Below are 57,671 nucleotides of genomic sequence, written 5' to 3'. Positions count from 1 at the left end.
GCAGGCCGATGTCAAGGTGGATGTCGTCTACAGGACACCGCGCCATAATCACAACGCCATCGAACTTCACGCGGCGACCGTGCTCTGGGACGGTGATCGGCTGCGTGTTCATGATGCCACGCAATTGCTCGATCTGACGGCTGGCCAGCTGGCGGATATTTTCGACATCGACACTTCCGACGTACATATCACGTCGCCTTATGTCGGTGGTGGATTCGGCGGGAAATGCCTTTGGGACCATCAAATTCTGGCCTGTGCCGCATCCCGGCTGGCCGGGCGGCCCGTCCGCATCATGCTTTCACGCGAAGGGGTCTTTCGCATCATCGGCGGACGAACCATAACCGAGCAACGGGTCGCCCTGGGTGCGCGCGCAGATGGCACGCTTGATGCGCTGATCCACACCGGCACGGCGGCCATGACGTTGCATAATGCCTGTCCGGAACAATTTACCTTTCCGGCACGCCACCTTTACGCATCCAGGACGTTTCACATCGCGCAGGATGTGGCCGACCTCGATATGCTCGTTAACACCTTCATGCGGGCACCGGGCGAATCCGTAGGGACATTCGCTCTTGAATGCGCGCTGGACGAGCTGGCGGTCAAGCTCGAGCTCGACCCTATCGAACTGCGTCGGCGGATCGAACCGAATGAGGATCCGACGACCGGAAAGCCGTTTTCGTCGCGCTATCTCATCGAGGCCTATGAGAAGGGTGCCGAAAAATTTGGCTGGAACCTGCGGAACAGCGCCCCGAAACAGAGGCGCCAAGGTGAGTGGTTGATCGGAATGGGCTGTGCAACGGCGACATATCCCTATCACCGTTTCCCCGGTGCGGCGGCGCGGTTCAGGATGACCGCTGACGGCAACGTCACCGTATCCACCGCCGTTCACGACATGGGAATGGGAACCGCGACCGCACAGGCCCAGCATATCGCCGCAAGGTTGGGAGTTTCTCTTGATCAGGTGACTTTCGAATATGGCGATAGCAGTCTGCCGCGTGGAATTATCGCTGGAGGTTCGACACAGACCGCGTCGATAGGTGGTGCCATCGTGGCAGCAACTGAGGTCTTCGTGGAGGAACTCCTCAAGCTTGCGGGTAACGACTCGCCTTTGGCCGGGCTGTCGCTTGCGGAAGTCGAGCCCAAAGACGGCGGTATCGGCCATATTGAGGACGGAGATCGCTTCGAAAGCTACGGTTCTATCCTTCGAAGGGCAGGTCGTGAGGAGCTCGTGTGTGAAGCCGAGGGACCAGCACCCGCGGAAATGGGGGCCTTCTCCATGCATTCCTATGGCGCACAATTCTGCGAAGTGCGCGTCAGTACGGTGACAGGCGAGGTTCGCGTCTCGAGGTTCCTCGGCTCCTTCGATGCAGGGCAGATCTTGAACGCGAAAATGGCGACGAGCCAGTTCAAGGGTGGGATCATCATGGGGCTGGGCCTGGCATTGACAGAGGAAACCAATTTCGATGAACGCACCGGTCGCGTCGTAAACGCGTCGCTTGCCGATTACCATGTGCCTGTGCAGATGGATGTGCCGAGCATCGAGATCCTCTACACCAACAAGCCGGACCCCCAGGCTCCCATGGGTGCACGCGGTATTGGCGAAATCGGGATCACCGGTGTCGGCGCAGCAGTTGCCAATGCTGTCTATAATGCCACCGGAATCCGTATCAGGGATCTTCCGATTACGCTCGATAAGGTGCTTGTTGGTCTCTGACAGACGGAAGTGAAAATCGAGTGGCGGGGTTGGGTCGCATCTGTTGCATCCCAACCCCGTTTCTGTAGTCAGCAGTCAGCCGAAAAAACCTGCGTGCCGCCGATCCAGGTGCTTTTCAGCTGGTAGTCGTTCGTCAGGATCAGGAAGTCAGCGTCATATCCCTGCTTCAGCTGGCCTTTGCGACCGGCCAGTCCGGCAGCCTCGGCTGGGTAAAGGCTTGCCATACGAATGGCTTCCTCGATTTCGAGGCCGAGTTTCCGGTGAACGAAAAGAACAGACGAGAGCATATCGATGTCAGCACCCGCCAGCGTGCCATCGGCGAGCGTCAGGCGACCGTCCTTCCGGTAGATCTGGCGCCCATTCAATGTCAGGCCTTCAAGATTGGTGCCAATTGTGGACATGGCGTCTGTAACAATGAAGATCCGTCCGGGTCCCTGTTTGGCCCTCAGCGCAGTGCGCATCGCTGCGGGGTGGACATGAAAACCATCAGCGATGATCCCGGCTGAAACAGTGCTCAGTTCGAGAGCGGCGCCGACGAGACCGGGTGAGCGGTTTTCGAGCGGGCTCATCGCGTTGAAAAGGTGCGTTACGGTACGCGCTCCCGCTTCTACATAGGCTTCTGCCGTTTCAAAGGCAGCATTGGTGTGACCAAGACTGACGATAAAGCCGCCCTCTGCCAGTGCCTTGACCTGCTCCAACGTCGTGTTTTCCGGTGCGACCGTAATCATCAGGGCGTCGAAGCTTTTCCCGATTTTCAAAAGACGCTCGAGATCTTCCTTTTCCATAGCCCTTATCAGGTCTGGGTGATGAGTGCCCTTGCGGGCGACAGAAAGATGTGGGCCTTCCAGATGCAGCCCTATAAAGCCCGGAATGCGTGCGGCTTTCGCGTTAAGGCCAGCCTCTATAGCCGCTGCCGTAACCTCACGCGTATCTGTAATCAAGGTTGGCAGGAGAGCGGTTGTGCCAAAGCTTGCATGGGCCGCGCAGATCTGCCGGATACCCTCGACAGACCGGTCATCGTTCAACATCACGCCGCCGCCGCCATTCACCTGCAGATCGATGAAGCCGGGAACAATCAGCCCGCCAGCCGTGTCGACGGTTTTCACGCCTGAAGAAAGCTCGCTCTGCGCAGCAATGCTGATGACCTTGCCATCTTCAACAAGAAGCGCGCTTTCTGCGATCCAGTCCTGGCCGTCGAAAATTCTGCAATTGGTAAAGGCTTGAACCATTATCAGCGTGTCTCCGTGACCTTCTTGAGGGCAACCGGGGCATCGGGGTTGAACCCGCGCGATCGGGACCAAGCCTCAACGAACCCGTAAAAGGGCACAATCAGGGCAAGCGAATCGGTCAGCGGATGGCCGGTTTCAACAAATGGCAATCTACGGGCGTGGCTCGCTCCATCTGCGGTCACGAAGGCAAGGGCACCCTTTTCTGCGAGACTGTCGGCTGTCGTCAGAACAGACATCAACGCCGCATCACGCGCCGCAAAAGTGACAACCGGAAAGCGGCGATCTACCAGTGCCACAGGACCGTGAAGCACCTCGGCGCTGGAATAGGCCTCGGCGTGCATTTCCGAGGTTTCCTTGAACTTCAGCGCAGCCTCGCTGGCGATTGCCAATGAGGGGCCGCGACCAAGCATGTAAAGCGAATCCGCGTCTCCCAGCTCCGCTGCGAGATCTTTCCAATCCAGCGTGATGGCCTGATGTAGCTTTTCGGGCAGTTGCCGGATGGACCGTTGCAGATCCGAATCGACTGTCCATTCGGCCAGAACAGCAAGTCCGGCCAATACCGAGTTGAAAAAGGATTTGGTTGCCGCTACCGCGAGCTCTGGCCCGGCATTGATATCGATGGCATGTGCACAGGCATCCGACAAAGGCGAGGGCCGCGTATTCGTCAGCGAGACCGTCAGCGCACCCGCCGCCGCAGCCGATTGGGCAAGAGCAACGATGTCAGGACTTTTTCCCGATTGCGATACCGAGATCGCGGCCGCTTTGTCCAGTTTCAGCGATTTGCCGTAAATGGAGGCAAGCGAGGGGCCGATGGAGGCCACGGCGCGGCCTGCCTGCTGCTCGATGGCGTATTTGAGAAAGTGGGCGGCATGATCCGAAGAACCGCGCGCGATGGTGATGAGAAAGGCGGGATCAAACGCCCGCAACGCCTTGCCGGCAGCCTGAAGGTCATCGCTGGCACTGCTCAGCAAACGGCTGGCTGCATCGGGTATTTCATCGATTTCCTGGCGCATATGCGTGGGCATGGAACTCTCTTTTCCTGTATCGGCGGCGGCACTCAGCCGTCCGTCAGTGTCATTTCAGCTACGAAGTCGTAGGCGTCGCCCCGATAGAGCGATCGCGTCAACTCAACCACGCGGCCAGATTCCAGATAGGATATGCGTTCGATGGCGAGCCCTGCCGACCCCTCGGGAACCGCAAGCAAAGCTGCATCCTCACGCGATACGTTGCAGGCCGAGATACGTTGTACCGCACGCACAGGCCGGTTGCCGCTACGGTGCAATTCGGCATAGAGCGATGTGCCCACCGCTGCGGGATCGGGCAGTATATCCGATGCCAGGCTTGCTCTCTCTATGGCAAGGGGCAACTCATTGGCGATGCGAAGACGCTCAAGACGCGCGACCATCATGTCGACCTTGAGACCCAGCATCATCATCTCGTTGGATGACGGGTGGAAAAGACCTCTGGCAAGCCATTCCGAGCGGGTAACATATCCCCGTCTGGCCATGTCTTCGCTGAAGGATGTCAGGCGAGACAGCGGTTGCTGCAGGCGGGAAACCGGCTTCATGACGAAAGTGCCAGAACCGTGCTTGCGGCTAAGCAAGCCGTCCTTGACCAGATCGTCTACTGCTTTTCGGACAGTGACGCGGCTGACATTGGCAAATTCCGCCAGATCGCGCTCGGGAGGCAATGCCTGCCCATGGGCCAGTTTGCCGGAAAGGATCGCACTTTCCAGCGATTGCCGAAGCTTGACGTAAAGAGGTCCCGTTCCGTTGGATTGCAGATCGTCAGGGGACAGGAAATCGGACAAGGCTTCCGTCATGCCACTCCCCCTTCCACACCTGCGAAAGCGGCTTTTGCCAGCGCAATCGAGCCTGCCAGCGCATCCTGCGCAGGCTGGACAAGACGTTGCTGATGGCGTGGGGCCAGATACTGTGCGTAGAGCGTCGACAACCCGCCCAGAAGACAAAGTCTTCCGCCGTGTGTCAACTCGGACATGCGGTCAAGCGAGCGGTCAATGAAGCGGGCGGATTGCTCCAGAATGCTCAAAGCGGCCTTGTCGCGGTGGGCACCAAATTCAAACACAAGGGGGGCATAGCGACCATAGTCGCCCGGTTTTGCGCTTTGAGAAAATGCGACCATCTTGCGGGGATCGGACTCAAACTCTTCAAGCAATGCCTGCGTAAGTTCTGTCCGGGCAGAAATTCCGTCGTGGGCCAGCAGGCTTTCCTGCAGAGCCATCTGGCCAAGTCGCGCGCCACTTCCCAGATCACCGAGATGGTAGCCCCAGCCGCCGATGGAGCTGACTTGCGAGCCGGACCGGGCAATATAAATCGTTCCGGTCCCCAAGATCGCAACCGCGCCATCTCCGTCACCAAGAGCGCCCTGCAGCGCGATCAATCCGTCAGACTCGATGATGGACTGGTGGAATGGCAAGCGCGGCATAACGTATGCCACGGTGTTCTCGACATTGTTTCCCGCAAGTCCGAGATAGGCGTCAGCATCTTTTAGCAAGCGCGGATCAAGACCTGCATCTTCAAACGCCGCTTTGGCGGCTTGGGCGATGTTTGATATCGCCGTGTCTGGCGCGGTCATGATGTTGGACGCGCCGCTTCTGCCACGACCAAGAATTCTGCCGGTTGCGTCTGCGACTGCTGCCCGGCAACTCGTGCCGCCGCCGTCGACTCCCACGAGATATCGCTGCATGAAATCGTCTCCTGCGAGAAAGATACCAAAAAAATACCAATTTCCAAGTCGAAAAAATAAAGTTTTTGTAAAATCCATTTTCTCCATTTTTATCATCAGGTTATGCTTTTGACTAACTCTTAGGAGGCTAATAAATAAATCATTTCTTAAAAGACGCTGGACAATTGGTATTTTTTTGGCATTAAATTCCAGCGCAGGGAGTTTTTTATGAGCGCAGGCGGAACTGAGGGTTTGCACGATAAGGCGAGGGGGCTCGACACCATGGTGCCGGGCGACGTCCTGTCGCTTTTGAGTTCAGGACAGCAACAGGCTGCGCGCTCCGTCGACGCAGCCCGAGATGCCATTGCTTCAGCGTCACAGCTTGCGGCCGATGCGATTTCGCGCGGTGGTCGGCTCGTCTATGCGGGAGCGGGCAGCTCTGGCCTGATGGCCATGGCTGACGCTTTGGAGCTGCCTGGAACCTACGGGATAGAGCGCGAGCAGATCGCTATTCTTTTCGCTGGCGGTATCAGCAATCTGTCTGAAATGCCGGGTGCGCCTGAGGATGATATCGAGCAGGCGCGGATAGATGCAGAGGCGGTCGTTGGGGCAGGAGATTGTGTCGTTGTTATCTCGGCGAGCGGCTCGACACCCTACGCGTTAGGCGTCGCTGACTTCGCTCGTCAGAAGGGCGCAAAGGTTATTGCCATTGCCAACAATGCGGCCGCAAAGCTTTTCGACAGAAGCGATGTCGCCATTCTGCTCAATACTCCACCGGAATTCGTTGCGGGCTCGACCCGGATGGGCGCGGGCACGGCGCAAAAAATCGCGCTCAACATGTTTTCGACCCTCATGGCCATTCGCCTGGGGCATGTACATGACGGCCATATGGTCAACCTGCGCGCGGATAACCGAAAGCTGCTTGAGCGGGCAGCGCGCATTGTTTCCGATGTCGCCGGTGTGAGCATGGACGAAGCAGGACGTTTGGTGGAAAAGGCGTCCGGCTCCGTCAAGGTCGCGATCCTCCTTGGGGCGGGCGCGAAAGACAAGAATTCAGCCGAGAGAATGCTCGAGACAAGCGGCCAGAACCTTCGCCGTGCGCTTGAGCTGATCGGCGGATAAGACTGCAACAACCATAGTTGATGAACGCCGTGGCGGCGTTACACCAAGAGGGAGAACAAGAATGACCCGTAATCTCACAAAAGCCCTGGCCTTGGGAGCAAGTTTGCTGGGCTATGCCGGTCTAGCCTCGGCAGCGGACGTAACGCTGACGGTCGAGAGCTGGCGCAATGACGATCTGGCGATCTGGAAAGACAAGCTCATACCGGCATTTGAAGCAAAGAACCCCGGTATCAAGCTCGCGTTTCAGCCAATGGCGCCGACGGAATACAATGCCGCATTGAATGCCAAGCTGGAATCCGGTTCGGCGGGCGATCTCATCACGTGCCGTCCTTTCGATGCATCGCTTGAGTTGTTCAAGAAGGGCTATCTTGGCGACCTGACCAAGAATCCTGGCATGGAAAACTTCTCGAACGTTGCGAAAACGGCCTGGTCAACGGATGATGGTGCCCAGACGTTCTGCGTGCCGATGGCCTCGGTGATCCATGGTTTCATCTACAACAAGGACGCTTTCGAGACACTCAAGATCGAAGTGCCGAAGACGCAGGCGGAGTTCTTCGCCGCCCTCGACAAGATCAAGGCTGACGGCACCTATGTCCCGATGGCGATGGGCACCAAGGATCTTTGGGAAGCCGCAACCATGGGCTATCAGAATATCGGCCCTAACTACTGGAAGGGCGAAGAAGGCCGTCTGGCGCTGGTCAAGGGCGAGCAGAAGCTGACTGATGCTGCCTGGGTCAAGCCCTACGAGGTTCTAGCGAAGTGGAAGGACTATCTGGGCGACGGCTTCGAAGCGCAGACCTATCCCGATAGCCAGAACATGTTCACCCTTGGTCGCGCGGCAATTTATCCTGCGGGCTCATGGGAAATCTCCGGCTTCAACACGCAGGCTCAGTTCAAGATGGGCGCATTCCCGCCACCCGTCGAGAAGGAAGGCGATACCTGCTACATCTCCGACCACACGGATATCGGAATGGGTGTAAACGCCAAGTCCAAGCATCCTGCCGAGGCTGCCAAGTTCCTCGAGTGGGTCGCATCTGCGGAATTTGCCGATCTCTACGCCAACGCACTGCCGGGCTTCTTCAGCCTCAATACCACGGCTGTAAAAATGGCTGATCCTCTCGCCCAGGAATTCGTCTCCTGGCGCGAAAAATGCAAGCCGACGATCCGCTCGACATACCAGATCCTGTCGCGCGGCAAGCCGAACCTGGAAAACGAAACCTGGGTTGAATCCGCCAACGTCATCAATGGAACGGATACGCCTGCCGTGGCTGCTGAAAAGCTGCAAAAGGGTCTCGACAGCTGGTACAAGCCAGCAAAATAAGTCTGACGGAGCGGTGCATGGCGGAGGATATTCGCCATGCACCCAGCGCGTCACAAACCTATTTGCTTGTCAAATCTGACCTATGGTTTTCGTTGGGCCGTATCCGCGCCCGGTTAGCCTATGTCATGCTCGACTTCCCATCTGACAGTTCGGACTGATCCCATGAGCGCCGAGAATAGTTTCAACGACGAAAGAACAAGCCGGCGGCCATTCCGGTGGCATATCCTTGTGTTCATGCTTCCGGCGTTTCTCGTTTACACGGCGGTGATGATCATTCCTCTGGGCAGCACGCTCTGGCTTTCCTTTTTCAAGGAGGTCGACGGGCAAAGACTTTTTGTCGGGCTTGAGAATTTTCGGACACTGTTCTTTGAAGATCGCTGGTCGGAGAGCTTCTGGAACGCACTGGTCAACAACGTCTATTTCTTCATCATCCACATGCTCGTGCAAAATCCGATCGGCGTCGCGCTGGCCGCACTTCTTTCACTGCCCAAGCTGCGCTTTTCGGCCTTCTATCGTACGGCAATACTCCTTCCTACACTTCTGTCTTTCGTGATTGTTGGCTTTATCTGGAAGCTCATCCTGTCGCCGCTTTGGGGAATAGCGCCGACATTGCTGGATTTCGTCCATTTGAAATTCCTCTTTGCGCCATGGCTTGGCAGGCCGAATTCGGCGCTCATTGCCGTGTCTCTGATATCTGTCTGGCAATATGTCGGTATTCCCATGATGCTGATCTATGCAGCGCTGCTCAATATTCCCGATGAGGTCATCGAAGCTGCCGAAATGGATGGCATCACTGGCTGGAGCCAGTTCTGGAAAATCAAGCTGCCGCTTATCCTGCCAGCCATTGGCATCATCTCGATTTTGACATTCGTCGGCAATTTTAACGCGTTCGACCTGATCTACACCGTGCAGGGCGCGCTGGCCGGGCCGGATGGATCGACTGACATCCTGGGAACGCTGCTTTATCGCACCTTCTTCGGCTTCCAGCTCCAGTTGGGTGATCGCTCCATGGGTGCGACAATTGCAACCGTGATGTTTCTCATCATTCTTGCCGGAGTGAGCTTCTACCTTTTTGCCATTCAGCGCCGTATGCGCCGCTATCAATTCTAAGGGGCGTCGGAAATGTCTAAAGCACGCTCCTCACTCGTCCGCACCGTTCTGGCCCACGCCGTCCTTCTTTCCTACACGGCCATCGCGCTTTTTCCGGTGGTGCTGACGATCATCAATTCCTTCAAGTCGCGTAATGCCATCTTCCGCAATCCCATGCAGGTGCCGTTACCTTCGACATTCGATCTCGTCGGTTACACCACCGTTCTTGGCCAGAGCGATTTTATGCAATACCTGCAAAATTCGCTGATCGTTACGGTGGTTTCGATTGCGCTCGTGCTGCTCTTCGGCGCGATGGCGGCATTTGCGCTGTCGGAATATCGGTTCAGGGGCAATACCTGGCTTGGCCTCTATATGGCGCTCGGCATCATGATTCCGATCCGCCTTGGAACGATCGGCATCCTGCAGGGCATGGTGGCGACGGGTCTGGTCAATACGCGAACTGCCCTGATCCTGGTTTACACCGCTCAAGGTCTGCCGCTTGCGATCTTTATCCTGTCGGAATTCATGCGAACGGTTTCCGATGACCTCAAGAATGCGGGTCGCATCGATGGATTGTCGGAATACAAGATATTCTTCCGCCTTGTCCTGCCGCTTATCCGCCCCTCCATGGCAACGGTTGCGGTCTTTACGATGATACCGATCTGGAACGACCTCTGGTTCCCTCTTATCCTCGCGCCCAGTGAGGCGACCAAGACCATCACGCTCGGCGCGCAAATATTCATCGGTCAATTCGTCACCAACTGGAACGCGGTCCTGGCAGCCTTGTCGTTGGCAATCGCACCTGTCCTTGTTCTCTACACCATATTCTCGCGGCAACTGATCCGCGGCATCACGGCAGGAGCGGTCAAATGAGCCAAAAACCCCTCAAGGTTCTGGTTGCGGGTCTCGGCAATATGGGCATGAGCCATGCGCTGGCCTATGCCGCCAATCCCGGTTTCGAAATCGTCGGGCTCGTCAATCGTTCCAAGCCGGTCTTGCCTCCAGCGCTTGCGGGCCACGACATACTGCCGTCTTTTGAAAATGCGCTGGCGGACCTGAAGCCGGATCTTTGCTCCATCAATACCTATTCCGACAGCCATGCCCAGTTGGCCATCACGGCGATGGAAGCGGGCTGTCACGTCTTCGTGGAGAAGCCGCTGGCGACGACCGTTGCGGATGCCGAGCGTGTGGTTGCCTGCGCACGCGCCAATGGTCGCAAACTCGTTGTCGGATATATTCTGCGTCACCACCCGTCCTGGGTAAAATTGATCTCACTCGCTCGCGATCTCGGCGGGCCCTATGTTTTCCGCATGAACCTCAACCAGCAATCATCCGGCAAGACCTGGGAGACACACAAGGCCTTGATGCAGACAACGCCTCCCATCGTGGATTGCGGCGTGCATTATGTGGATGTCATGTGCCAGATTACGGACGCAAAACCCGTTTCGGTGCGCGGCATGGGCCTGCGGCTGTCAAATGAAATTGCGCCGGACATGTACAATTACGGCCACCTGCAGGTGACTTTCGAGGACGGCTCCGTGGGTTGGTACGAGGCCGGATGGGGCCCGATGATCTCCGAGACTGCTTTTTTCGTAAAGGATGTCATGTCGCCGAATGGCTCCGTTTCCATCGTCATGGACCCGAACGCCAAATCGGATGACATCGACACCCACACGAAAACGTCGACAATTTGTCTCCACAAGGCCGAGACAGGTCCGGATGGCCGTTTTGCCGAGCCCGATCAGTTGCTGCAAATGGACGGCGAGCCCGGCCACCAGGAACTGTGCGACCGGGAGCAGGCCTATGTCCTGAAGGCTATCCGCGAGGATATCGATCTCGACCGGCATATGAGCGATGCTGTCCAATCGCTGCGGATCTGCCTTGCGGCGGATGAAAGCGCGCGAACCGGCCGTATGGTCGATCTTTGAATCTGGAGAAAATCCTTGGGTAATCTGACACTCAAATCCGTCGCAAAATCCTTTGGCACCGTGGAGGTGCTGAAAGGGATTGATCTGGACGTCAAGGAGGGAGAGTTCGTGATCTTCGTCGGGCCATCCGGTTGCGGTAAATCCACGCTGTTGCGAACTATTGCGGGGCTTGAAGACATCAGCTCCGGCGAGATCATCATCGATGGTCGCGAAGTCTCCGCCGTGCCGCCCGCAAAGCGCGGTATCGCCATGGTCTTCCAGTCCTACGCGCTTTACCCGCATTTGACGGTGAAGGATAATATGGGTCTCGGTCTCAAGCAGGCCGGCACACCGAAGGATGAGATAGAGACGCGGGTCGCCAATGCATCCTCCCTTCTGTCGCTAGGCCCTTATCTGGAGCGACGTCCGGCGGAGTTGTCGGGTGGGCAGCGCCAGCGCGTGGCCATCGGCCGCGCCATCGTGCGGGAGCCGACGCTTTTCCTTTTCGATGAACCCCTTTCCAATCTCGACGCGGCTCTTCGCGTGCAGACCCGCCTCGAAATCGCGCGTCTCCATCGGCGGCTAAAGGCAACGATGATCTATGTGACGCATGATCAGGTCGAGGCCATGACTCTTGCAGACAAGATTGTCGTTCTCAACGCCGGGCGCATTGAGCAGGTCGGCACCCCCATGGAGCTTTACAACCGCCCAGCCAATCTTTTCGTTGCCGGGTTCATCGGGTCCCCGCAGATGAATTTGATCGATGCCGAGCGGTTCGGTGAAAGCGGCTACAAGACACTGGGCATTCGTCCAGAACATATTCTGCTGTCACGCGAAAGCGGCACCTGGCCTGGAAAGGTCGTGCATGTCGAACATCTGGGTGCCGATACCATCGTCTACCTCGAGAGTGATGCCATCGGCCTGTTGACCGTGCGCCTGTTTGGTGAACATGCCTATCACCCGGACGATGTTGTTTACGCTTCGCCAAGCGGGGACGCCACACATCGTTTCGACGCCAACGGCAATGCGGTTCGATAGTCCGTCTTTAGCGCCACTCTTATCGCATCAGGTCAATCATGGCTGAAATTTCGCTGGAAGTCTGCGTCGATGATGTCGCGGGCCTGAACGCCGCCGTCGAGGGTGGAGCGGATCGGATAGAGTTGTGCAGTGCTCTTTCCGTCGGCGGACTGACACCGTCCGTCGGCTTGATGAGTCTGGCCGGGCGCTCCCCGGTGCCATGCTATGCGATGATCAGACCCCGGGCCGGAAATTTCGTCTATTCCAAGGACGAACTGGCCGTGATGGAAGACGATATCAGGTTTGCCGCTTCCTGCGGCATCGCTGGTGTGGTCTTTGGAGCAAATCTGCCAGACGGGCGTCTCGATCATATTGCTCTGCGGCAGTTGTCCGAGGTCATATGGTCCATGCCGCGCACCTTGCATCGCGCCTTCGATCTTGTGCCTGACATGGCCGAGGCGATTGAAATCGCCATTGATTGCGGCTTTGAGCGGATACTGTCCTCCGGGCGCGCTGTAACGGCTCTTGACGGGATCGCCGATTTGAAAGCCGCGATAGAAATCGCTGCGGGTCGTATATCCCTCATGCCGGGCTCTGGCATCAATCTCGACACGCTCGGCCCGGTGCTTGAGGAGTTGCACGTGGCAGACATCCATTCGTCCTGTTCCTCCAGTGTAGAGGTCACCGATCCAGCCGTCCTGGCTTTCGGTTTTTCTGCTCGGCAGATGAAACAGACCGATGTCGCTTTCGTCAGGGCGATGAAAGAGCTGCTCACGGCAGCTTCTTAGCGGAGCTTACGGACAGTTCTGCATAAAAATGGCGCACGATCAAAAAATGAGCTTGACGTGTCGCGCTTTTACGGCTTGATTTGAACCAATGTAAAATTGGTACGAACCAATGAACGAAACATCCAGCATTCTTGGTCCGGAAAATGCCAACTACGCACTCGAGAGACTGCGGGAACTGATCACCGTCAGCGCGTTTGGGCGAGACGGGAAATTGCCGACGGAAAGAACGCTTTCCGAGCGCCTGGGCGTTGGTCGTCGCGAAGTCAGGCGTGCTCTCGAAGTATTGGAAGCCGAGGGGTTGATCTGGCGCAAACAGGGCGCGGGCACCTTCCTGGGGCAAAAGCCGGATAGCTGGAGCGATCATGCCGCGAGCCTGGTTTCCGGGACCAATTTCATGGAAATCATGGAGGTGAGGCTACGGCTGGAGCCACAGCTGGCGCAACTTGCCGCAATGCGGGCCAAGCCCTCCGACATTGCAAGAATGCGCGAGACGTGCCTCAAGATTTACGAGCGCACCGATGCCGACTGGCGCGAACTCTGGGATGGCTCGCTGCATCGGCTGATTGCGCAAAGTGCCGGAAACCAGCTGTTCCTTTCGCTGTTCGATGTGGTCAATCGCGTACGGCAGGACCCGACGTGGCAGGCTGTGCGGGAACGCGCCCGCCGCCTCGATCACACCTTGCAGGAGTCGCGTGATCAGCACGCCGAAATCATCGATGCAATCGCCGAGCGTGATCCGGCCAAGGCGGGTGAAGCCATGCGCAATCACCTGCTGACGCTCCAGGAGAGGCTCGTTCGCCAGACGTCCATGGACCATCTGGACCATCCATCCAAGGGAGATGCTTGAAAGACGGCGTAGGGCTCTCCTGCGCAGAGGTAGAACCGGAAAACCGGCTGCCATAACCGACCAGAGGAACAAGAAGATGAAACGACAGATGACATTTGCTGCCAGCTTGCTGGCGGCGGCACTTCTTTCGACGTCGCTGCAGGCCGCGGAACTTCGTATCGGTTTGCAGGACGATGCCGACGTGCTGGATCCTGCTCAGTCCAGAACCTTTGTTGGACGGCTGGTTTACACCAGCATGTGCGACAAGCTTGTCGATCTAGACAACAACCTGTCGGTCGTTCCGCAACTGGCGACGAAATGGGCCTGGGGCGACAACGGCAACACGTTGACCATGGATCTGCGCGAAGGCGTTGTCTTCCACGATGGCACGCCTTTCAACGCGGAGGCCGCCGTCTATACGATCGAACGCAACATGACCATGCCCGAATCCCGCCGCAAGAGCGAGCTCGCATCTGTGGCGAAGGTAGAGGCGACGGGCGCGTATCAGATCAAATTCACGCTGAAAAGCCCGGATGCGAGTCTGCTGGCGCAGCTTTCCGACCGAGCTGGCATGATGGTTTCGCCAAAGGCTGCAAAGGAACTCGGAGCGAATTTCGGTTCCAAGCCGGTGTGTGCCGGACCTTTCCGGTTTGTCGAGCGCATTCAGCAGGACCGCATCGTTCTGGAGAAATTTCCGGACTACTGGAACAAGGACAATATCTTCCTCGACAAGGTCACGTTCCTGCCTATTCCGGATACCACGGTGCGCCTTGCCAACCTTCGCGCAGGTGATCTCGATCTGGCAGAGCGGATTTCCGCGTCTGACGCCGCTTCCGTCAAGGATGATCCGAAGCTGACCTATGGCGAAGTGGTCGGCCCCGGTTACATGGCAATGTATGTGAATATTGGCAACGGTGCTCGCGCCGATAATCCGTTTGGCAAGGACAAGCGGTTGCGGCAGGCTTTTTCGCTGGCCATTGATCGCGAGGCCATCAACCAGGTTGTGTTCGAAGGAACGGCGCTGGCGGGAAATCAACCCTGGCCATCCACCAGCCCCTGGTACAACAAGTCTGTTCCGGTGCCTGCGCGTGATGTTGAAAAAGCCAAGGCATTGATGAAGGAAGCAGGCTTCGATCGCTTTGAAATCGAGTTGCAGCACGCCAACAACACCACTCAGACCCAGATGATGCAGGTCATTCAGGCCATGGTTGCCGAGGCAGGTTTTGACGTGAAGCTGAAGGCGACGGAGTTTGCGACGCTGCTCTCCGAACAGACCGCGGGCAATTACGTCCTATCTCGGTCTGATTGGTCCGGTCGTTCCGATCCGGATGGAAACATTCATCAGTTCGTAACCTGCAAGGGTGGCATCAACGACACGAAATACTGCAATCCAGAGGTCGACAAGCTGTTGAACGAGGCGCGCGCTTCCACCGACAATGCCGTGCGCAAGGAAAAATATGACGCAGCCACCAAAATCCTCGATGAGGATCTGCCGCTGATTTATCTCGGGCATCAGGCTTACCTTTACGCGACGTCGAAGGCCGTTACCGGTTTTCAGCCTTCGTCCGACGGGATGATCCGTCTGACCGGCGTGAAGAAGGGCTCATAAGAGACGACTGTTATCCCGGTGCGCGGCGAGCTGCCGCGTATCGGGGTCATCGATACCCGGCCTCGCCCAAAGGATCACCTTCATGCATATCTATATCGGCAAGCGGCTTCTGGTGGCCATTCCGACACTGCTCATCATTTCCATCTTTGTCTTCTCCCTGCAGAAGTTGCTCCCCGGCGACCCCATACTCGCCATGGCTGGAGAAGAGCGGGATCCGGCGGTTATCGAACTGTTGAGAGAGCGATATCGAATGAACGATCCTCTCGTCTTCCAGTATTTCTACTGGCTTGGCTCCGTGCTTCAGGGTGATTTCGGAATTTCGCTTAGAACGAACCAGCCCGTTCTCGAACTGATTGCGCAAAAGCTTCCTGTCACCATCCAGCTCGCGCTGATGTCGATGTTCTTCGCGCTGATTATCGGTGTGCCCATAGGAATACTTGCCGCTGTCAAGCAGAACACATGGATCGACTACCTCTCCAACATCGTCGCCCTTTCCGGGCTTTCTATCCCGAATTTCTGGCTGGGGATCATGCTTATCCTGCTGATATCGGTGCAACTGGGATGGTTGCCCGCGTCAGGTTACGAATCGATCTTCGTTGATCCCGTCAGGTCTATCCAGACCATGATCATGCCCTCATTCGTGCTGGGCAATGCGCTGGCGGCGACGTTGATGAGACATACACGCTCCGCCATGCTGTCGGTGATGAAATCGGACTACATCCGCACCGCCCGCGCCAAGGGATTGTCGAACTGGCAGGTCATTTTCAGTCACTCGTTCCGCAACGCCCTTTTGCCGATCATCACGCTTGCGGCGCTGTTGTTCGGCGAGCTGCTGGCAGGTGCTGTCCTGACCGAACAGATTTTTACCATTCCGGGCTTTGGCAAGCTCATCGTCGACGCCGTTTTCACGCGTGATTATGCGGTGGTTCAAGGCGTCGTGCTCTGCACGGCAGTCGGCTTCATCTTGATGAACCTCTTGGCGGATGTCGTCACGGTCTTGCTCAATCCACGCATGAGGACTGCGATATGACAGTTGCCATCGACGTCGCCAACGTGACCAGGAAATCGGAAAATCGCGCCTGGAAGAAAATGAAGCGCAACAAGAGCGCCATTGCCGGGTTGATCATCATATCCTTTTTCGTGCTGCTGGCACTTGTTGCACCGCTTCTGCCGCTTGCCGACCCCTATGCCACGAGCTGGAGCGCCATTCGAAAGGCACCGTCCATGGCGCACTGGATGGGTACTGACGATATTGGAAGGGATATTCTGTCGCGCATGATCTGGGGCGCGCAGGCTTCGCTGATGGCAGGGGTTATTTCCGTGGCCATCGCCGTTGCAGCTGGCGTGCCGCTCGGACTTGTGTCCGGCTATTTCGGCGGCTGGATCGATCAGGTGATCTCGCGGATCACCGAAGCCTTTCTTGCCATGCCATTTCTCATCATGGCGATTGCACTCGCCGCCTTTCTGGGGCCGAGCCTTGGCAACGCCATGATCGCCATCGGTCTTTCCGCCATGCCCGTCTTCATCAGGTTGACGCGGGCCCAGGTCCTTGCCGTCAAGAGTGAGGACTATATCGAGGGCGCACGCTCGATTGGCCTTGGCCACCATGACATCATGCTGCGTTACATTCTGCCAAACATCGTGCCGCCAATCATCGTGCAGGCAACGCTCACCGTCGCCACAGCCATCATCGCCGAAGCCAGCCTTTCTTTCCTAGGCCTTGGACAGCAGGCACCCGCGGCCAGTTGGGGCTCGATGCTGAATGTGGCCAAGAACTACCTCTCGCAAGCGCCCTGGATGGCCATGTGGCCGGGCGCTGCAATCTTTCTCGTGGTCATTGGCTTCAACCTGCTGGGTGACGGCTTGCGCGATGCGCTTGACCCCCGTGAACATTGATATCTACGCACCGAAGGAAACAACATGACTGCATTCACAACCCGCCCAGAAATCCTCGGTACGTTCGGGGTGGTCACATCCACGCACTGGATTGCTTCCTCGGTTGGTATGAGCATTCTCGAAAAAGGCGGAAATGCATTCGATGCTGCCGTCGCCACCGGCTTTGTCCTGCAGGTTCTGGAGCCGCATCTCAACGGCCCGGGCGGCGATATGCCTGCCGTGATCTATTCCCGCAAGAAGGACAAGGTGGAGGTCATCTGTGCGCAGGGCCCTGCACCTGCCGCGGCAACAATCGACCACTATAAGAGTGAGGGGCTGGATCTCATCCCTGGCGACGGCCTGCTTTCGACCGTCATCCCCGGCGCGTTCGATGGCTGGATGCTGATGTTGCGGGACTATGGTTCCATGAGCGTGAGGGAGGTGCTGGAGCCAGCCATTTACTATCTGGAGAATGGCCACCCGATGTTGCCGCGCGTATCTGCATCGATTGCCGGGCTTGCGGAATTTTTCGAAAAGGAATGGCCTACATCCTATCAAACCTGGTTGCCCGGCGGGGCAGTCCCGCAGCCGCTTTCCAATTTCAAGAACCCGACACTTGCTGCGACATGGAAGCGGATCGTCAACGAAGCGGAGGCAAAGAGAGACCGCGAAGCTGGCATCGAGGCGGCACGAGACGCGTTTTATCGCGGTTTTGTCGCCGAGCAGATCGCGGATTATCTCAAAGACGCCGAGGTCATGGATGCCAGCGGCAGCCGTCACAAGGGCGTCCTCACCGCAGACGACATGGCCAACTGGCGCGCGACAATCGAAGCACCCACGACTTATGATTATCATGGCTGGACGATTGCCAAGACGGGCCCATGGGGGCAGGGGCCGGTTCTTTTGCAGTCGCTGGCGCTTCTCAAGGGCATCGATATAGCCGGAATGGATCCCGCCGGTACCGATTTCGTGCATACGGTTGTGGAAGCAATGAAGCTCGCCTATGCGGATCGGGAGGTCTATTATGGAGATCCGGAATTCGCGCAGGTGCCAACGGAAACCCTGCTGTCTGACGCTTACAATGACGAGCGTCGGCGTTTGATCTCGTCCCATGCTTCGATGGAACTGAGGCCCGGCCTCGTTCCCGGTTTTGACAACCAGCGCGACCTGACACTTTCCATGCTCGGTTCGATGCAGGGCACCGGCGCGGTTTACGAGCCAACCATGTCTCATTTGACAGAGAAAAGGGGCGATACCGTCCACATCGACGTCATCGACCGCGAGGGCAACATGGTTTCCGTCACGCCGTCCGGTGGCTGGTTGCAAAGCTCACCCATCGTGCCGGGTCTGGGCTTCTGCCTTAATTCTCGTGCGCAGATGTTCTGGTTGCAGCCTGGGCTGCCAACGTCTCTGGAGCCGGGTAAACGCCCTCGCACGACGCTCACCCCATCGCTTGCGCTTTACGAGGGACGGCCCACGCTCGCCTTCGGCACGCCGGGCGGCGACCAGCAGGACCAATGGCAGCTTTCCTTCTTCCTGCGCTATGCCCATTTCGGGCTCAATCTTCAGGAGGCCATCGATATGCCCCTGTTCCACACCTCCCACTTTCCCGGCTCTTTCTATCCGCGAACGAGGCAGCCGGGTAATGTGATGATCGAAACCAGCATCGGCCAAGGCGTCCTGGACGAATTGCGCGGCCGAGGACACGATGTGACACCGGCAGATCCGTGGACGGTCGGACGATTGACGGCCGCGCGGCGCGATGCTGACGGTCTTTTGCGCGCGGCGGCAACTCCCCGCCTGATGCAAGCCTATGCCGTGGGACGCTGACCATGGATGACAACGCCCTTTTAGAAAAAACTGCGGTACTTAGCGTAAAAAACCTGACCACCTCGTTTCGTGTCGATGGCGAATGGAAGACGGTCGTGCGGGACCTTTCTTTCGAGGTGCGAGCCGGGGAAACGGTCGCAATCGTAGGCGAGAGCGGCTCTGGAAAGAGCGTCACTTCACTCTCGCTCATGCGCCTCCTCGATCCGAGAAACAGCCGGATAGAAGGCTCCGTGTCCTTGAACGGGAAGGATATTCTCAGCCTTTCCGAAGGAGAAATGCGCCACGTACGGGGCAATGACGTTGCCATGATCTTCCAGGAGCCCATGACATCGCTCAACCCGGTTTTCACGATCGGGAGGCAGATTTCCGAAGTGCTTGTTCGCCACAAGGGGCTCAACACGCTTCAGGCCCGCGAAGAAACCATCCGCCTGTTGGAAAAGGTGCGAATCCCGAACGCGGCCAGCCGTTTCGACGAGTATCCCCACCAATTCTCGGGCGGAATGCGCCAGCGCGTGATGATTGCCATGGCTCTTGCATCGCGACCGAAGCTGCTGATTGCCGATGAGCCGACAACAGCTCTGGATGTGACGATCCAGGGTCAGATTCTCGACCTCATCAAGACGCTACAGGAAGAGGAAGGAATGGCAGTCCTCTTCATCACCCATGATATGGCGGTGGTTGCCGAAATTGCGGACAGGACCATCGTCATGTTTCGCGGCGATCAGGTTGAGACTGGGCAAACGGCTGATATATTCCATCGTGGCGCTCACCCCTACACCCGCGCGCTGCTGGCCGCGATACCGAAACTCGGTTCGATGAAGGGGCACGAGAAACCATTGCGGTTTCCATCGGTGGATATGACCACAGGTGTGGTCGGACAAAGCATCGAGGTGGAAGATACGGTTACGGGGGGCATGACGCCCATTCTTTCGGTCAAGAACCTCGTCACACGTTTTGCCATTCGCTCGGGTATGTTCGGTCGCGTCACCGGCGCTGTCCACGCGGTAGAAAATATCAGTTTCGATCTCTTCCAGGGGGAAACCCTATCGCTTGTGGGAGAGTCCGGATGCGGCAAGTCAACGACCGGCAGGTCGATCACGCGGCTGGTCGAGCCATTGTCAGGCGATATCTCGCTTGATGGATATGACGTTCTCAAACTCGATCCATCGGGGCTTCGCGCGATGCGCCGCAGCGTGCAGATGATCTTTCAGGACCCGTTCTCCAGCCTCAATCCCCGCATGACCGTTGGCGCGGCAGTGGCGGAACCGATGATCAAGCATCGCACCGCAACCTCCGCCGAGGCGAGAGAGAATGCGGCTGACTTGCTTGAGCGTGTCGGCCTTTCGCCCGCAATGATGAACAGGTACCCCCACGAATTCTCCGGTGGGCAGCGGCAACGGGTCGCGATCGCCAGAGCATTGGCGCTCAACCCGAAAGTCATTGTGGCAGATGAGAGTGTGTCCGCTCTGGATGTGTCGATCAAGGCTCAGGTGTGCAATCTGCTGCTGGACCTTCAGCAACAGTTCAAGATCGCCTTCCTGTTTATCAGCCATGACATGGCGGTGGTGGAACGCGTGAGCCATCGTGTCGCTGTCATGTATCTGGGCGAGATCGTTGAAATTGGTCCCCGAGCGGATATTTTTGCGAACCCGCAGCACCCCTATACGAGGAAGTTGATGGAGGCAGTGCCCGTGCCCGACCCAGCGCGAAGGGGCATTCGTCGCAATGCCGGAGCCGAGGAGTTGAAAAGCCCGATCAGGCCGGTGGGCTACGAAGCGCCGAGGCGTGAATATGTCGAGATTTCGCCCGGACATCTTGTTCTGGCATAAAAACAAGGGCGCGCGCAGCGGCCGAAAAGTGCCTATGCCTGACCCTGAATGCTATGCTTAACTCATTGTTAAGTATAGCACTAAGCTTTTAGTCAAATTCGATCTTAATCAGATTTTTGCCTTATATTTTCATGATTGCCCGGCATAACTGTCTTCAACGAGCTGCGCCTTAAAAGGCAGTTCCACCAATGCCAATGCCCCTATCGTTAACGGGGTGGACAAGTATGGAGTTTGAAATGTCCCGTGGTCTGAATTCTTTCGGAGCTGTCCTGCTCGCAACTTTCGCTGCAACGCCGGTCTTATCTGCAGACTTGAATTCTTATGAAGCGCCGCCTGCATATAACGAGCCTGCCAGCACGTCCTGGACCGGCGCTTATGTCGGCGGACATATTGGTGCGGCCATGCCAAGAGCCAACCCGTTCAAGGGTGGTAAGGGCCTGGCGATCGGCGCGCAGGCAGGTTACGATTACGATCTCGGATCTGCTGTTGTCGGTGGCGAAGTTGAAGCATCGCATCTCGGCGACACCGAGGTTCGGGTTCCCGGTGGCCATTTAAAGGAACGCTGGCGTGCAGCCGTCAAGGCGAAAGCCGGTGTGAAGCTCGATCAGACGCTCGTCTATGGAACGGCTGGCCTCACCGCGACGAGCCTGCGTGATGCCGATGGCGTCACCGGTCCTGACAGCACCAAGGGTGGCTACCTCTTGGGTGCAGGCGCTGAGCACCGCTTCACACAACAGATTTCCGGCAAGGTCGAATATAACTATGTCTCGACCAATGATGTGCGCACATTCGCCAATGGAAGCGCATCCCATACGGATCTGAGCGATCACGTCGTCAAGGGCGGTGTCAACTATCGCTTCTAAGCGACTGTGGTCACTCTCTGCATAATCATGCAACTGAGCAGCGCGCCCTTGGCGCGCTGTTGGCTTTTCAGGGCGCAGTTTTATCGGATTCTGTCGAACGATCACCAAACAGGGCGTTTCTATCCGCGAAGATGACGCGATGTGGAACGTTGATCGCCTAGCCCCGTTTGCTCTTCACAAAACAGGAGAAAACGTATGGCCAATAACGACGATGACATCACCAAGGTTTGGGAACTCGCAGATAAGATCGGGTTCTGCATGTTGACGACAAGCACGGGAGAGGATCTGCGCGCACGGCCCATGTCTGCCTATTCCGAGCAACTGGAAAACGCCTTCTATTTTCTGACGGATGTGGCGAGCCACAAAGACGAGGAAATTGCCCGTCATCCAAACGTCTGCCTGGCCTTTGCGGATTCCAAGGGGCAGAAATACGTCTCGATCTCAGGTGCTGCAGAAGTCCAGAACGATCGTGAAAAGATCAAGGAATTGTGGGCAACCCCCGCAAAAGCGTGGTGGGACGACGCGGATGATCCATCAATCAGGATCCTTAAAGTGACTCCTACCTTCGCGGAATATTGGGACAGCCCAGGCACCGTGATCAGCTACATCAAGATGGCCGCTGCCGCAGTCAGCAATACGCGGCCAGATATGGGCGAAAATGCCAAAGTAGATATGTAAAGAAAAAGCGGCCAGTTATCTGGCCGCGGCTTCCTGCATTTATGACGGTCATAAGAGCCAAGCCGCCTAGGCGGCTTGGGCGTTACCCTTGTAAGAATGGGACGAAATTCCGCTGCGATCGAGTTTGAAGCGCGAAATGAGACGTGCAAGCGTGTTCACTTCATCGTCAAGGCGGTTTGTGCCGGCAGTTGATTCCTCCACCATCGCGGCATTCTGCTGCGTGACCTGATCCATCTGGTTTACAGCGCTGTTGACTTCCGCAAGGCCAGTGGACTGCTCCTTCGACGCCGTCGCGATCGAGTGGACAAGGTCGTTTATCTTCATGACGTGACTTTCGATCATCGAAAGGGCCTCACCTGTAGCCGTCACAAGTCTCACGCCTGATTGAACTTCTTCCCCTGAGCGATGAATGAGATTCTTGATATCCTTCGCCGCACCGGCAGACCGTTGGGCCAACTCACGAACCTCCTGTGCAACGACAGCAAATCCCTTGCCTGCTTCGCCAGCACGGGCAGCCTCGACGCCTGCATTCAGTGCGAGAAGGTTCGTTTGGAAGGCGATTTCGTCAATGACATTGATAATCTGCCCGATTTCAGCGGAAGCGCTTTCAATCTTCCCCATGGCAGAGACGGCATCCCGGACAACGGCACTGGACTGCTCAGTGCTGCGCCGGGCTTCATCAACCATCTGGCTGGCTTCGTGAGAGCGATCCGTTGAGCTTTTTACCGCAGAGGTGATTTCTTCAAGAGCCGCTGATGTCTCTTCGAGTGAAGCGGCCTGTTGCTCAGTACGTCGTGAAAGATCGTCCGAAGCGGCGCGGAGCTCGCCGGTCCCGCCGCTGATGGTGTCGATGGAGAATTTGATCTCTCCAAGAACGGATTTCAAACCCGACATCGTTGAGTTGACGTTCTGCTGCAGCTCGTAAAAAACGCCCTGGAAACTGCCACGCATTTCCTCTGTCAGGTCGCCCTCGGCCAGCGCCGCTACAACGCGCCGCGTTTCGGCCACACCTCTGTCTACTGAGGTGACAAGCTCGTTGACGCTTTTTGCGAAGCGGTTGAGGTCTGGGTTGGCATAATCTTTCTCAATCCGTCGGGTGAAGTCACCTGCAACCGCTGCCGCAACGACAACGCCGATGCTGGACTGAAGATCTGCACTTTTTGCCTGCAAAGCTGCTTCCTGTGCATTGAGGTCACGGACCTTGATGCCGTTTTGTTTGAAGACCTCGACCGCGCGCGCCATTTCGCCGATTTCATCCTCCCGATCCGCAAGCGGTATGTTACTTTCAAGATCACCTTCGGCAAGCTTTGCCATACTGCGTGTGAGGTTGCCGATCGGTTGCGCGATGGCTTTCGCGCCAAAAAACGCCGAACCACCCAGAACGATAATGACGAGGGCGCCCATGCCCAAACCTATCTGGAGCGCAAGCGCCTGCGCGTTGTCCATATCGACGACTGCGGCATCTGCTCTCTTTTTCGTGGCGTCGACACTTTCGTCCAGCAGACCTCTCATCTTTTCCGCTATGCCGTTCATTTCGGCTGCATCACTGCGCTCGGATGGCATTGGGGAAACATCAGGAGTAGGACGACCCAATCTCGTCGTGATCGCTTGCGAAAGACTTGCAAACTTTGTCATCCAGCTTTGATTAAGCTCCAATATCTTTTTTGTGCGCTCCACATTGGCCGGCAATGACATGTGGCTGAGCGCAGAATTGAGATATTTTACCGCTGAAGAATGGCGTTTGCTGACGAAGTCTTTGAAATTTGCCGCTTCCTCTGCCGTTTGTGCAAGCCGAAGTTCGGACATTCCTGCGATCATGCCACGGATAGATGCTTTCGCATCCACGAGATCGCGCTAGATTGTCAGTTGCGTCCGCCCGAAATCTGAGCTTCGACTGACCGACGAGCCGCCCAGCCATATTGCGCCGAGCATCCCAATCACCATGAGGATGCCAATCGCGGACATAGCGGAGAGTTTGGAACTGATACGTTTCAGTGAAATCGGATTGGGCATACACTGTTCCTCCGGCGGAGACGTCAGCTTTCATGCCGCCGTTATCCAGCCCTCTGAAATAGAATTCATTCTATTCGCTGAATTGTCGGCGCCGACGGACACGCAGTCGCCATGCACCTTCCAGTTGCTGAAATATATTAAAGAATGGCTTAAAGAAATGTTACAGTTTTATGACAAGACAAGGTATTTCCTTGTTTGTGTTCCGCACGCTATTCTAATACGGCCTTCAATCTGAACTGTTAGGTAAGAGAACTGTTTTCTTTAATAATAACATGATTATGAATATGGGACTTTCCCGATTTTTGTAGCGATATTCACATCAACATATTGTTAAATATGACGGCATCCCTATTTTCTCAGGAAACTATACTAGCATGTTTCAAGGTTTCTGCGTTGAGACCAGATTGTTGATGGAGATGTTTCCCTTGAGTACGCCTCGTTCCAAGTCGGTTCGCCCACTCTCAATTTGAACGACCGTATAAAGTTTTTCACTTCTAAATTGACTCGCTTCATTGGTGGTCGTGCCTCCAGCCGGCGCCGCGTCGATCTCCATAAATCGAGTTCTTGGGAAGACGCGACGATGCGAGCGTCGCCAGTGGTGCGTGCAGCAACGACAATTTCTTCCCTGCCCGGGGCGTTTTGCCACCGCGGGTCGTCTTCGGCCGCAATGGGTATGAGGCGATAGACATTGAGGACGGTATCTTGCGACGGTCCCGCCGTTGTCTGTGCGTCGTCAAACTGCGCCTGGCTCTCGACCGATTTCCCAAAGCTGGTGTGACTTTCGCCAGTTGAGACGACGCTGCCTGTTTTATTGCTGTCGCCAGTATTGTTCGACATGGGAAATCTTCCTTACGGGTGGGGGTGCGTCACAGTAAGGCCTGTGACGCAAACGATATAGGAAATCAGACCGTCGTCAGATCATGATCTCGCCGCCGGTAACAGGGATAACGGCACCCGTCATGTAACTGCCTAGGTCGGAGGCGAGCAGCACATATGCTCCGGCCAACTCAGCCGGCTGGCCAGCACGACCGATCAGGGTCTTTTCGCCAAACTTCGATGCTTTTTCAGCCGGCATGGTGGAAGGGATCAAGGGGGTCCAGATCGGGCCCGGTGCGACCGCGTTCACCCGAATTCCCTTCTCGGCAAGCATTTCTGCCAGACCAGCGGTGAAGTTCGAAATCGCGCCTTTCGTCGATGCATAGGCCAACAAAGATTGCGAAGGCTGTCGAGACTGGATCGAGGTGGTGTTGATGACCGAGCTACCGGCCTTCATGTGTGGCACGGCAGCCTTTGCAAGGTAAAACGGTGCATAGATATTGGTACGAAATGTTTCGTCCCACTCTTCTGCTGAGATATCTTCAATCGACGCATAGGTGCGCTGGAAGGCTGCATTGTTCACGAGAATGTCGATTTTTCCAAGTTCACTCACGGTCTTCTCGACCAGCGAGCGGCAATGCTGCTCGGATTTGATGTCTCCAGGGGCAAGAACAGCCTTTCGTCCGGCTTCTTCGATCCATTTTGCGGTGTCTTTGGCGTCTTCATCCTCATTGAGGTAAGAAATGACGACGTCTGCGCCTTCTCTCGCAAAGGCAATAGCGATCGCCTTACCGATACCGGAATCTGCGCCAGTAATCAGTGCGACCTTACCGGAGAGTTTTCCATCGCCTCGATAGGAGTGCTCACCATGATCTGGAACAGGCTGCATCTTGACAGTCTGGCCTGGTGGCTCCTGCTGTTGCTCGGCAAAGGGTGGCATGGGTCTGCGGCTATCGGACATAAAATTTCCAATCAATGGTGAAATGGTTACTCCCATCCTAACCATTGTTGACGCTATGAGTTCCGATATGACTTCGTCCCGTGTGTTACAGCCTTGCTCTTGTAGAGCGAGCAGTGGACAGAAGCAGGCTTGTTTCACTTCCGGTTATGCCGGGGACAAGCCGGATGCGGCGCAGCACCGAATCGAAATCACTCAAGGTGGCGGCACTGAGTTCGACGATCAAATCCCATCGTCCGTTGGTGGAATGAATTGCCGATACTTCCGAAAAGCCGCCGAGGGCGCGGATCACCCGGTCTGTCACATGCCCCTCGATCTCAATCATCATAATACCGCGCACCGCCTCTCCCATGGCATCGCCACGCAGAATGACAGTGTAGCCGATGATATCGCCACTGTGTTCCAGGCGTTCCAGGCGAGCGCGGACTGTCGCCCTTGATGTGCCCGTCTCGACAGCAAGGTCTGAAATGCTTCTTCGCCCATTGTGACGCAGCAGTGTGATGAGTTTTGTGTCGAGTTCGTCCATGCTGATCACTTTGAAAGTTAAATTTGCCGAAACGATAAGTCACTTATCAAATTATGCCAATATTTATCATTCAATCTGCCACACGCACGTGATGAGATATCTGTGTTTCTCAAATATCTGGAGTGGGTTCATGGAGTGCAGATTGATAGGGGTGCCGCTGCAGATCGGCGCGGGCCAGCTCGGCTGTGAAATGGGCCCAAGCTCCCTTCGGGTCGCGGGACTGAAACCGGCATTGGAGGAACTGGGGCATACCGTCGTGGATGTAGGAAATGTCGCGCCCGCAGCAATGCGGGATTTTTCCCATCCCAACCCGGCGGTTCATCATTTGTCGGAAACGGTCGCTTGGACGGAAGCATTGGCGGACGTCGCGTATCGGCAATCCGAAAATGCCATGCCGATTTTTCTTGGCGGCGATCACGCCATATCCGCCGGAAGCGTGACAGGTGTTGCGCGCCGGGCGGCAGAAGCGGGAAGACCACTTTTTGTTTTATGGCTGGATGCGCACACCGATTATCACACGCTGGACACGACGCGCAGCGGAAATCTTCACGGCACTCCCGTGGCTTATTATAGCGGCAGGCCGGGATTTGACGGCTATTTCCCGCCGGTCACACATCCGGTCGATCCTGCCAATATTTGCATGATCGGTATTCGCAGTGTCGATCCTGCAGAGAGTGCCGCGCTTGGCGAGACCGGCGTGACGATCAACGATATGCGCATGATCGACGAGCATGGAGTGGGTGTGCTGTTGCGTGCGTTTCTGGAGAGGGTTTCGGCCGCAAATGGCCTTCTGCATGTCAGCCTGGATGTGGATTTTCTTGATCCGTCCATTGCCCCTGCAGTCGGCACGACAGTTCCAGGCGGGGCGACATATCGGGAGGCCCATCTCGTCATGGAAATGCTGTGCGACAGCGGGCTCGTCTCAAGCCTCGATCTGGTGGAGCTCAACCCGTTTCTGGATGAGCGGGGGCGTACCGCGCGCCTGATGGTGGATCTGACTGCGAGCTTGATGGGAAAGCGCGTCATGGATCGTCCGACCCGAGCGGCTTGAGGAGGGGCACAGCAATGGCACAAGTAGCAAATCTCAACATCGTTCCCTTTGTCAGCGTCGACAATATGATGAAGCTGGTGCTTCATGTGGGGATCGATACGTTTCTGCGTGAACTCGCTGTCACCATTGAGGAGGATTTTCTCAGATGGGAGCAGTTCGACAAGACTGCGCGGATAGCATCGCACTCGAAAGACGGCGTTATCGAGTTGATGCCGACGAGCGACGGGACGCTGTACGGGTTCAAATATGTAAATGGTCACCCTAAGAACACCCGGGAGGGCAGGCAGACGGTAACGGCATTCGGCGTGCTGTCCGATGTTGGCAATGGCTATCCCATGCTGCTTTCGGAGATGACGATCCTTACTGCTCTGCGCACCGCCGCGACCTCCGCCCTTGCTGCCAAATATCTCGCCCGGTCAAACGCCCGTACCATGGCAATCATCGGCAATGGCGCTCAAAGCGAGTTTCAGGCACGCGCCTTCAAGGCAATCCTTGGAGTCGATCATCTGCGACTTTACGATATAGACCGGTCTGCCAGCCTTAAATGCCTCCGTAATCTTGATGGGCAGGGTTTTTCGATAGAGGTCTGTGATACTGCGCAAGATGCCGTCGAGGGCGCCGACATCATCACGACAGTCACTGCAGACAAGCAATATGCCACGATCTGTACCGACAATATGGTAGGGCCGGGGGTGCACCTGAACGCAGTCGGTGGCGATTGCCCCGGCAAGACGGAATTGCACAGGGACATATTGCTCCGCTCCGATATCTTCGTGGAATATCCTCCCCAGACTCGTGTGGAGGGGGAAATCCAGCAGCTTGAGAAGGATCATCCTGTTACCGAACTGTGGGAGGTCATAGCAGGACGTGCGTCTGGCCGAACCTCGGATCGGCAGATCACATTGTTCGATAGCGTCGGTTTCGCTATCGAGGATTTTTCAGCACTGCGTCACGTCCGTTCCAAACTGGCGACGACGGGGCTGTACGATCAGCTGGATCTGCTCGCTGATCCCGATGAGCCACGGGATCTTTTTGGGATGTTGCTGCGGTGTGAGGCATTGCAAGCCATATGAACAGCACCACCGAAGCGGCGTCACCGTGCTGACGCGCGCTTTTTGCGTGCAAGCATCTGCTCTCGCCAGATCGTAAACAGGCCAGCGGCGACGACAATGGCTGCGCCGACAACCATGTGCGTGCTGAGCACTTCACCGTAAAGGCTGACACCGAGGATGGAGACAAGTACCATCTGGTAGTAGGAGAATGGCTGAACCGAAGCGGCGTCTGCAAGCTCGAAAGCACGGATCAGCAGGTAGTGGCCACTCATGCCGGTCACACAAAGCGCCAGCATCCAGCCCCAGTCATAGGGTGCCATATGCGTCCAGAAGAATGGGCCGACTAAGGTCAGCGCGAATGCGCCTGGAACCCCGATGTAGAAGAAACTCGTCATCGCTGTGTCCGTGCGGCTGGCGAGCCGTGTTAGGACGCCGTAGAGGCCAAGCAGCGCTGCAGCTGCGAAACTCACGATCAGGATAGGGTCAAAACCGCTTTCATCCGGCTTGAGGATAATGAGAACACCGAGAAAGCCGACCAGGATAGCTGACCAGCGCTTCCAGCCGACTTTCTCGCCAAGGATCGGCACCGAAAGTGCGGCGACGATGAGCGGCGTGGAGGCGAGGATGGCATGGGTGTGCGCAAGGCCTACGAGCGAAAATGATATGATTGAAAGCACGATCTGGACCGCCAGAACGACGCCCCGGCTTACCTGGAGAACAATGCGATCTGTTGATATCGCCTTGCGTAAACCACCGCTCGATCTCGCTGCGAGGATAATGACGAACAGGGCAAAGGCCCAGTACCGCAGCATGGCCACGAAGACGGGCGGATAGGCAGAGCCCAGGTGCTTTGAAATGCCGTCTTGAACGGCAAAAATCGTGAAGGCTGCGAACGCGTAGAGATAACCTGCGGATTGAGGTGGCATGGACTCAAGTGCTTTTCAGGGGAGGAATGAAGGTGCTTCAAGTTCTAGACGATTATCAACCGATCGGGAACCGTCAATCTCTCAAAACTTGTCGCTATCTCCCTGTGCCCGTCTGTGGTGGCAGATGGGTGCGCCGCTTTGTCTTTACCTCGCAGATTTGGCAGTGGCTTGGATCGCTTTCTCGAATTCGTCTGGCAGCACTCCGACAGCCGAGCGGATCATCATCTTGAGAAGCTCCTGCAATGTCTCTTCGCGGCGAATTTCCGGTGTGAAGAAAGAGGCAACCAGCCCCTGACCGGCGAGGAGATGAGAGATGGCTATGGAGTGCATGAAGAATGTCAGCGGTATGTCTTCCGAGCGGATCAAGCCGAGCGCTTTGCCCTCCATCAGAAGCGGCATCGTGACATTCTGAAAGGGCTGGATCAACGTGTCCCTGACCAGTTCCTGCCGCTCGCCCGGCTGCAACATCTCCTGCAGGATGAAAAGGCCGTAATCCGGTGTGTCGGCGCTGAAGCGAATGAATGTGGCATAGACGCCCACCAGCTTTTCCGGATAAGGCAGCGCTCCAGTAGCCAGAGATTGCATTTTCGATACGCAATCTGTTGCGGTCATCTGCAACTGTTGCAGGCACGCCTCCCACAAAGACTGTTTGGAGCCGAAATGATAATTTGCCAACGCAATGTTCACACCGGCCTGCTTGGCAAGATCGCGTATGTTGACGCCATCAAATCCCCGGCGCGCAAAGCTTTGCAGAGCATTGGAGAGAATAGTGTCCCGCCCGGTTTCCTTACCAAGCCGCGGCCTGCCGGATTTTGCTCTGGCGGGCTCGGGGTTCGGTTTCTTCAACGGCGTGCTGCTCATGTTGCTGCCTTGTCTGTATGCGTCGAGTTTTAAAAACGATACAGAAACAAGACCCTAAATCCTACATTGAATAAGCGAACAGGCAGATGTTTCACAGCCTTATGCCGGATATGAGTATGGCAGACATCTGAAATTCAATCGTACCAGCAGGGTTGGGTTATGGCACAAGGATGGCGCACGACGCAGTCCCTTCACCGAGTGTTCATGCCTGGCACACTGTCCGATAACGCTGAACAACCGTCGACAGGACTTGATCAACGGGCTGGGCGTTCCAGTTGTTTGAGAATATCTCAACCTCCTGCGGACCCAAAAAACCGGCTTTCTCGATCATCGTTCTAAAGCCTTTGAGGTCTATGACGCCGTCTCCCATCATGCCGCGATCATTCAGCGGATCCTTGGTTGGCACCAGCCAGTCGCAAATGTGGTGCGCGAGGATTTGTCCATTTCGACCCGCGCGGGCGACCTGTTGCTCGAGCTCTGGATCCCACCAGACGTGATAGACGTCGATGGCGACGCCAGTGCCCTCTCCAAGCCTGTCGCAAAGATCAAGCGATTGCCTCAAAGTGTTGAAGCAGGCCCTGTCAGCAGCGTAGAAGGGGTGTAGAGGTTCGATAGCCAGCGGCACACCAGCCTTCCGTGCATAGGGCAAAAGCTCCGCCATGCCGTCTTCCACCATCTGGCGGGCACCCTTGATGTCCTTCGATCCTGCTGGCAAACCGCCGACAACCAGAACCAGACAATCGGCCTTCATCGCTGCGGCCTCATCCACCGCTCGCTTGTTGTCCTCGATTGCGGCTCTTCGACCTTCCTCGTCTATTGCTGGAAAGAACCCTCCGCGGCAATGCCCGCTCAGGCCTATGCCGTTTTGAGCCACGATGCGCGCGGCCTCATCAAGGCCGACGGCGTGGATCTGGTCCCGCCAGGGAGAAATTGTCGTGATGCCATGCGCAAGACAGGCGTCGACAAGCTTACCAAAGGACCCGCCCTGTTTGATTGTCGCGAAGTTGATGGAAAGACCCTCAAGGCTCATGCGGCTACCTCCCTCTCCCGAAGCGTATGAAATGTTTCGCGGGCCGCAATATCGCTAACGCCAAGCCCTTTGGCGGCCAGAACAGTGTCGAGCGAAAGGCAGCCTTTCTGAACTGTCAGATAGGCGCGCTTCTGTCGTTCGTGGTAAAGATCTGCGTGAGCGCCAAGCCATGCGGCATTCTCGTTTTCTGAAGCGCCCTGCATGCCGTCCACATAGTGATGGCCGTTGCGTTCGACATGACCGAGGTTGAGGACGGCTGCCAAGGCCAAATCCTGCTGAACTGCGATGCCAGCCTGCGTGGTCAAGTCTTCAGCCGACATGAAATAGCCACCAGCACTTTCGGCATTCCATTTCTGCACACGCATCTTGTTGAGAAGCGACCGGTAAAAACCTTTGCACGACTTCGAGGAGACGCCGAGATAGCCCTGTTGTCTGGCTCTGATAAACGCATCCGGGCTATCGTCGGACTCGTCGATTTCAAGTGCCACGCGTCTGGCAAGGTGTGTCACCGGTTCAGATAGCGCTGTCGCGCGGTTGATGGGTTGCTCCACAAACAGCAACGAATTGCGCAACCGGGCAAGGGCAGGCTCCTTTTCGATGCGATCCATCAGCTCAATGACAGTTGCCTCGTCAGGGAATTGTTCATTGCCATCCAGCGTGACCCTGTAGTCTTCAAGTCGATCCAGAACGGCTGCGATCTCTTTCAAGCGCTCCGTATCCTCCTGCGGTCTGCCGGAAACTTTCAGCTTGAAATAGTGTACGCCGTAAGCCTGTATCTCTTCACTCAGGCATTCCGGCAAGCCGTCATCCCGACGAGGTCCAACGATCTGTCGAGGCGTCAGCGGATCGAGGTAGCCAATCGTATGGCGCAGGAATAGCCTTCTCTCTGGCGTGATGGTCTGAAGAAAATTGCCGACGTCGAACCCTGCAAGATCAGGCGTCGTTGACAGATCTATGCCCGGTAGATTTGCCCTTAGTGCATCCGGTAAGGGCATGTCGCGCAATCGGCAAAGACCGTCCAGAACGGCGCGGTCTACCAGTGCCAGCCCGAACGACGCAATCAGGCCATTCAGCCCCTTCGCTGCAGCCTCTGTGTGCTGTTGCGGCTCGAGTGCTGCGTGAATGCCAAAGGCGCTGGCGCAAGGTGCTTCCAGCACCAGCTTGACTGCGAGATGGACGGAGCTGCGCAATTGCTGCTCGTTGTCGGCATTGCTGAGGGAAGGATTCTTGTCGAACCATTTGGGAACCATCAGTTCAGCAGCAACACCGGTTGCGGACCGTCCTTGTGAGTCCTCCACGATGATCGAGAGAAATATTTGCGCAGCTTCGGTGACCGTTGCTGCTCCGAAGCGGAACGGCATCCGCATCTTGAGGCGACGCTCGAATACCGAGGCATCCCGTATCTTCAGGATTGGAGCGTCTGCCATTTCAGTGCACGCCTCTTACCGCCAGAAACGACCTCATGCGGCGTGCCGCATCATCGGGATCTGCCAGAACATTGGCCTTGTCTGCCAGCCGAAAAAGCTCTGCCATATGCAGCGTGGAACGCGTGCTTTCCTGACCGCCGACCATTGTGAAGTGATCCTGCAGGCCGTTGAGATAGGCCAGGAAAATCACGCCGGTCTTGTAAAAGCGGGTAGGGGCTTTAAAGATATGCCGAGACAGCGCCACGGTCGGCTCGAGAATATCGAAGAACTCCCCGCTTGCTCCCCGCTTCAGGCTTGCCAGAGCCTTGGACGCTGCAGGAGCTATCGCATCGAAAATACCAAGGAGCGCATCGGAATGTCCTTCTTCGTCGCCCGCGATCAGTTCCGCATAGTTGAAATCGTCGCCCGTATACATGCGAACGCCCGCCGGAAGCCGGCGGCGCATGGCGATCTCCTTTTCCTTCGACAGGAGCGAGATCTTGATGCCGTCGATCTTGTCCGCATTGGCCTCGATCATTTCAAGGCATGTGTCCATTGCAACATCGTGGTCGCGGTTGCCCCAGTATCCTTCAAGAGCGGGATCGAACATCTCGCCCAGCCAGTGAATGATGACCTTCTCGTTCGCCTTGGCAAGAACGCGAGCATAGGTCTCCAGATAGTCATCGGGTGATTTTGCGCTGGCAGCCAGTGCACGGCTTGCCATCAGGATGACACGGCCGCCTTGCCCCTGCACGAAATCGAGCTGCTCCTGATAGGCCTCGACAATCTGGCCCGGACTATAGTCCGATCCAGCCAGACCGTCCGTGCCAACGCCGCAAGCGATCAATGCATCTTGCCGGGTGGAGGCTTCTTTCAATGCCCTGGATATCAACTCTTGCGCCTGCGGCCATGCCAGCCCCATGCCGCGCTGGGCGGTGTCCATGGCTTCTGCAACACCCAGCCCCAAATCCCACAGGCGATGTCGGAACCGAAGCGTGCCTTCCCAATCGATTGCTGGCGTCAGCCACGGGTCATTATCCGCGAAAGGATCTGCCACGACGTGCGCTGCGGCGAAAGCGACGCGGTTGAAATCACTCGCCTTTCGTTGTTCCAGCGCGATGGGCGTGCCGGTCATGCTGTAGCGTTCGATAGAGCGATCCGGGCGGGGCAGGTTGATTTCGGTCATTTGCTCCTCCTCAGGCGATGGCGGGAACGTCGAGCCAGCGGCGTTCCTTCCAGGATTGAAGCCCGAGTTCGGCAAGCTGTACGCCTTTGACGCCCTCCATCAGCCCATACGGCCAGGCATCGCCATCGACCAAGTGGCGGATGAACATTTCCCACTGAGCCTTGAAGCCATTGTCATAGACGACGTTATCCGGGACCTCCTGCCACGTCTTGTAGAAGTCGATGGTCTGCGGCTGGTCCGGGTTCCAGACTGGTTTGGGTGTGTTGGTGCGGTGCTGTGTCCAGCATTTGGTAAGTCCGGCAACCGCAGAACCATGCGTGCCATCCACCTGAAAGGTCACGAGATCGTCCCGACGAACACGCACTGCCCATGACGAATTGATATGGGCGATGACCCCGCCTTCAAGCTCGAAGGTCGCATAGGCGGCGTCATCGGCATCAGCCACATAGGCGTTGCCCTGTTCGTCGAAACGCTTGGGGATGTGGGTCGTGCCAAGGCAGCTGACCGCTTTGACATTGCCGAAGAGGTTATCCAGCACGTAGCGCCAGTGGCAAAGCATATCGAGAATAATGCCGCCGCCATCCTTGTGGCGATAGTTCCAAGACGGGCGTTGGGCCGGTTGCCAGTCACCCTCGAATACCCAGTATCCAAACTCGCCGCGAACGGACAGTATCTTTCCGAAAAAGCCGCTGTCTCGCAGCATTGCGAGCTTTCGGAGGCCCGGCAGGAAAAGCTTGTCCTGCACCACGCCGTGTTTGATGCCTGCGCTCTCAGCCAGTCTGGCAACGACAAGCGCTTCCTCCATGTTGTCGGAAATAGGCTTCTCGCAATAAACGTTCTTGCCAGCCTTGATGGCCTTGGTCAGCAGGCTCCCGCGCATCTGTGTCGTGCCGGCATCGAAAAACAGCGTGTCGTCGGGATTGGCGAGTGCGGCGTCGATGTCAGTCGTCCAGCGGGCGATATTGTGTTTCGCGGCAATCGCTTCGATTTTCTCGCCGTTACGCCCGACCAGTATCGGATCGAGCATAACCTTCTCGCCGCTCTTGAGCGTGACGCCCCCTTGATCGCGGATTGCGAGCACGGAACGAACGAGATGCTGATTATATCCCATACGGCCGGTAATGCCGTGCATGATGACGCCAATGCGTTGCATGAACCCTCCTCCATGAGCACCCCACTCCCGTCAGGGCACATCATCTGGTTTAATTTTGTAACCAATTGGTTATTTGTGATTCCGAAATGGCTTTTCTGTCAAGCGGTTTTTACTAGGAAAAATGAGTGTGAAAAATCGTAGTGGGCAGACCCAATGCCTTCTCGGCAGCAGGCGTTGCATTCTCTACCTTCGCATGTGCGAAGGTAGAGGAAGTTGATCTTGTTCAATTTTCTGGAATGAGGATCAGAGTGGCCGCAATGCAGCAATCACCGTGTTCACAATGTGCTGACCCCATCTTTCGAGTTCCGCCGGTGCCGCCAGATCTCTTTGGAAGATGGTAGAAAGTGTGAAGCGGTTAGACAGATAGAAGTAGCCAAGGGAAGCGATTGTCAGGTACACATCGACAGGGTCCAGTCCCGGCCTGAAATCGCCGGTGACCTCTCCCCGCTTCAGCACATCCTTTAACTCGGAAATGAAGTTCGAGTGCATTTCCGGGATGCTCTCGGATTGGCGCAAGTATCTGGCCTGATTGAGATTTTCGGTTGCAAGGATGCTGAGGAATTCCGGGTGATCCAAGTAGTAGTGCCAGGTAAACAGCGCCAGTTCCTTTAGGCCCTCCATCGGCTGCTTGCGGGCCAGATCAAGCCTGTGTTCGGCATTGCGGATGTGACGGTAAGCGTCTTCCAGCACCGCCAGATAGAGCGCGTCCTTGTCTCCAAAGTAGTGATAGATCATCCGTTTGTTGGTGCCGGCGCGCCTTGCCACCACGTCTATGCGCGCGCCTGCCAGACCCTTGGCGGCCACTTCCCGTCGTGCTGCCTCCAGAATGGCAGCTCGGGTGCGCTCGGGATTGCGGGACTGCGTCACTGTCTTTTTTCGACCGGTGGTCGTCTTGTCTGCCGCTTCGTTATCGCTCTTTCGAGCCCCTTTTTCTTTGAAATCATCCATGTGCAATGGCCGCTTGACAATGTTGCTAATCGATGATCCCATGTAACCAGATAGTTATAAAACGGCAAGCGCTGTTTATCTTCATCATTCAATTTGGCAGTCAATTAGGGAGGAGTTGCCAATGTCCGTGATGCTCAAAAGACGTGCCGTGGTCTCGGCGGGACTTGCGGCCATGTCGCTGGCGGTGGTGGGTGGAGGACCCGCTTTCGCACAGGCAGCCCGTTTGCGACTGCTGTGGTGGGGCTCGCAAGAGCGTGCCGATCGCACAAACAAGGCCATTGCCGCTTACAAGAAAGCCAAGCCCGATCTTGATATCGCGGGGGAATTTGCGGGTTGGTCGGATTACTGGCCGAGACTTGCAACACAGGTTGCCGGTCGAAACGCGCCTGACCTCATCCAGATGGACTACCGCTATATCTTTGAATATGCCCGGCGCGGGGCGCTGGCTCCGCTCGATGAATATGTCGGCAAAGCTCTGAAGATCGAGGATTTTGGAACGCCCAACATCGACTCTGGTCGCGTGGACGGCAAGCTTTATGGCATCAACCTCGGTGTCAACTCGAGTTCTGTTTTCTTCGATGCCGCCGCCTGGGAAAAGGCAGGCGTCAAGGCGCCGTCAGCAGGCCAGTCCTGGGAAGAGTTTGCCAAGAATGCCGCCGAGTTCGGCAAGAACAAGCCCAAGCCGGGATATTATGCGACTGCGGATGCAAGCGGTGTAGAGCCGAGCTTTGAAAACTGGCTGCGGCAGCAGAACAAGGCGTTGTTCAGCGAGGACGGCGGGCTCGGCTATGATGCAAAGGATGCCGGCGACTGGTTCGCCATGTGGGCGGATATGCGCAAAGCCGGCGCTTGTGTCCCCGCAGACATTCAGGCGCTCGATCAGTTGAACATTGAAAGCAATGCTCTGACGACTGGAAAGGCCGCCACTGCCTTTGCTCACTCCAACCAGTTTGTCGGATATCAGGCAGTCAACAAGGCAAAGCTGTCGATAACCTCCTATCCCAAGGTGTCCAAGGATTCTCCTTCGGGCCACTATCTCAAGCCATCCATGCTGATGAGCGTTGCCAAAGGCAGCGCCGGGGTGGAAGCGGCCGCAGAGTTTATCAACTTCCTGGTCGCCGTACCGGAAGGCGTGGATATTCTCGGGGTCGAACGCGGCGTTCCGGCATCGGAGTCGATGCGCAATCAGCTGAGCCCCAAGCTCAACGACGTCAGCAAGGCGATGGTGGACTATATTGCCGAAGTTACGCCTGGCGTCGGACCGCTGCCGCCATCTCCGCCTCCTGGAGCTGGTGAATTTGCCTTCGTGCTGAAGCGCACCTCTGAAGAGGTTGCATTTGGCAGGATGACGCCAGAAGAGGGCGGCAAGCGACTGGTCACGGAAGCGGAAACAGTTATCAAGCGGAAGTAACGAGCAATGGCGTTTCGATCCGATGTTATGGTGCGGGAGGGCCGACAGGCGGCTCTTCCGAAGCAGAGCGGTATTCGAAAAATTTTCGACCGCAACTTTCACGCCTACATGTTTCTGCTGCCATGGTTGATTGGCTTTTTTGGTCTCACCCTGGGGCCAGCTCTGGCATCCCTGTATCTCTCCTTTACCAATTATGACCTGCTGCAATCGCCGGATTGGGTCGGCGCTTCGAACTATGTTCGCATCGCCACCGCCGATCCGAAATTCGCAGCCGCAATGAAGGTGACCTTCACCTATGTTTTGCTATCGGTACCATTGAAGCTGATTTTTGCCCTGATGGTAGCGATGGCTTTCAATCGCGGCATGAAAGGGCTGACGCTTTACCGCGCCGTGTTTTATCTGCCATCCCTTCTGGGTTCCAGCGTTGCCATCGCCGTTCTCTGGCGCCAGCTCTTTGCGTCGGATGGTCTGGTCAACATGGTGCTGTGGCAGCTGTTCGGATATGAAGGTCCAAGCTGGATTTCCAACCCCGACTACTCCATCTACACGCTTGTCATTCTCTCTGTCTGGCAGTTCGGCTCGCCGATGATCATCTTTCTGGCTGGCCTTCGACAGATCCCGCAAGACATGTATGAGGCAGCCGAAATGGATGGCGCGGGCAAGATGCGCCAGTTCTTCCGCATCACGCTGCCGCTTCTGACCCCTGTCATCTTCTTCAACGCGGTCATTCAGACGATCGATGCCTTCAAGGCGTTTACCCCCGCATTCATCATCTCCGAGGGCTCGGGCGGTCCGATCAATTCGACGCTGTTCTACACGCTCTATCTCTATCAGGAAGCTTTCGGGTTCTTCCGCATGGGCTATGCATCTGCCTTGGCGTGGATACTCGTGGTGATCATTTCCCTCTTCACGGCCTTCTCTTTCCTCAGCGCGCGATATTGGGTGCACTACGATGACTGATGCGGTTACCTCACTGCGCCCGGGGCAGGCAGTACAACGCCCCGTCTGGAAGTCCATACTTCTTCATACCGCATTGATCGCAGCGTCGATTGCGATGATGTATCCAATCCTGTGGATGATTTCAGGCTCGTTTCGCCCGCAGGACGAGCTGTTCGGTTCATCGTCCCTCATCCCGTCGGCAGTCGATCTTGGCGGCTATATCAGGGGCTGGACGGGGCTTCAGGTTTCCTTCGGCCAGTTCTTCTGGAATTCCTTTTTCATCGCCGTTCTCGCCACCATCGGAAATGTCGTGGGTTGTTCGCTGGCCGCCTTCGCCTTTGCGCGCCTGCGGTTCGGGGGACGGAACTTCTGGTTTGCCCTTATGCTGGGCACGTTGATGTTGCCGTATCACGTGGTGCTCATCCCGCAATATATCCTGTTTCTGGAAATGGGTTGGGTCAACACATCGCTGCCTTTGATCGTGCCGAAGTACCTGGCCACCGATGCCTTCTTCATCTTCCTGATGGTGCAGTTCTTCCGTGGTATTCCAAGAGAGCTGGATGAGGCCGCCGTGATGGACGGCTGCAGCCCATTCCGGATCTACTGGAAGATCATGCTGCCGCTTTCCCTTCCGGTTCTGGCGACGGCAGCCATATTCTCTTTCATCTGGACCTGGGACGACTTCTTCGGCCCGCTCATCTACCTCAATGATATCAACACCTACACGGTCCAGCTCGGTCTGCGCTCCTTCGTGGACTCAACCGGCAGCTCCGATTGGACGGCTCTGTTTGCCATGTCCAACCTGTCACTGGTGCCCGTCTTCCTTTTCTTCCTCTTCTTCCAGCGGCTCCTCATCGAGGGCATTGCGACCACCGGCATGAAACGCTGATACATCAAGGCTCGATCATGAAACCAGTTCGATTTGCGACAATCGGTATCAACCACAATCACATATTCGGTCAGACGAAATGCCTGTTGGATGCGGGCGCCGAACTCGTCGGCTTCCACGCCATCGAGGATGATCTTGCTGCGGAATATGCGCAGACCTTTGCGGGCGTGGCACGCATTGATGATAAACGCAGGCTGCTGGAAGATGGGTCGATCGACCTCATCATCAGTGCCGCCATTCCAGATGAACGAGCCCCACTTGCCATTGAAGCCATGCGCGCGGGCAAGGATGTGATGGTAGACAAGCCGGGCATGGTCACGCTTGCTCAGCTTGAAGAGGTGAAGAAAGTTCAGGCCGAAACGGGCCGGATTTTCTCGGTGCTGTATTCGGAGCATTTCGAAAACAGAGCAACCGTGAAAGCTGGTGAGCTTGTCGCAGCCGGGGCCATTGGCGAGGTTGTCTCGATCGCCGGCTTCGGCCCGCATCGATTGCGCGCGTCAACACGACCTGACTGGTTTTTCGAGCGGCAACGTTACGGCGGAATCCTCGTCGATATTGCTTCGCATCAGTGCGAGCAGTTCCTTTTCTTCACCAATTCCAATACGGCAGATGTCCTCTTTGCCCGGGTGTCCAACCGCGCCAATTCCCACGCACCGGGTTTGCAAGACAGTGGTGATATCCATCTGGCGACGAATAATGTCGATGGCTTCATCCGTGTGGACTGGTTCACGCCGGAAGGCTTGCCTAGCTGGGGTGACGGGCGCCTGTACATCACCGGCACGCAGGGTGCGATAGAGGTTCGCAAGAACGTCGATATTGCCGGGCGTGATGGCGGCAACCACCTGTTCCTGACCGACAGAGAGGGGGTGCACTACTTTGATTGTGCGAATGTGCCTCTTCCCTACGGTCAGCAGCTTCTGGCCGATATTCGCAATCGCACGGAAACGGCAATGCCGCAGGCGCGGTGCTTTGCTGCGATGGAAATCGCCTTGAAGGCGCAACAGATCGCGGAGGGCCAACATAATGGCTAAGCGCTACAGGGTAGGGATCATTGGTTGCGGCATCGGACGATCTCACATTGTCGAGGGATATGCGACCCATCAGGACAAATATGAGGTGGCCTGCCTGTGTGACCTTGATGAGAAACGGTTGAACGCGGTCGCTGACGAATTCAATATTTCTAAACGCACTCGCTCATCGGATGACCTGATGTCGATGCCCGACATCGACATTATCGACATCTGCACCCCACCCGCCATTCACACGAGCCTCATTCTAAAAGCCTTGGCATCCGGTAAGCATGTGGTCTGCGAAAAGCCTTTGACAGGCTCACTGGCAGAGCTGGACGAAGTGGTTGCGGCCGAAAAGATCGCCAAGGGCAGCCTAATGCCAATCTTCCAGTATCGCTATGGCGACGGAGTGCAGCAGGCGCGTCGCATCATCGAGAGCGGACTGGCTGGAAAACCCTATGTCGGAACCGCAGAGACACTTTGGAACCGTGACGCCACCTACTACGACAATCCATGGCGCGGGCGTTGGGCGACCGAGCTCGGTGGTGTTCTGATGACGCACGCCATCCATCTGCACGACATGCTGACATACCTGATGGGACCCGTGGACCGGGTTTTTGCGCGCACGGATACGCGCGTCAACGCCATTGAAGTGGAGGATTGCGTTTCCGCCAGCCTGCTCATGGAAAACGGTGCCCTGGTTTCGTTGACGTCCACCCTGGGTTCCCAGGAGGAAATCAGCCGCCTGCGGTTGGCCTTCGAGAATGTCACCTTTGAAAGTAACCATGCGGCCTATTCACCGGGGGACGGTCCTTGGCGCATTATTCCTGCCAATGAAGAGGTGGGCAAGAAGATAGAGGCCCTCGTTTCGGAGATGGCACCCGTTGGCAGACGGTTCAATGGCCAGATGGAAGCCTTCTATCACGCGCTGGAAAAGAACGAGCCGCCGCCTGTCCGCACATCGGACGCGCGTCGGTCGCTGGAACTCGTTACGGCGATTTATCACTCGAGTGATACGAATTCGGATATCCGCCTTCCGATTGGCTCCGATCATCCAAAATACAAAAGCTGGCGACCCTGATCGCGGGTGGAGAACAATATGGCAAGCAGCATCACTCTGGAAAAAATCGTCAAGCGCTTCGGTGCCTTTCCCGTCATCCACGGCATTGACCTTGTAATCGAGCCCGGCGAGTTTACCGTCTTTGTCGGCCCCTCGGGCTGTGGCAAGTCGACGCTTTTGCGAATGATAGCCGGATTGGAGGAGATATCGGACGGCGATCTTCTGATCGATGGCGAGAAGGTCAACGAAACGGCTGCTTCCAAACGCGGCATCGCCATGGTCTTTCAATCATACGCTCTTTATCCGCATATGAGCGTGTACAAGAACCTGGCTTTCGGCCTTGAAACAGCCGGATATAAACGCCCTGAAATCGAAGCTCGGGTCCAGAAAGCGGCCGACGTGCTGCAAATCGGTCCGCTCTTACAGCGCAAGCCGAAAGCGCTCTCGGGCGGCCAGCGCCAGCGCGTTGCGATTGGCCGGGCGATCGTGCGAGAGCCGAAGATATTCCTCTTCGACGAACCGCTGTCCAATCTCGATGCAGAGTTGCGCGTGCAGATGCGCGTGGAAATCGCCAAGCTGCATCAGACGCTTGGCAGCACCATGATCTATGTAACACATGATCAGGTAGAGGCCATGACCATGGCCGACAAGATTGTCGTGCTGCGTGAAGGGCGTATCATGCAGGTCGGGCGGCCGCTCGATCTTTACAATCAACCGGCAAATCAGTTTGTGGCTGGCTTCATCGGTTCGCCAAAAATGAATTTTCTGACGGCAAGGCTGGTCTCCAGCGATCCATCCCGCAGAACGATTGAGGTGTCTGGCCAACAGATCGTTCTCGACCGTTCGCTGGAGGCAGAAGATGGTGAAACCCTGACACTCGGCATCCGCCCGGAGCATTTCAACGCGCACATCCAATCTGCGAGTCTAGGTGAAGGAAAGGTCCAACTGGTCGAGCATCTCGGTGGGTCGACGGTCATCTACACCACCACGGCGGATGGTCAGGCTGTAACCGTCTTGCTGGAGGGACAGAAACAGTTGCGCATAGGCGAAACCGCTCCGCTCTCCTTCGATATCGCCAACGCACATCTTTTCGGCGCCGACGGCCGCAGGGTTTGATGCCGGGAGCGTTGCCTCGCAAATTCGAGCGTTAAGCAGCCTGCCAGTGAGTGTGCGGCTGGCGAGACGAGGCTGCGGGCAGGGTGACGCCTGACGAAGTGAGGATTTAGCATGGTTGCGTCGTTGGCCAGACGAATGAGTTTTGACGAAAGCGCAGAATAACCGCGCCGACCTATGAAGTCCCGCTCTGAACAGAGAGCTCGATGGTTCGTGCGGTTGCTACCAGGCGGCGTAGTCTATCGCGCCGGCGCAACTTTTCATTCTTGAAAGAGTAGGTTTTTTTTTAAGTATAGTCGAAAAATCCCGCGTATGCCGGGAAACGCAGCCGGAGCGCTGGGCAATTTCAACACTACGGAAAGGATTTAGGCGTATCTATGTCAACGACGTGGCATCGTGCTGCATTTGGCATTCGCCGCTCTCGAAGATGAGAAATCAACCAACCGGTGTTCAATATGAAAATCAGCAATATATCGATTTTGAAGAAAGTGAGCCTGGTGGTTGCGCTCATGGGTTTTTCAGCCTTCGCCATCACCATTGCCGGAACTCAGGGACTTATGTCACTGGGCGCGGCACTGAAAGATACCGGCGCGAAGGAAGAAGCCGCGCGAGAAGCAATGGATTTGCGCATCGACGTGATTGCGATGAGCCGCTTGACCTACCAGCTTGTCCTCGCCCCCGAGAAATCAGCCGATTTTGCAGCCGATACCGAAAAGCGTGCCAAGGAAATGCTGGAGCGCCTGCCGAAGATCGCGGCTGCAGCGGATGAGACCGAAAAGAAGCAGCTCCAGGATATCGGCGTTGCGCTTAATGCCTATTTCGACAAGATCCGCGCCCTTGTAAAACTGGCTTCCGGTCCGGCTGTGACCACCGATACCATCAAGGCTGGCCTCAACGACAGCCTGGAAGGTCAAAAGGCGGTGACCGCAGCAATCAAGGTTTACAGCACCTATTCCGGCAATGCGCTGACTGAATCTCGTGCGCATGCACTTTCTGTATCGAGCTTTACGATGATCGTCCTGATCACGACAGCAGTCGTATCGATTGTCGGCGGTGTCCTTGCGGCGCTTGCGGTCGGTGGTCGCGGCATTTCGCGTCCTGTGCGCATGCTGACCCAGCGCATGAGCAGCCTTGCCAAGGGCGACCTGAGCGAAAAGATCGAAGGTGTCGATCGGCAGGACGAAATCGGCGAAATGGCCCGCGCTCTGGAAATCTTTAGAGCAAACGAAACGCAAATGCGCGAAATGGAAGCCCAGGAAGCCGCCATCACCGCGCAGAGCAAGGATCTGCAATCCTCCATCAGCGGTATCGTCGCCGCTGCCGCTGCCGGTGACTTCTCCAAGCGTATTGCCAAGAGCTATGAAGATCCTGACTTGCAGCGTTTTGCAGAAGGCGTGAACGAGCTGGTCGTAAACGTTGATCGCGGGATTACTGAAGTGCGCCGCGTGATCGCTGCGCTCTCTGAAGCTAACCTCACACAGGAGATGAGTGGCAGCTACCAGGGTGCCTTCGCCGAACTGCAAACGAACGTCAACCAGACGCTCGCCACCCTGCGTGGCACCATGCAGACGATCCGCCAGGCCGCAGGGACAATCACTGATAACTCCGGCGAGCTTTCCTCCTCGGCAAATCAGCTTGCCCGTCGCACAGAGCAGCAGGCTGCTGCCCTGGAAGAAACCGCCGCTGCGCTGGAAGAAATCACAACAACGGTCAAGACCTCGACAGCTCGCGCCAACGAAGCGACGCAGATGGTTCGCGAAACGAAGAGTAGCGCAGGCAAGTCCGGCGATATCGTTCGCAACGCTATTGATGCCATGGGCCGTATTGAGCAGTCCTCGCAGAAAATCGGCCAGATTATCTCCGTTATCGATGAGATTGCTTTCCAGACCAACCTGCTTGCCCTGAACGCCGGTGTCGAAGCCGCGCGCGCCGGTGAAGCGGGACGCGGTTTCGCCGTCGTTGCGCAGGAAGTGCGTGAACTTGCTCAGCGCTCGGCAAATGCCGCGCGGGAAATCAAGTCGCTCATCAACACGTCCGCGGATGAAGTAAAGGGCGGTGTCTCCCTCGTTCTGTCCACGGGTGAGGCGTTGAAGGAGATCGAAACTCTCGTCAATCGCGTCGATGATCACGTCACGACTATTGCGCGGGCCGCCGAGGAGCAATCCACGGCCCTCACCGAGATCAACAGTTCGGTCAACCACATGGACCAGATGACCCAGCAAAATGCTGCAATGGTTGAAGAAACGACTGCGGCCAGCCAGGTTCTGGCAGATGAGGCGCGTCAGTTGAGAACGCAACTTGAGCGGTTCCAGCTGGAAAGCAATGGTCAGACAGAGCATCGTTACCGCGCTGCGGCCTGATCTTGCTCGATAAAACTCAAAACGTGGCCGGGAAATGAGCTTCGCACTGTTTCCCGGCCTAGCTTCATCCAGGTGATGAGTGTCGCTAAAGCGCTGGCAAGGGCCGCCTGATCAAGCGGATACTCTAGTTCCTCGGCTTAATCGTGCAAAAGGGACGTCCATCCTCGTTCATCGGCAGGCTTTCGGGCCCTGTGCGTTCCTGTCCCCGTGAGACCGCAGGGAGCATTTCGGTCACCTTTAAGCATGGAAGACGGACACTCGGGAAAATCGGCCACATTGAGAAAAAAGGCCGGATTGTCCAGGTGGTCATAGATTCGCTCGCATCGCTCCCTCAATACTCATCTCTTCCAAGAAAAACGGTATATTAACTCGTCATCCATAGATTGACCAATGGCCAATGCTTCAGGCGTCCTATGACATGTGAGCAAATGAGAGCAGTATCTGAAGTGCTGAATTCATCGCTCGACAGGTGCGGATGCCGGGATGCGACGAAACACCAATGTCAGGAAACCCGCGGGGCGGCTCCGCAGGAATATGGGATCGTAGACAGATATGGCGATGAACGGCACCACGTCTTACGATCCACATCCGCGTGAGGAAGCAGGCGGTACGCACAATCTTATGCGACTGGCACTATTGTTATGGCGCAACATCCTCTTCATCATCCTAATCGGCATCATTTGCGGGGCGCTGGCGTTCGGCGCTTCGCTGCTCATGCCGAATTACTACATAGCGACGTCACAGATATTGCTGGATCCGGAGGGATCGCGCGTTCTTGAGAGCGATCTGCCCGGACAGCCTCGCGCTGTGGATTCCCATGTTCTGAACCAGCAATATATTATCACCTCGGCGCAGGTCTTGTCGCGTATAGTAGAGAGCGAGAAGCTTTACGACGATCCAAAGTTCGGGGCGGCTAAGCCTTTTTATCCGGACAAGGAAAGCCGCAGCAATCTGGCGCTTGATGCCTTGAGAAAAGTCACGTCCGTTTCCGCTGTCGGACGCAGCTTCGTCGTCAACGTTTCCGTGAAATCGGACAGCCCGCAACGGGCGGCCGAACTCGCTAATCTCATTGCCACGACCTATACGCAGGTCCGCGTTGAGATGAACAGTGACGTGTTGCGCCGAACAGGCGGTGGACTTGCCGCCCAACTCGACCAGCTGCGCAAGGCCGTGGAAGACGGCGATCGCGCCGTGCAGGCATACCGTGCGGAACATAATCTTGCCGATATTCAGGGCCGACCAGATGTCGAGCAGCGCATTGCCGACGCCAATACGGAAATTTCCAGACTGTCCGCGACAGTCGCCGAAAGCGAGGCGCTGGTGGCGGAGTTGAACCGCGCCAGAAACGACAGTCAGTATCTGCGTTCAATCCCAGACACGTCCTTGACGCCTGCGATCATTTCGCTGCGCGCGCGTTATCAGGAAAGTCGCGAGGAGGAGCAGGTTCAGGCTGCCTCTCTGGGTGCCCAGCATCCATCCCTGCAGGCTGCGCGCGCCCGTAGCCAGTCGCTGGCGAATATTCTTGATGAGCAATTGCGCAATTTCGCGACCGCGACGTCGGGCAATCTGGAGCGCCTGAAAAACCAGTTGGCACTGTTGCGCAAAAACGCAGATGCGCTGAAGACAACACTCAATAGCGACGAACAGACGATGGTGCGTCTGCGCGAACTGCAGCGCAAACTCGAAAGCGACCGCGCGGTCTATGAGGCCTTCCTGCTGCGCACCAAGCAGCTGTCGGAACAGCAGGGCACTTCCAATGAGAACCCGCAGATCATTTCTAGCGCCGAGCCTCCTCTGCGTGCCGCAGGACCACCGCGTGCCTTGATCGTGGCGGGTGGTGGAATTCTGGGTCTGATGCTGGCCGCTGGCCTCCTTGTTGTCCGCGATCAGTTTCGCAGCCTGCCCTACGAGCCGCAACGTCTTCTTCGCAAGCCGCGCAAGGATGTCGACGCGGAAGCAGACAGAGAGGAAGGAAGGCAGGCTCAATTGCCACCGCCACACATGGACGAGGAACGTCCTTTTCCCAGCACTGCGCAGACAAGCCGACTTGTTCGGGAAGTCGACACCAAGTCGTTGAGCGCATCTGCGGGTGACGACTTCAGCGCCCTTGCCCGCACTGTGTCCTCGGGAATGAGCCCGGGCAACAATCATTCCATCCTCGTCGTTTCCACAGGTGTCAAAAACCGTGCGCCTTACGCTGCCTTTAATCTGGCGGCAGAAGTGTCAAAGCTGGGACGCAGGGTTTTGCTTGTCGATGCCGCGGCGCACGATCCATTGCTCACAGCGATGCTTCTGCCGGAAGCAGCGGATCGGCCGGCGCTGGACGCACCATATGCTGTCGAGGCCTTGCCGTGTCTGCACTTTGCCGCGATTGACGGACGTGGAGGCCACGGCGTTTTGCGCGATGCGCAGGACGAAAAAGGAGAAAAATTCGATTGCATCGTGGTAGATGGCGGTGTGGCAACAAAATCGAGCATCCATTCGGGTGAAAGCCACGTATTCGACGAAGTATTCCTCATGCAGCACGAGGAAGATACCGGCAGTGTCGTGATTGCCCTCGTTTCACTGGAGGAAAGTGGAATGGAGGACATAAGGCTTGTCCGGATGACGCATTCCGGGCTGCAATATTGAGGAATGAAATTGGCTGAAGACAACAACCGGGCTGCTATCAGGATCCCTTTTCTACAAGGTCGATCCTTTTCCGGCATGAATGTACTCTTCAATATGGGGCTTCGTGGCTCCACGCTGGTTTTGCGTTTTGCGCTTTCCTTCTACATCGTCAAATTTATGGGGCTTGAGGCTGCCGGCGTGTACGGCCTTGCGCTTGGCGTCGTCAATGCCGCCCCCGCGGCATTGGGCTGGGGCCTGAATTATTTCATCTCTCGAGATGTGAGTGGCAAGACCTCCGGTGTCGCAGGTCTTTACATGAAGACCCGCTTGCTTGTGACGGTCACATCTCTCGCCGTGATGACGGCTGTTGTGCTGACAGTCGCCTTCTTGCTGGGTCATTCTGTAACCCCGCTCTATTTCCTCATTCTTCTGGTCGTCTGGCTGGAAACGATTTCCTGCGACATTCACGTGCCCTTGATTGCGCAGGAAATGTCCAGTCAGGCAAATGTGCTGTTTTTTCTAAGGACCTCATCCTGGATCGTGCCGGTCATCGGGCTTGGCTTGGCATTTCAGTCTCTTCGCACAATCGAAGCGATCATGACCGCTTGGAGTTGCGGTTATATTCTGATGTTCCTGGGGCTTGCATGGTTTCTGCGTGGCTGGCCCATCAGGCGTATTTTTCAGGCGCCGGTGCGGCTGCGCTGGGTTCGCAAGCGGATGCGTCGGGCATGGCTGATCTACATCAGCGACATGAGCAATGTCGGCCTCGTCTATGCTGATCGATATATCGTTTCACTTTTGCTCACGCTTTCCTTGACCGGCGTCTACACATTCTATTGGTCACTGGCCAATGCATTGCAGACCTTGATCTCGACGGCGGTATTGCAGGTTGCGGTTCCTGTGCTGTTCAAGGCCTACAATACGGGATCGATGAGAGAGTGGCGGGAAGCGATGGTCTGGCAGTTCACAAAAACCGCTGCCGTCGCCTTTGCTCTCGGTCTCGCCATATTTTTGAGCGGCAATATTCTTGTCCACTTCATGAATATGCCGGAACTTGGAGAGCATCAGGGAATGTTTGCGCTTCTGCTGCTCACCGCGGTCGTGCGCTCCTGCACCGACCTGATGGGTCTTGGCCTCAACAGTTTGAGAAAAGACGCCCATTACGCCTTCGTCAACCTTTCCAGTGTCCTACTGTCGATCGCGATGAGCGTCATTCTGATCAGCTCCTTCGGCTTTATCGGAGCGGGACTTTCCGCCTTTTTCACCGCGCTTGTGACGGCGTCCATATCCAGCACATTGCTGTGGCGAGCGTCGCGCCCGTAAGCAAAGATATTTGAGTACCAGACGAGTTCAGCGAGGGTTGGGGAACCATGGCATCTGATCAGCCGAAGCATTCAGCAATACGCCGCCTGTTGAAAAGCCTTTACCACGCCACCATCAACAGCCTGCCAATCAAGCAGGCCACCCAATTGCAGTACTACAGATATCATAAGCTCTGGCCTGACCTCGATAACCCGAAGACACTGAATGAGCATCTCGCCGCGCGGAAAATAGCATGGACAAGCCCGGCATCCGATCCCCGGCTGATAATGCTCAGCGACAAGATTGCGGTGAAGGCACATGTGGCCAAGGTGCTGGGCGACAAATGGGTGACGCCGACCCTCTGGCGTGGTAAAAATCTCGATGATTGCCCGCCTTTGCCGTTTCCCTATGTGATCAAGGTCAATCACGGATCTGATCGCAACATCTTCGTCTACGGGCCGGAAGATCTGGTCGGTGCTAAGGAAAAATGTGCGGCCTGGCTGGCAGGGCGAACGGCGTGGAGGCTGGCGGAAGAGTGGTATAACCACATCGATCCGGAAATTTTCATTGAGCCATTCATCGGCGACAATGGTGAGGCGCCAGTCGACTACAAGCTGTTCTGCTTTGAGAACGACATCCCGTGCATACAGATCGATACCGCACGCTTTTCGGATCATCGCCGCTGCTTCTACGACGAAAACTGGAACAAGCTCGATTTCGGTCACTATTATCCATTGGAGCTGGGTGAGTTGCCTCGTCCTCCGCATCTGGATGAAATTCTAGCTGCGGCACGCACTCTGGCACAGGGGTTCGAATTTGTTCGCATCGATTTCTACGACAAGGAATCGGGCCCCCTGTTCGGCGAAATGACTTTCAGCCCAACCTCTGCCTTCGGGGCATTCAGGCCGCCATCAACCGATCTGTGGCTGGGAAAATTCTGGAAAGACAAGCCGGAAGGCACGTTTCAAACGGGCGATAACTAAGCTGCGAGGATAATCTCAGCGTGCTGCCGCACTCAATAGCACCGCTTCCAGACGTCCATAATAATCGGATTGCTCTGCCGTGCCTTTGAAGTTCGCTATGCCGGGAAACAGAGTATCCCGCTGTTTCCACCATTGCTCCTGGCCGATCTCGATAGCTTTGGTCAGGAGATCGGCCAAGGCGCCGGGCTGGTCCGGGTCGTAGAGCCAGCCGGTCTGGTTTTGATTGATGATCTCGGTCGTTCCGCCCCGCATCGTGCCAATTACCGGAAGGCCGTAGATTGGCGCCTCGATCAATATGCGGCTTTGCGGTTCGTGCCAGCGGGATGGCAAGACCATCACATCGGCCTGCCGATAGACATTTTCGGGAGGAACAAAGCCGGTAAACTCAACCGCCTTTCCTGCAGCCCTTTTTTTCAGTTTTTTGACGTCGTTCTCACGGCCTCTTCCCGCCAGAACCAGCCGGGCATCGTTTTTATCGCAAACGGAGCTGAACGCCTGCAACAGATCCCCGATGCCCTTCTCTTCGGAGATTGCGCCAAGATAACCGAAGGTGAATGTTTTCGACTTTGGCTCCCGTCTGCCAACCAGGCTGGTTTCGAAACTGCTTTCTGCCGCATTGGTGTTGTGCATGACGTGCCATTTGGCGTCCTGAAGCAGGCCATTGTCGGCGAATCTTTGCCGCAACGCCTCGCTGACGGCAATCACCGTCATGCCCGACCCGTTTAGTGACGACACGCGCTGCTTGAGAAGAGAGCAGTCGAAACAGGGACGCTCACAGTTTTGACCATTGCGAAACATGCTGGTCTTGGGACAGAGCAGGCCATAATCCCTCAAATGCAGGCAAATGGGTACATTTGCCTGGCGTGCCGCAATGAACAGGGCAGGCTGCATATAGGAAGAGTTCTGCGCATAAATGAGGTCGAATTTCTCCCGTATCAGAAACTGCGTCAGTTCTTGAGGGCAGACTGCACCCAATGCCGTGCGCAGGTGCCAGCCTGCGCGTCTTATCAACCCGACCGAGGATTTCCGCGGCAGCGGGAGATAGGTATTGTTCCACTGAATTCGGACCAGACGGATGCCACCGGGCAGTTGCCTCTCACCGGTCGGGGCAACGGGATCGCCTGCCTTGCCGAGTGCCAATACCGTGACATCATGGCGCTGCCCCAGCTGGACCGCGCCAAGCCGCGCAGAGATTTCCGCGCCACCCTCTTCCTGGGGAGCAAACGTCTGCGATACGATGCAGATCTTCAAATCCGCTGCCCTCTGTCCACGACAAGTGCCTTTGTTGAGCTTCAGGCCCACTTATGCCGTTGCAACCATTTAAATATATTGAACAACAGTCAGGTGTATTCAGTCCCGCGTAGAACTAAATTGCTTGGAGACGTAGTGTGCATCTGCAAACAAGTCTTCCCCTGATATCGCGGAAGATAACATTTATTATTTTCCCCTTACATTTCATATTATTAAGAATTTTGGGCTTTAAGTCACGGTGAAAGAGCAGATCGCATTCGATGCTGTATCATGAATGAGGGGATCATGAGGATTCTGCACGTCTTTGAGACCTTGCCGGGCGGCCCCGCGACCTATCTGAACGAAACGGTCCCGGCTCAGATCGCAGTGCTGGGTGAAAAAAATGTGAGGCTACTGGTTCCCGACGCTCATGTCAGCTTTCTAAAGAACATCCCTCCCTCCTGCGTCTCCACCTTCGCGCGGAAAAGACGATTAACCGCGCTTCCTGCGCTGGGTGCCGCAGTGGCGCGACAAGTCAGGGAATTCAGGCCTGATATCGTCCATGCACATTCCACTTTTGCCGGGGCAATCGTCAGGGCGATCAGCGCGCTACCGGGACAGTTTCCGCCAGTCGTCTATTGCCCCCACGGCTGGGTGTTCGACATGCAGACACTTGGCAACCTGAAATATCCAGCCCGATGGGTCGAGAGGGCCCTGGTCCCTCTTTCGCGAATTATTGTGGCCATCTCGGACCATGAGTATCAGCAGGGCCTCAAGGCCGGTATACCCGCGGATCGTATGAGGGTGATCGAAAACGGCATATCGTCAAGACCGCCAGAAAGTGTCCCGGCCCAGTGGAAGGACGAACGCACAAAAGTGCTCTTCGTTGGCCGCCTGGACAGGCAAAAAGGCGTGGACGTTCTTCTTGAAGCTGCAGCCTCGCTTGGCGAAACGGCGGTCTTTCGCATCATTGGTGCACATGTCACAAATCGGGACCATCTCAAGCAGGCTACCCCGGCAAATGTCGAATTCCTGGGTTGGAAGTCTGCCGAAGAGATTACGGGTCAAATGGCGGTTTGCGATGTTGTTGTAATGCCTTCGCGCTGGGAAGGCTTCGGGTTGGTTGCGCTCGAAGCAATGCGCGCTCATAAACCGGTTATCGCATCTGCTGTCGGAGGTTTGCAGTCTGTCGTAAGTGATGGCGTTACCGGCATTCTCTTTCCCGCTGGAGACCACGTGGCGCTGGCGCGAGCCATCTCATCACGCAATCGAGAAAGCTGGGCACGAATGGGTGCGGCTGGATATCAACGCTTCATGGAGCGGTATCGCAGCGAGCGGACGAATCAGGAGCTTATGGACCTCTATCGCACCATTGTGAGTAAACCTTCCGCTGAGAGCATTAGCCGCATATGAAGAATTTCATCAATGGTCGCTTCTTGTCTCAAAAAACCAGCGGCGTGCAGCGCTTCGCGCGCGAGATCGTCAAAGCATTGGATGAACATCTGATTGCTTCGGGCTCTCAGGAAGAATGGGTCTTGCTGGCACCTGCAAATGCGGAGCTCGACCTTAAACTGTCGGCCATAAAGCAGCGTCATGTCGGCACTCTTTCAGGACATCTGTGGGAACAGACCCAACTCTTTGCCGCCGCCCGTGCCGGTCGACTGGTGAATTTGTGCAATAGCGGCCCGATCCTGCACAGCAGAAGCCTGACCGTCATCCATGACGCGATGATCTTTCGCACACCGGAGAATTTTTCCCGTTCCTACCGGGCTGTCCACGGATCGCTTGGGCATATTCTTGCGCGCAGAGGCAAGATCGCGACGGTCTCGGAATTCTCGCGTCGGGAGCTGGCGCAAACAATCGGCGCGACTGATGTTTCCGTTATCCCCAACAGCTGCGAGCATATGGCCAACATTGTCCCGGACGAAACCGTCCTTGGACGCCTCGGCCTTGCTGAAAACGCCTATCTGCTTTTTGTGGGCTCTCCGACACCCAACAAGAATATCGGCCGCGCCATTGAGGCCATCTCATCCATGGGAGAACGGGCTCCCACATTCGCTATAGTCGGCGCAGCTGCCTCAAGTGTCTTCAAGGATGATGCCAGCGGCGTTGGCAAGGGCCCGCAAAACGGCCGCGTGGTATTTACCGGGCGGCTTTCCGATGAAGAAATTGCGGCTCTTTATAAAAACGCGACGGCTCTTCTCTTTCCGAGCCTTTATGAGGGATTTGGAATTCCACCGCTGGAGGCAATGTACCTCGGATGTCCGGTCCTGTCTTCGAATATTGAACCAGCACGCGAGGTCTGCGGCGATGCCGCTCTCTATTTCGATCCGAATTCGAGTGCTCAGATGGTTCAATCGATCGACCTGCTTTCGGAAAATCCCCAGCTGCGGAGCGAGATGATCACGAAGGGCGGGGTGCGGGCAGCACAGTTTTCCTGGAGCAAGAGTGCAAGCGCACTCCTCGCTGCTATTTCGCGTGCTTGATGTAATGTTTACGTCTGCTGAAATAGTATCCAATCATCAGCCTCGCCAGCCCTTTATCAAGAGCGAGTGCGTCATGGAGAAAATGCGAAACCGATGAAAATCTGTATCGTCGCACAGACATTCGCACCTCAGGAGGAGGGGGGTGCAGAAATCGTGGCACGCATGTGCGCGGCAGAACTTTCGCGTTATCACGAGGTCATCATTCTTTCTCTGGGGCTCGAGGGCGATGCGGTCGCCCCGCCCGGTGAAAGCGTCAACAGTGATGGCATCAGGGTCCTTAGAATAAACTGGCACAACAGCTATCTGCCTGGTCCACGCAAACCCGCAGTAGGTAAGCTTACCAAGCTGGCCTGGCATATTCGGAGCGCCTTGGGTGCCACTTCGACACGGGAAATGATGGAGTTACTGGCCCGGGAAAAGGTCGACCTCGTCTACGCGCATAATTCCGCTCGTATGCAGCCGGCGATCTTTGCGGCCACAAGTGCGCTGAATATTCCGCTCTGCCTGCACCTGCATGATTATGCTCTGCTTTGCCCAAAATCGAGCATGTTCCGCAGTTCCGGAAACTGTGCAAAGCCTTGCCTGGAATGTCGTATTCTCACCTCACGTATCAAATCCAGCAATGGCGACGGTGTCACGGCAATTTCGGTCAGCGACGCATTGCGCCAGCGATATTTGAAAAACGATGTTCTGCCGAATGCGGATTGGCATGTACTGCTCAATGCCAATCGAAGCGAGGCGCTGTTCCACGCCCCGCTGGTGGGACGAAAAAGTGGCGTGAGCGAGCGCTTCACCTTTGGCTATCTCGGCGCGCTGGCAGAAGAGAAAGGCGTCGAAGATCTTATTTCCGGATTTCTCAAGCTCTCCAATCCTGAAAAGGCGACACTGTTGATCGCCGGTCGCGGTCGTGAGGACTATGTCCAACATTTGAAATCACTTGCTGGAAACGCACCTGTGCAGTTTCTTGGATTTGTCCCGCCGGAAGAAGTCTACAGGCTTGCTGATGTCATTGTCGTTCCGTCTCGCTGGCACGAGCCGCAGAGCCTGATCCTGATGGAAGCGGCGACTTATGGTGTTCCCGTCATCGGAACCGAACGGGGCGGCACCCCGGAAATCCTTCGCGATTTGGGAACCGGCTGGTGCTACGATCCCGACAGGGAAGGGGATTTGTTAAGGGTACTGGAAAAAGCGCTGGCAATCGGTGTCGATCGGTGGTGGATCGAAAGAGATACGCACTTCCCCGGCATAGAAGGGTTCAAGGGAACGTCCGAATCCTCTCAATATTATGAAAAGCTCAACGCTATCCTGGTGGCGGCACATTCAGGCAGAAGGCCAGCGTCCGATCTTTGAGCCGTAGCGTGAGGGACCGTGGCGCCGCAGCGTCAAGACTATCTCAAGTATTGTTTAATATCGCTCAGGCATTGTCACAGCGCGTTTCGCAAGGGTTGGGGGTCAAGGGGGATGAATGCCATGGTCGGTCTGCATGAGATAAAGGGAAAGAACGCCCAGATCGCTGCGGATTACCCCGTGACATTCGCAGATACCGTTGGTCTTTTCAGGCCGGCAGATGCGCAGCTGGTTCCCGAAAATTCCTCCTTGTTGGGTCCAGAGATGACGGATACGGCGGTATTGTTCGTCGGCTCCTGGGGATTTGAGGAACTCTGCGCGCGCAAATTCTGGCAACGACTTGCCGTCGAGCTTTCAAAGCGCGGGATGGCGAGTATGCGCTTCGACTATCCCGGAACCGGTGACGCCCTTGATCGCGCCAGCTATGATGCTGGTCTTGATATCTGGCTCAAAACAACACGGGCAGCTGCGGAAAAGCTGAGGGCACTATCCGGCGCGGATCGCATCTTGTTTGTCGGGCACGGCATTGGCGGCGCAATCGCGTGGAATGTGGCAGAGCAATCGGGGGGCGTTGCGGGTCTGGCCCTTGCCGCACCCGCATTGTCCGGTCGTCACTGGTTGAGAGAATTCGTTGCTCTAAGCCGGATCGCCAATCAGGGATCGATTCCCAACACCGGTACCAGTGGTCCGTCCATGGGAGAGCAGGTCATTCCCGAACCGGTAGCGGCAGGCCTGCGCAAGCTAAACATCGCATCGGGCACAAAGGCACCCGCAGCCGACATATTGCTGCTCCAGCAGGAAAACCGTCACGCTGATGTGGAGTTTGCCGAGCACATAAAGACGCTTGGCGTAGACACCAGAGCCCTCGTGTTCGAGGGCTATGATCGATTCATCCGGGATGTGCTGTTTTCAGTGCCACCGACCTCCGCCATTGAAACACTGGCCGAGTGGGCTGCCGAAATCGCAAGTAAAACCCCTTCGATAAGACACGGTCATGAGCCATTCGCTCTGCCAACAACCGCTGCCCTGCAAGGGGAAGGTTTTCAGGAAACGCCCGTGCGGTTTGGACAGGATAACCGCCTGTATGGCGTCCTCTCGGAGCCAAAAGGTCCACGCACCGGTGCCACCGTGCTTGTTCTTCCGACCGGCTATGAGCGTGCGTCCGGCTGGGGTCGGATATCTGCCAAGCTTTGCAGGGATCTCGCAAAGTCCGGCGTGCCAAGCCTGCGTTTCGATATGGCCAACATCGCTGACAGTCCAGCAGTTCCCGGTCGACCGGAGCAGATCATCTACGGGGAAGGGCAACTGGAAGATATCGATGCCGCCATGCAGTTTCTGGAAGAACGACGTCTGTTCCCCGTCGTCGTGACCGGGCGGTGCAGCGGCGGTTGGGCCGCGTTCCAGAGTGGTGTCAGGGACAGACGTTTCAGTGGTGTGGTGCCGGTCAATGTTTTCGATTTCTATATCCCGGACGATGCCGATGTAGAGGCATTGCTGATTTCATCGCGTCAACCTCTGGCAAGCTATGGCGCGAAGCTGATGTCGTCCACATTCTGGCGCCGGGTCCTCAGTGGCGATGTTCGGGTCAAAAATGGCATAGTTAATCTATGGGCGATGATTGTTGGAAAATTCGTGTCATTCACGACGCCGCTCATGGTGCGCTTTCCATTCCTCTCCCCGCGTTTCGCAAAGCTCTCGCAGGATTTCAACGCCATTGTTGCCAATGACACGCGGATGACCATCATCTTTACCGAAGGTGATATCGGCGCCGCGATGCTGGAAACGAATTTTGGCCCGCGTGGACGATTGCTGACCAGCCGCTATGGCAATCCACGCATCGTTTACATCGCCGATGCGGACCATAACTTGACGACGGCGGAAGCGAGGCACGCCTGGGCAGATGAGGTCAGACTGATCGCTCTGCAATTTCCGCCGGAAAGCAAGGCTGGATAGAATTCACTCACCGGTGAAGGCAGCCGAACGGCGGACGAAGGTTTTCGTCGCAAAGTTGGACTGGATACGAGCGACGCCGGGTACGGTCGTCAGAAAATCGAGAAGCTGCTGATAATGCGCGAGATCTCTGACCATGGCGTGAATCAGGTAGTCCGAACTGCCACTGGTTTGGTAGCCTCCCACCACCTCGGGCATGGATGCGACGCTGTGCTCGAATGTCACAAGGGCATCCTTGATCTGCCGTTCCAGCGTGACGGATATGAACACGCCCATGTTCCCCAACAGGCGGTTTTCGTCAAAGACTGCTGTATATCCTCTGATAATTCCCTGTTCCTCCAACTTGCGGACACGCCGCAGGGTTGGCGAAAATGACAGGCCTATGCGGTCGGCAAGATCACGCCAACTGATGCGCCCATCCTCGCTGAGGACATGCAATATTTTCTGGTCGAAGCTATCGAGTTCCATCATGGATCAAATGATCTAACCTTTTGTCAAATTCTAGATCAAACGATTGAAGATGGCAATTAATGCCACTCTGTTTGGTTTTGAATCGTAAAGGATGTGGTGTTACCGTTCATATGCAACCTGAGTGATTTTTCATCGGTTGTAGCGCTTCAGCCTTGGAGGAGGGGAAAAGCGCAAATGGCTCTTTCCAAGGAGGTGGAAAGTG

At 56.3% G+C, this 57,671-nt stretch carries 48 protein-coding genes and 1 pseudogene (1 of these 49 running past the window's edge); 32 read left to right on the top strand and 17 right to left on the bottom strand.

All coding sequences use genetic code 11. The features are described from left to right. Window positions 1–1,714: the 3' portion of a xanthine dehydrogenase family protein molybdopterin-binding subunit gene (locus tag QRN85_RS23990; protein ID WP_112963079.1), read on the top strand. Its footprint begins 587 nt before the window's first position; the window shows 1,714 of its 2,301 coding nt (coding positions 588–2,301); the start codon falls outside the window, past its left edge; it ends in the stop codon at window positions 1,712–1,714. A gap of 68 nt (window positions 1,715–1,782) precedes the next feature. Here QRN85_RS23990 and nagA read toward each other — a convergent pair whose 3' ends face one another. The 4 genes from nagA to QRN85_RS23970 are packed head-to-tail and all read right to left on the bottom strand — an operon-like array spanning window position 1,783 to window position 5,649. Then, window positions 1,783–2,949, bottom strand: coding sequence for an N-acetylglucosamine-6-phosphate deacetylase (nagA, locus tag QRN85_RS23985; RefSeq protein WP_502870833.1), 1,167 nt, complete (start codon window positions 2,947–2,949; stop codon window positions 1,783–1,785). Next, window positions 2,946–3,968 (bottom strand): SIS domain-containing protein, encoded by a 1,023-nt coding sequence (locus QRN85_RS23980; RefSeq protein ID WP_284760403.1) that lies wholly within the window; start codon window positions 3,966–3,968, stop codon window positions 2,946–2,948. The genes nagA and QRN85_RS23980 overlap by 4 nt, the downstream gene beginning before the upstream one ends. Window positions 3,969–4,000: 32 nt before the next feature. Then, window positions 4,001–4,765 (bottom strand): GntR family transcriptional regulator, encoded by a 765-nt coding sequence (locus QRN85_RS23975; protein ID WP_112963076.1) that lies wholly within the window; start codon window positions 4,763–4,765, stop codon window positions 4,001–4,003. Next, a complete protein-coding gene (locus tag QRN85_RS23970) occupies window positions 4,762–5,649 on the bottom strand; it encodes a BadF/BadG/BcrA/BcrD ATPase family protein (RefSeq protein WP_112963139.1) in 888 nt (295 codons plus the stop codon). Before QRN85_RS23970 ends, QRN85_RS23975 begins: the two co-directional genes overlap by 4 nt. Before the next feature lie 207 nt (window positions 5,650–5,856). On the opposite strand from QRN85_RS23970, the gene QRN85_RS23965 reads away from it, so the two are divergent. The 15 genes from QRN85_RS23965 to QRN85_RS23895 all read left to right on the top strand — a co-directional run bounded on the left by QRN85_RS23965 (window position 5,857) and on the right by QRN85_RS23895 (window position 22,382). Beyond that, window positions 5,857–6,750 (top strand): N-acetylmuramic acid 6-phosphate etherase, encoded by an 894-nt coding sequence (locus QRN85_RS23965; RefSeq protein ID WP_112963075.1) that lies wholly within the window; start codon window positions 5,857–5,859, stop codon window positions 6,748–6,750. Window positions 6,751–6,811: 61 nt separating this feature from the next. Next, a complete protein-coding gene (locus QRN85_RS23960; protein ID WP_112963074.1) occupies window positions 6,812–8,071 on the top strand; it encodes an ABC transporter substrate-binding protein in 1,260 nt (419 codons plus the stop codon). A 162-nt stretch (window positions 8,072–8,233) separates the two neighbouring features. After that, the gene (locus tag QRN85_RS23955; protein WP_284760402.1) at window positions 8,234–9,181 is read left to right on the top strand and encodes a carbohydrate ABC transporter permease; all 948 of its coding nucleotides are present in this window, start codon (window positions 8,234–8,236) and stop codon (window positions 9,179–9,181) included. A gap of 12 nt (window positions 9,182–9,193) precedes the next feature. Next, window positions 9,194–10,033 carry a carbohydrate ABC transporter permease gene (locus QRN85_RS23950; RefSeq protein ID WP_112963073.1) on the top strand — a complete coding sequence of 280 codons (840 nt, stop codon included), beginning with the start codon at window positions 9,194–9,196 and terminating at the stop codon, window positions 10,031–10,033. Then, window positions 10,030–11,088, top strand: coding sequence for a Gfo/Idh/MocA family protein (locus QRN85_RS23945; RefSeq protein WP_112963072.1), 1,059 nt, complete (start codon window positions 10,030–10,032; stop codon window positions 11,086–11,088). Before QRN85_RS23950 ends, QRN85_RS23945 begins: the two co-directional genes overlap by 4 nt. Window positions 11,089–11,103: 15 nt before the next feature. Beyond that, window positions 11,104–12,105 (top strand): ABC transporter ATP-binding protein, encoded by a 1,002-nt coding sequence (locus QRN85_RS23940; protein ID WP_112963071.1) that lies wholly within the window; start codon window positions 11,104–11,106, stop codon window positions 12,103–12,105. 38 nt (window positions 12,106–12,143) lie between these two features. After that, a complete protein-coding gene (locus QRN85_RS23935; protein WP_112963070.1) occupies window positions 12,144–12,872 on the top strand; it encodes a copper homeostasis protein CutC in 729 nt (242 codons plus the stop codon). Window positions 12,873–12,981: 109 nt separating this feature from the next. Beyond that, window positions 12,982–13,719, top strand: coding sequence for a FadR/GntR family transcriptional regulator (locus QRN85_RS23930; RefSeq protein WP_113094105.1), 738 nt, complete (start codon window positions 12,982–12,984; stop codon window positions 13,717–13,719). Between the two features lie 76 nt (window positions 13,720–13,795). Beyond that, complete coding sequence (locus QRN85_RS23925; protein WP_062588609.1) at window positions 13,796–15,307, top strand: ABC transporter substrate-binding protein; 1,512 nt, start codon at window positions 13,796–13,798, stop codon at window positions 15,305–15,307. An 82-nt stretch (window positions 15,308–15,389) separates the two neighbouring features. After that, a complete protein-coding gene (locus tag QRN85_RS23920) occupies window positions 15,390–16,337 on the top strand; it encodes an ABC transporter permease (protein ID WP_062588611.1) in 948 nt (315 codons plus the stop codon). Next, window positions 16,334–17,203, top strand: coding sequence for an ABC transporter permease (locus QRN85_RS23915; RefSeq protein WP_112963068.1), 870 nt, complete (start codon window positions 16,334–16,336; stop codon window positions 17,201–17,203). The genes QRN85_RS23920 and QRN85_RS23915 overlap by 4 nt, the downstream gene beginning before the upstream one ends. 24 nt (window positions 17,204–17,227) lie before the next feature. Continuing rightward, window positions 17,228–19,012, top strand: coding sequence for a gamma-glutamyltransferase family protein (locus QRN85_RS23910; RefSeq protein WP_113094104.1), 1,785 nt, complete (start codon window positions 17,228–17,230; stop codon window positions 19,010–19,012). Between the two features lie 2 nt (window positions 19,013–19,014). Next, window positions 19,015–20,841 carry an ABC transporter ATP-binding protein gene (locus QRN85_RS23905; protein ID WP_113094103.1) on the top strand — a complete coding sequence of 609 codons (1,827 nt, stop codon included), beginning with the start codon at window positions 19,015–19,017 and terminating at the stop codon, window positions 20,839–20,841. A 236-nt stretch (window positions 20,842–21,077) separates the two neighbouring features. After that, window positions 21,078–21,704: an outer membrane protein gene (locus tag QRN85_RS23900; RefSeq protein ID WP_112963138.1), complete on the top strand. Its 627-nt coding sequence runs from the start codon at window positions 21,078–21,080 to the stop codon at window positions 21,702–21,704. A gap of 195 nt (window positions 21,705–21,899) precedes the next feature. Continuing rightward, on the top strand, window positions 21,900–22,382 hold the full coding sequence (locus QRN85_RS23895) for a pyridoxamine 5'-phosphate oxidase family protein (protein ID WP_062588619.1): 483 nt from the start codon (window positions 21,900–21,902) through the stop codon (window positions 22,380–22,382). A 66-nt stretch (window positions 22,383–22,448) separates the two neighbouring features. Here QRN85_RS23895 and QRN85_RS23890 read toward each other — a convergent pair whose 3' ends face one another. From QRN85_RS23890 to QRN85_RS23875, 4 genes and pseudogenes are all read right to left on the bottom strand, one after another. Beyond that, window positions 22,449–24,188 (bottom strand): methyl-accepting chemotaxis protein, encoded by a 1,740-nt coding sequence (locus tag QRN85_RS23890; protein ID WP_284760398.1) that lies wholly within the window; start codon window positions 24,186–24,188, stop codon window positions 22,449–22,451. A 586-nt stretch (window positions 24,189–24,774) separates the two neighbouring features. Then, window positions 24,775–25,232, bottom strand: a pseudogene (locus tag QRN85_RS23885) (hypothetical protein). A gap of 76 nt (window positions 25,233–25,308) precedes the next feature. Continuing rightward, window positions 25,309–26,172 (bottom strand): SDR family oxidoreductase, encoded by an 864-nt coding sequence (locus tag QRN85_RS23880; RefSeq protein ID WP_284760397.1) that lies wholly within the window; start codon window positions 26,170–26,172, stop codon window positions 25,309–25,311. Between the two features lie 85 nt (window positions 26,173–26,257). Next, entirely contained in the window at window positions 26,258–26,695 is a 438-nt protein-coding gene (locus QRN85_RS23875; protein WP_112963064.1) for an Lrp/AsnC family transcriptional regulator, read from the bottom strand. Window positions 26,696–26,825: 130 nt separating this feature from the next. On the opposite strand from QRN85_RS23875, the gene rocF reads away from it, so the two are divergent. Beyond that, window positions 26,826–27,746, top strand: coding sequence for an arginase (gene rocF, locus QRN85_RS23870; RefSeq protein ID WP_112963063.1), 921 nt, complete (start codon window positions 26,826–26,828; stop codon window positions 27,744–27,746). Window positions 27,747–27,760: 14 nt separating this feature from the next. Beyond that, complete coding sequence (gene ocd, locus QRN85_RS23865) at window positions 27,761–28,819, top strand: ornithine cyclodeaminase (RefSeq protein ID WP_113094101.1); 1,059 nt, start codon at window positions 27,761–27,763, stop codon at window positions 28,817–28,819. 20 nt (window positions 28,820–28,839) lie between these two features. On the opposite strand, the gene QRN85_RS23860 is transcribed toward ocd, so the two are convergent. The 7 genes from QRN85_RS23860 to QRN85_RS23830 form a co-directional block, all read right to left on the bottom strand. Then, window positions 28,840–29,724 (bottom strand): DMT family transporter, encoded by an 885-nt coding sequence (locus tag QRN85_RS23860; protein WP_113094100.1) that lies wholly within the window; start codon window positions 29,722–29,724, stop codon window positions 28,840–28,842. 144 nt (window positions 29,725–29,868) lie between these two features. Further along, window positions 29,869–30,585: a TetR/AcrR family transcriptional regulator gene (locus QRN85_RS23855; protein WP_112963060.1), complete on the bottom strand. Its 717-nt coding sequence runs from the start codon at window positions 30,583–30,585 to the stop codon at window positions 29,869–29,871. 202 nt (window positions 30,586–30,787) lie between these two features. After that, window positions 30,788–31,615: a sugar phosphate isomerase/epimerase family protein gene (locus QRN85_RS23850; protein ID WP_113094099.1), complete on the bottom strand. Its 828-nt coding sequence runs from the start codon at window positions 31,613–31,615 to the stop codon at window positions 30,788–30,790. Beyond that, window positions 31,612–33,042, bottom strand: a complete 1,431-nt coding sequence (locus QRN85_RS23845) for an enolase-like domain-containing protein (RefSeq protein WP_113094098.1) — start codon at window positions 33,040–33,042, stop codon at window positions 31,612–31,614. The genes QRN85_RS23850 and QRN85_RS23845 overlap by 4 nt, the downstream gene beginning before the upstream one ends. A gap of 1 nt (window position 33,043) precedes the next feature. Continuing rightward, window positions 33,044–34,207: a dihydrodipicolinate synthase family protein gene (locus QRN85_RS23840; RefSeq protein WP_113094097.1), complete on the bottom strand. Its 1,164-nt coding sequence runs from the start codon at window positions 34,205–34,207 to the stop codon at window positions 33,044–33,046. Window positions 34,208–34,217: 10 nt separating this feature from the next. After that, the gene (locus QRN85_RS23835) at window positions 34,218–35,360 is read right to left on the bottom strand and encodes a Gfo/Idh/MocA family protein (RefSeq protein WP_162726717.1); all 1,143 of its coding nucleotides are present in this window, start codon (window positions 35,358–35,360) and stop codon (window positions 34,218–34,220) included. 243 nt (window positions 35,361–35,603) lie between these two features. Next, window positions 35,604–36,308, bottom strand: coding sequence for a TetR/AcrR family transcriptional regulator (locus tag QRN85_RS23830; protein WP_112963056.1), 705 nt, complete (start codon window positions 36,306–36,308; stop codon window positions 35,604–35,606). A 121-nt stretch (window positions 36,309–36,429) separates the two neighbouring features. Between QRN85_RS23830 and QRN85_RS23825 the strand changes: the two genes are divergently transcribed. The 10 genes from QRN85_RS23825 to QRN85_RS23780 all read left to right on the top strand — a co-directional run bounded on the left by QRN85_RS23825 (window position 36,430) and on the right by QRN85_RS23780 (window position 49,985). Next, complete coding sequence (locus tag QRN85_RS23825) at window positions 36,430–37,719, top strand: ABC transporter substrate-binding protein (protein WP_113094096.1); 1,290 nt, start codon at window positions 36,430–36,432, stop codon at window positions 37,717–37,719. A 108-nt stretch (window positions 37,720–37,827) separates the two neighbouring features. Next, a complete protein-coding gene (locus QRN85_RS23820; RefSeq protein WP_284760444.1) occupies window positions 37,828–38,679 on the top strand; it encodes a carbohydrate ABC transporter permease in 852 nt (283 codons plus the stop codon). Next, the gene (locus QRN85_RS23815) at window positions 38,672–39,547 is read left to right on the top strand and encodes a carbohydrate ABC transporter permease (protein WP_062588644.1); all 876 of its coding nucleotides are present in this window, start codon (window positions 38,672–38,674) and stop codon (window positions 39,545–39,547) included. Before QRN85_RS23820 ends, QRN85_RS23815 begins: the two co-directional genes overlap by 8 nt. 17 nt (window positions 39,548–39,564) lie before the next feature. Then, window positions 39,565–40,578 carry a Gfo/Idh/MocA family protein gene (locus QRN85_RS23810; RefSeq protein ID WP_113094095.1) on the top strand — a complete coding sequence of 338 codons (1,014 nt, stop codon included), beginning with the start codon at window positions 39,565–39,567 and terminating at the stop codon, window positions 40,576–40,578. Continuing rightward, on the top strand, window positions 40,571–41,638 hold the full coding sequence (locus tag QRN85_RS23805) for a Gfo/Idh/MocA family protein (protein ID WP_113094094.1): 1,068 nt from the start codon (window positions 40,571–40,573) through the stop codon (window positions 41,636–41,638). The genes QRN85_RS23810 and QRN85_RS23805 overlap by 8 nt, the downstream gene beginning before the upstream one ends. A gap of 18 nt (window positions 41,639–41,656) precedes the next feature. Continuing rightward, entirely contained in the window at window positions 41,657–42,733 is a 1,077-nt protein-coding gene (locus QRN85_RS23800; RefSeq protein WP_113094093.1) for an ABC transporter ATP-binding protein, read from the top strand. Between the two features lie 452 nt (window positions 42,734–43,185). Continuing rightward, window positions 43,186–45,090: a methyl-accepting chemotaxis protein gene (locus tag QRN85_RS23795; RefSeq protein WP_113094092.1), complete on the top strand. Its 1,905-nt coding sequence runs from the start codon at window positions 43,186–43,188 to the stop codon at window positions 45,088–45,090. A 558-nt stretch (window positions 45,091–45,648) separates the two neighbouring features. Continuing rightward, a complete protein-coding gene (locus QRN85_RS23790) occupies window positions 45,649–47,721 on the top strand; it encodes a GumC family protein (RefSeq protein WP_162726718.1) in 2,073 nt (690 codons plus the stop codon). Between the two features lie 9 nt (window positions 47,722–47,730). Continuing rightward, the gene (locus QRN85_RS23785; protein WP_162726719.1) at window positions 47,731–49,023 is read left to right on the top strand and encodes a lipopolysaccharide biosynthesis protein; all 1,293 of its coding nucleotides are present in this window, start codon (window positions 47,731–47,733) and stop codon (window positions 49,021–49,023) included. 47 nt (window positions 49,024–49,070) lie between these two features. Further along, window positions 49,071–49,985 carry an ATP-grasp fold amidoligase family protein gene (locus QRN85_RS23780; RefSeq protein WP_113094089.1) on the top strand — a complete coding sequence of 305 codons (915 nt, stop codon included), beginning with the start codon at window positions 49,071–49,073 and terminating at the stop codon, window positions 49,983–49,985. Window positions 49,986–50,000: 15 nt separating this feature from the next. Here the strand turns inward: QRN85_RS23780 and QRN85_RS23775 are convergent, their stop codons facing one another. Continuing rightward, window positions 50,001–51,236, bottom strand: a complete 1,236-nt coding sequence (locus QRN85_RS23775) for a glycosyltransferase (protein WP_162726720.1) — start codon at window positions 51,234–51,236, stop codon at window positions 50,001–50,003. A gap of 285 nt (window positions 51,237–51,521) precedes the next feature. Between QRN85_RS23775 and QRN85_RS23770 the strand changes: the two genes are divergently transcribed. The 4 genes from QRN85_RS23770 (at window position 51,522) to QRN85_RS23755 (ending at window position 57,001) form a co-directional block, all read left to right on the top strand. Then, the gene (locus QRN85_RS23770; protein WP_162726721.1) at window positions 51,522–52,628 is read left to right on the top strand and encodes a glycosyltransferase; all 1,107 of its coding nucleotides are present in this window, start codon (window positions 51,522–51,524) and stop codon (window positions 52,626–52,628) included. Further along, entirely contained in the window at window positions 52,625–53,701 is a 1,077-nt protein-coding gene (locus QRN85_RS23765) for a glycosyltransferase family 4 protein (RefSeq protein WP_162739368.1), read from the top strand. Before QRN85_RS23770 ends, QRN85_RS23765 begins: the two co-directional genes overlap by 4 nt. A gap of 93 nt (window positions 53,702–53,794) precedes the next feature. Beyond that, on the top strand, window positions 53,795–55,051 hold the full coding sequence (locus QRN85_RS23760) for a glycosyltransferase (RefSeq protein WP_113094086.1): 1,257 nt from the start codon (window positions 53,795–53,797) through the stop codon (window positions 55,049–55,051). 120 nt (window positions 55,052–55,171) lie between these two features. Next, entirely contained in the window at window positions 55,172–57,001 is a 1,830-nt protein-coding gene (locus tag QRN85_RS23755; RefSeq protein ID WP_162726723.1) for an alpha/beta fold hydrolase, read from the top strand. Window positions 57,002–57,004: 3 nt separating this feature from the next. On the opposite strand, the gene QRN85_RS23750 is transcribed toward QRN85_RS23755, so the two are convergent. After that, window positions 57,005–57,469: an Lrp/AsnC family transcriptional regulator gene (locus QRN85_RS23750; protein WP_062588670.1), complete on the bottom strand. Its 465-nt coding sequence runs from the start codon at window positions 57,467–57,469 to the stop codon at window positions 57,005–57,007. Window positions 57,470–57,671: the final 202 nt, after the last annotated feature.

It is taken from the genome of Agrobacterium sp. fls2-241-TYG-188a (assembly GCF_030209845.1).
This window is presented reverse-complemented; position numbering and strand designations above follow the sequence as displayed.

What these genes read in the sequence shown, in the direction of transcription:
- QRN85_RS23860 (WP_113094100.1), bottom strand. Translation starts at nt 29,724, where the DNA reads ATGCCACCTCAATCCGCAGGTTATCTCTACGCGTTCGCAGCCTTCACG.
- QRN85_RS23915 (WP_112963068.1), top strand. Translation starts at nt 16,334, where the DNA reads ATGACAGTTGCCATCGACGTCGCCAACGTGACCAGGAAATCGGAAAAT.
- rocF (WP_112963063.1), top strand. Translation starts at nt 26,826, where the DNA reads ATGGAGTGCAGATTGATAGGGGTGCCGCTGCAGATCGGCGCGGGCCAG.
- QRN85_RS23765 (WP_162739368.1), top strand. Translation starts at nt 52,625, where the DNA reads ATGAAGAATTTCATCAATGGTCGCTTCTTGTCTCAAAAAACCAGCGGC.
- QRN85_RS23795 (WP_113094092.1), top strand. Translation starts at nt 43,186, where the DNA reads ATGAAAATCAGCAATATATCGATTTTGAAGAAAGTGAGCCTGGTGGTT.
- QRN85_RS23845 (WP_113094098.1), bottom strand. Translation starts at nt 33,042, where the DNA reads ATGGCAGACGCTCCAATCCTGAAGATACGGGATGCCTCGGTATTCGAG.
- ocd (WP_113094101.1), top strand. Translation starts at nt 27,761, where the DNA reads ATGGCACAAGTAGCAAATCTCAACATCGTTCCCTTTGTCAGCGTCGAC.
- QRN85_RS23755 (WP_162726723.1), top strand. Translation starts at nt 55,172, where the DNA reads ATGGTCGGTCTGCATGAGATAAAGGGAAAGAACGCCCAGATCGCTGCG.
- QRN85_RS23930 (WP_113094105.1), top strand. Translation starts at nt 12,982, where the DNA reads ATGAACGAAACATCCAGCATTCTTGGTCCGGAAAATGCCAACTACGCA.
- QRN85_RS23830 (WP_112963056.1), bottom strand. Translation starts at nt 36,308, where the DNA reads ATGGATGATTTCAAAGAAAAAGGGGCTCGAAAGAGCGATAACGAAGCG.
- QRN85_RS23910 (WP_113094104.1), top strand. Translation starts at nt 17,228, where the DNA reads ATGACTGCATTCACAACCCGCCCAGAAATCCTCGGTACGTTCGGGGTG.
- QRN85_RS23980 (WP_284760403.1), bottom strand. Translation starts at nt 3,968, where the DNA reads ATGCCCACGCATATGCGCCAGGAAATCGATGAAATACCCGATGCAGCC.
- QRN85_RS23925 (WP_062588609.1), top strand. Translation starts at nt 13,796, where the DNA reads ATGAAACGACAGATGACATTTGCTGCCAGCTTGCTGGCGGCGGCACTT.
- QRN85_RS23835 (WP_162726717.1), bottom strand. Translation starts at nt 35,360, where the DNA reads ATGCAACGCATTGGCGTCATCATGCACGGCATTACCGGCCGTATGGGA.
- QRN85_RS23850 (WP_113094099.1), bottom strand. Translation starts at nt 31,615, where the DNA reads ATGAGCCTTGAGGGTCTTTCCATCAACTTCGCGACAATCAAACAGGGC.
- QRN85_RS23805 (WP_113094094.1), top strand. Translation starts at nt 40,571, where the DNA reads ATGGCTAAGCGCTACAGGGTAGGGATCATTGGTTGCGGCATCGGACGA.
- QRN85_RS23820 (WP_284760444.1), top strand. Translation starts at nt 37,828, where the DNA reads ATGTTTCTGCTGCCATGGTTGATTGGCTTTTTTGGTCTCACCCTGGGG.
- QRN85_RS23790 (WP_162726718.1), top strand. Translation starts at nt 45,649, where the DNA reads ATGAACGGCACCACGTCTTACGATCCACATCCGCGTGAGGAAGCAGGC.
- QRN85_RS23780 (WP_113094089.1), top strand. Translation starts at nt 49,071, where the DNA reads ATGGCATCTGATCAGCCGAAGCATTCAGCAATACGCCGCCTGTTGAAA.
- QRN85_RS23800 (WP_113094093.1), top strand. Translation starts at nt 41,657, where the DNA reads ATGGCAAGCAGCATCACTCTGGAAAAAATCGTCAAGCGCTTCGGTGCC.
- QRN85_RS23750 (WP_062588670.1), bottom strand. Translation starts at nt 57,469, where the DNA reads ATGATGGAACTCGATAGCTTCGACCAGAAAATATTGCATGTCCTCAGC.
- QRN85_RS23770 (WP_162726721.1), top strand. Translation starts at nt 51,522, where the DNA reads ATGAGGATTCTGCACGTCTTTGAGACCTTGCCGGGCGGCCCCGCGACC.
- QRN85_RS23840 (WP_113094097.1), bottom strand. Translation starts at nt 34,207, where the DNA reads ATGACCGAAATCAACCTGCCCCGCCCGGATCGCTCTATCGAACGCTAC.
- QRN85_RS23945 (WP_112963072.1), top strand. Translation starts at nt 10,030, where the DNA reads ATGAGCCAAAAACCCCTCAAGGTTCTGGTTGCGGGTCTCGGCAATATG.
- QRN85_RS23895 (WP_062588619.1), top strand. Translation starts at nt 21,900, where the DNA reads ATGGCCAATAACGACGATGACATCACCAAGGTTTGGGAACTCGCAGAT.
- QRN85_RS23935 (WP_112963070.1), top strand. Translation starts at nt 12,144, where the DNA reads ATGGCTGAAATTTCGCTGGAAGTCTGCGTCGATGATGTCGCGGGCCTG.
- QRN85_RS23855 (WP_112963060.1), bottom strand. Translation starts at nt 30,585, where the DNA reads ATGAGCAGCACGCCGTTGAAGAAACCGAACCCCGAGCCCGCCAGAGCA.
- QRN85_RS23920 (WP_062588611.1), top strand. Translation starts at nt 15,390, where the DNA reads ATGCATATCTATATCGGCAAGCGGCTTCTGGTGGCCATTCCGACACTG.
- QRN85_RS23975 (WP_112963076.1), bottom strand. Translation starts at nt 4,765, where the DNA reads ATGACGGAAGCCTTGTCCGATTTCCTGTCCCCTGACGATCTGCAATCC.
- QRN85_RS23970 (WP_112963139.1), bottom strand. Translation starts at nt 5,649, where the DNA reads ATGCAGCGATATCTCGTGGGAGTCGACGGCGGCGGCACGAGTTGCCGG.
- QRN85_RS23960 (WP_112963074.1), top strand. Translation starts at nt 6,812, where the DNA reads ATGACCCGTAATCTCACAAAAGCCCTGGCCTTGGGAGCAAGTTTGCTG.
- QRN85_RS23880 (WP_284760397.1), bottom strand. Translation starts at nt 26,172, where the DNA reads ATGTCCGATAGCCGCAGACCCATGCCACCCTTTGCCGAGCAACAGCAG.
- QRN85_RS23900 (WP_112963138.1), top strand. Translation starts at nt 21,078, where the DNA reads ATGTCCCGTGGTCTGAATTCTTTCGGAGCTGTCCTGCTCGCAACTTTC.
- QRN85_RS23955 (WP_284760402.1), top strand. Translation starts at nt 8,234, where the DNA reads ATGAGCGCCGAGAATAGTTTCAACGACGAAAGAACAAGCCGGCGGCCA.
- QRN85_RS23905 (WP_113094103.1), top strand. Translation starts at nt 19,015, where the DNA reads ATGGATGACAACGCCCTTTTAGAAAAAACTGCGGTACTTAGCGTAAAA.
- QRN85_RS23965 (WP_112963075.1), top strand. Translation starts at nt 5,857, where the DNA reads ATGAGCGCAGGCGGAACTGAGGGTTTGCACGATAAGGCGAGGGGGCTC.
- QRN85_RS23875 (WP_112963064.1), bottom strand. Translation starts at nt 26,695, where the DNA reads ATGGACGAACTCGACACAAAACTCATCACACTGCTGCGTCACAATGGG.
- QRN85_RS23890 (WP_284760398.1), bottom strand. Translation starts at nt 24,188, where the DNA reads ATGTCCGAACTTCGGCTTGCACAAACGGCAGAGGAAGCGGCAAATTTC.
- QRN85_RS23760 (WP_113094086.1), top strand. Translation starts at nt 53,795, where the DNA reads ATGAAAATCTGTATCGTCGCACAGACATTCGCACCTCAGGAGGAGGGG.
- QRN85_RS23815 (WP_062588644.1), top strand. Translation starts at nt 38,672, where the DNA reads ATGACTGATGCGGTTACCTCACTGCGCCCGGGGCAGGCAGTACAACGC.
- QRN85_RS23825 (WP_113094096.1), top strand. Translation starts at nt 36,430, where the DNA reads ATGTCCGTGATGCTCAAAAGACGTGCCGTGGTCTCGGCGGGACTTGCG.
- QRN85_RS23950 (WP_112963073.1), top strand. Translation starts at nt 9,194, where the DNA reads ATGTCTAAAGCACGCTCCTCACTCGTCCGCACCGTTCTGGCCCACGCC.
- QRN85_RS23810 (WP_113094095.1), top strand. Translation starts at nt 39,565, where the DNA reads ATGAAACCAGTTCGATTTGCGACAATCGGTATCAACCACAATCACATA.